Origin of the sequence: Paenibacillus sp. LPE1-1-1.1 (genome assembly GCF_040676435.1) — a bacterium.
GTDB lineage: Bacteria > Bacillota > Bacilli > Paenibacillales > Paenibacillaceae > Pristimantibacillus.
Window position 1 is genome coordinate 230,685 of sequence record NZ_JBEGHY010000045.1, and the last position, 57,671, is coordinate 288,355.

Here is a 57,671-nt window from a genome sequence, read left to right on the forward strand (position 1 = left end):
CGGTAGCAGGCTTCTACTTCCTCGGCCATCCAGGCGAATATAATCCGAAGGCGGGCGAGGTATTCAATCTGAGGATCGTCAACGATTCCTTCCAGAAGCTGCTGCTGGAGACGAGCTTTACGCCAGAAGTGGCGATGAAGGAGCTAAGCGCCAAAATCCAGGAAGTGTACGCGAAGTAAGCACGAACGGTCTAAGCCGTTCCCGGCAGTTAAGGTTTCCGCATCGACGTACAAGTTGTTCGCAGGCGAGACCTTAGGACCTTATATTTGCAAAAAAATGATCGTGGCGGGGTGCGGATGTCTGGTGTCCGTATCCTCGTCCTACAGTAAGGCGGGATGAGGCTTGAGAACAAAGAACGACACTAAACTTGCATATGCGCTTATGAGCCCCGTACTGATCTATTTGCTGGCCATAATGGTACTGCCGTTCGGCTGGGCGCTCTACTTAAGCTTTACGAACAAGGTCGTCGGGATGCCGGCCGTGTTCACCGGACTTTCGAATTATTTGGACCTAGTCAAGGATTCATTGTTCTGGAAAGCGGCCTTTAACACGCTGATGTTCACGGTCATCGCCGTCTTCTTCAAAACGGTATTCGGCATGATTATGGGTCTTGTCCTGAATGAGAAAATTATTTTCCGAAACGTATTTCGCGTACTGCTGTTTCTGCCATGGACGATTCCGACGATCGTGTCGGTGTTCACCTGGCAGTGGATCTATTCCGATGTCGGCGGCGTGCTCAATTTCATTCTCCAGAAGCTGCATCTGATTGACGCGCCCGTAGGTTGGCTAGCTGCGCCGGATCTGGCAATGTTCTCGGTTATTCTAGTGAATGTGTGGCGCGGCATTCCGTTCATGGGCATCGCGATTCTGGCAGGTCTCCAGACGATTTCGAAGGATATTTATGAAGCAGCAATGCTCGATGGAGCGGGGGCGGTTAAGCGGTTTATTCATATGACGCTGCCTTCGGTGAGGGAAGTTACGATCATGGCTGCGGTTATGACGACGATCTGGACACTGAATGACTTCGAAATTATTTGGCTGCTGACCCGCGGGGGACCCTCAAACGGCACACAGGTGCTGTCCACGCTGAGCTATACGATCGGATTTTTGAATATGAGCCTTGGGAAAGCGATTGCTATCGCCATTATGACGATGCCGCCACTGATTCTTCTGATCAACTATGTGACGAAGCGCTCGCTAACATCCAGAGATTAGGTGATGCCAAATGGAAAATAAAACGATAGGCAAACAATTTGTGGTTTACGGAACCCTGGCGGTGCTGCTAATATTCGCACTGTTCCCGCTGTACTGGATGCTGAATACATCCTTCAAGTCGCAAGGAGAAATCTATAATTTGACGCCAAGTTTCTGGCCGAAGGTTTTCAGCACGGATGCTTACGTCAAACTGATTACGGAGAAGGGCTTCCTGAACAATATCAAGAACAGCATGTTTGTCTCGCTGGCCGTGTCGTTTTTCTCCATTTCGGTTAGCATGTTCGCGGCCTATGCGATTTCCAAGCTGAAGTTTAAAGGACGGGGCATCATCTCAAAAGGTATCTTGTACGCGTACCTGATGCCGCGCGCGGTACTGTTCATTCCGCTGTATATGCTCGTATCGTCCATCGGCCTTAGCAATTCGATCTACGGGCTGATGCTGATTTATCCGACGATTACGGTTCCTTACGCGACGTGGATGCTCATCTCGTATTTCAAGTCGATTCCGGTTGAAATCGAGGAAGCGGCCATGATCGACGGCTGCAGCAGGGCGCGGACGCTGCGGAGCATTATTTTTCCGCTGGCTGCTCCGGGGCTGGCCGCGACGTTTATCTTCTCGTTCACTTTGTGCTGGAGTGAATACTTGTACGCGCTGGTCGTCGTGACCAAAAGCGCGGACAAGACGATTACGTTAGGCCTGTCCGAGATGATCGTAGGCGATGTATTTGCCTGGGGCCCGCTAATGGGCGGCTCTATCGTCGCATCCATTCCTGTAATTATTATGTATCTGTTCACATCCAAATATATGGTTAGCGGTATGACCGTTGGAGGCGTTAAATAATGGCTAATAAATATAAGGTGCTCGTAACGGCAACCAATTATTCCGTCCTGTGCACGGAGGCAAAGCATCTGCTGGAGGCAGCGGGCTGCGAGATCGTGGAAAACCGGGTTGGCAGGCCGCATACGTATGATGAACTTGTGCCCCTTGTTGCCGATATCGACGGCGTCGTTGCCGGCGTAGACACATGGAATGAAGAGGTGTTCAAGTTGGCTCCGAAGCTGAAGGGCATTGCAAGGTTCGGTGTTGGCGTGGACAATATCGATCTGGCGCAAGCTGAGGAGCGGGGCATTCAGGTTACGAATGTGCCGGGCGGAAACGCCAATGCGGTTGCTGAGCTGGCGGTCGGCTTGATCCTGTCGCAGCTGCGCAATATTCCAGCGCTGGAGCAGTCGGCGAAGCGGGGCTATTGGGATCGGCGCGTAGGCGAGGAGCTGGCGGGCAAGACGATTGGCCTGCTGGGCTTCGGTCACATTGCGCAGATGGTCGCGCGCAAACTGCAAGGCTTCGATGTATCGCTGATCGCGTTCGATAAATATCCGAATGAGGTGAAAGCGGCTGAGCTTGGCGTATCGCTGGTGAGCTCAGAGGAAGTGCTGCGCGGCAGCGATATTGTCAGCATGCATCTGCCTAGCTTGAAGGAAACGTATCATATGATGAGCGATGCGCAGTTTGGGATGATGAAGCGTACGGCTTATTTCGTCAATACGGCGAGAGGGGCGCTCGTTGACGAGCGTGCGCTGTATGCGGCGCTGAAGGAAGGTCGGATCGCCGGTGCCGCGATCGATGTCTTCGAATCCGAGCCGGTATCGGCGGACAACCCGCTGTTTACGCTGGACAACCTGCTGGCAACGCCGCATACGGCGGCCGAGACGGCCGAGACGTACCACCGTGTCGGACTGGTTACGGCGCAAGCGCTGCTCGATGTATTCGCCGGAATAGAGCCAGCGAATACGGTGCGGTCGTCCTAATGGCGCGGGAAGTGGGTCAGATGGACGGCAGGGACAGGCCAGGCTTTTATCACGGTCGATGAAGCTGGGGGAAAGTGGTTGCTGCTATACCGATAGCAAGGGGAGCGTATTCTATGAAGCCTGCAAGGTAGAGGCGCAGGACACGACCGCTGCCGGAGACAGCTTTATAGGCGGATTTGCAACAGCCTATGCACAATGAGCAGCCGTCAGCCGGTCGATCGGGCAGGCGATCAAGACGGCGGCGATTACCGTAACGAGGCAAGGGGCGCAGAGCTCATTGCCTACGGCGGAGGAAGTAGCGGTTTTTCCATACGAGGAAAAGAAGAGGGAGTGGCAGGGATGAAACGGTTGTATGGTATTACGACAGCGATGGTGACGCCTTTTGACGAGCAAGAGCAGATTGATCTGCAGCGGGTGGAGCAGTTGACGGAATTTCTGATTGGGAAAGGCGTTCACTGTCTGTTCCCTCTAGGTACGACAGGCGAAATGATTCGTCTTACGGTAGCCGAGCGGAAAGCGATAGCAGAGACGATTGTGAAAACGGCGGCAGGCCGCGTCACGGTGTACATCCATGCGGGAACGACGACGCTGGCGGACACGATTGAGCTTGCGCGGCACGCTCATGCGATTGAAGCGGACGGCATAGGGGTCGTCACACCGATCTTCCTGGGAGCGAACGCTGACGAGCTCGAGCAGTATTACGTGACGGTATCCGCAAGCATTCCGGATGATTTCCCTATGTATTTGTACAACATTCCGCAATGCGCGTCCAACGATCTGCCTACAGCGGTGGCAGAGCGAGTACAGCAGAGATGCGCCAATGTCGTGGGCATCAAATACAGCTATCCGGATTTTCTGCGGACGAATGAGTATTTGGCGATCAATGATGGCCAGTTCTCCGTAATGCAAGGAGCGGACCGTCTGCTTTTGCCAGCGCTTGCAATGGGCTGCGACGGCGTCATCTCCGGCGTGTCCTGCGTCTATCCGGAGCCGTTCGTTGCAGTATATAACGCTTACCAGCGCAACGATCTGGACGAAGCGAGAAGACTGCAGCGGATAGCCATTCGCTACTGCGAGGTGCTGCGCAGCGGCAGCAATATGTCCTACTTCAAGGAAGCTCTGAAACTTCGCGGCATCGATGTCGGCTTTATGCGCGCTCCGCAGCTGGATCTGCCGGAGGCTGAAGTGTTGGAGTTGAAGCGGCAGCTGGCTGAGCTTCCTATGCTGGGGTAAGATATTATTATGTACCTTAATAGATTCAAGTTTATATGTACGTATAGGGGAAGCACTCCGTCTCAGGCTATTCAGCCTGTTTCGGGGTGCTTCTTATTTTATTTGTAAGGAATGCTGGAGATGTAAAGTCATCACACTTTCTGAAGAAATGGGAGTTATCATTCGAAACCATTGTTCGTAGCCAATTGCTGAGTCAGAATAAATGGATATATAGTTAATTTATACTCAGACATTTTCGGAGGTGGAACTATTCCTCTATCCACTCTGTGCTTGGTAGGATGGTTATGTATGGCATTGTAAAACATTGATTTTTCAGCACTCTCGACATGTAGAGTGCTGTCTGTCGGTGGTGAGAAAATATTGATTTAACGCCACATTCACTGAATTTGAATTTGGATACGAGAACGCTCCGATTAGCTCAATTCATTATTGAAGATGCATTCTTTTAATAGTATCGCCATATCCCGGCGTCATATTTTGTAAGGGCTTGGCATGTCGCTTATTAAGAATCCAAACCGCCCAATGGAGAAGGTTGCCACCAAATACATCAAAATAATTGCTTTACAGGACACGTAATGGTGTTATATTATGAATTAGGACACTGAATGGTGTCGGATAATAATAAATGAATAAGGAAGTGGATTCAAATGCATATACTAACCATCGTTCTTCAAAGTTGGCTGCTTTTCTCCATGGCCTTCTTTGGCGGAAGCAAGATTGCAGGAGCCAAGCATCAGGTCGAACTGTTTGATTCGATTAAGCTTCCTCAATGGTTCCGCGTCATTACGGGCTACGTTCAAATTGTTGGATGCATAGGACTCATTATCGGTTACTGGTATCCAAGTGTTGCCGCATGGACCGGAATATTGATAGGCATAATGATGCTATTGGCGTGCCTCTCGCATTTCAGAGTCAAACATCCGATCGGAAAAGTGATACCGGCCTTATTGAATCTCTTGATAGCTATTGCAGTAGTAATCTTATATGCAGACGAACTGCCCCATCTTTTTGGGTAAGTTCATATCTATGGTAGTGAAATACCTAATGGTGGAAGAGCGCAGCGATGAGGTCAGGGCTTTGATCCCCTAGGCTCCACCAAAACAATCATTTAAGCCACTTCATCCGAAGTGGTTTTTTTATTGTCAAGTTAGAACCCAAGATGGGGGCGATTCACGGGGTTCAGTCTTTGCGGACGAAAAGAGAGAGTATCTTTGGTGGTCTTTGGTGGACTAGCAACAAATGGAGGAGCATGGCTGCACTTGAACATGATTATAGCTGTTCAATTAAAAAAGGAAGTGGTTCTTCAATGTCGAATGAAAGGGTATACAATCTGCTGAAAAGAGGCTAACAACACGTATGCTGCAAAATTGGAAAAAAATATTGCTTCTAGCCATTCCGTCACTGGTGTCCTTCGCCACCGCTACCGTGACGGGGACGATCAATCTGATTTTGGTAGGTGATCTCGGTTTCCTGATTATCGCCATCGTCGGCGTATCCAACATTATTATGTATAACGCTTTTGCAATCTTCTCCGGGATCGGACATACGGTGAATTATCTGGTTGCCCAGAATTACGGTTCGAACGATATGCAAAAAGGAATCCAGCGGACGTATCTCGCTTTTTATTTGTGCATTATCTTTGCGGTGTTGACTGCCGTCGCGGGCTTATTTCTCTCCGATGATATCCTGCGGTTGACCGGAGGCTCATCAGATCTCGTCAGGGAAGGCGCTGATTATCTTGAACTCCGTTTCTTTGCGATGTCCTTTGGTATCATTAACTTTGTATTTCACGGATTTCTGAGAGGGATCGGCGCGACTAGGCTGTCTATGGTCATCGCACTGATTAGCAATTTGATGATGATCTTTCTGACGTACACGCTAACATTCGGGAAATGGGGTTTTCCTGAACTCGGTCTGACCGGGGCTGGAGCAGCAGTGCTGGTCGGTGAAGCGGTTCAACTGCTGGTGTGTGTGATCGTCTTTTATTTCGTACTGCATAAGCCGTTCAACACAAGGCAACTTGTGAAGTTTAACTGGCCGGAAATGAAGCTGCTGCTGCAGGAAAGCGGCAAGCTGGGCGCGCAGGAGTTCTCGCTCAGCCTATCGATGTTCATCTTTACCGCTTTTGTAGCCCGGCTGGGTGATACGGCGTTGGCGGCGAACGAGGTTGCGCTCAGCGTCATGGCGTTCGGCTTCATGCCGGCATTCGCCTTCGGTGCAACCGCGACGATTCTGGTCGGCCAATACGTTGGGCAGGGCAAGGCCCACCTAGGCAGGAGGGCCGGAACGGATACGGCGATCCTAGGAACGATTTTCCTGGTCATACTCGGTACGGTAGAGACATTCCTGGCCGAACCGATTGCGCGGTTATATTCCTCCGATCCGGCCGTTTATGAAGTGGCAGCTTTTCTTATTATGATCTCGGCGTATCTGCAAATTTTCGACGGACTGCTGAATTTCTACGCGGGCGGATTGCGTGGGCTCGGGGATACGACATTTTTGCTCAAAATATCGCTGGCCGCCAGCTGGCTGCTGTTCGTGCCACTTGCTTATATCTTCATCAACGTGCTGGAATGGGGAAGTGTGGGCGCATGGCTGGCATTATACACGTTCCTAATGGTCATGGGGCTGTCGATCATGCTCCGGTTTTACCGGACAGATTGGTCGGCGGTCAGGCTGAAAGAAGCGTCACACGGTTAATGATCCCTGTCGGGAAGCAAATGGCAAACCGCCTGTCGGATTGGATTTATCCTAACCTGCCGGAAGACTTATGTTTTTTGAAAGAAGGTGGCGGAGACGCACTTGCGAATCTTGGACATAGGAATGTGTTTGATCAATCGAAAGCCTGATTTCCTCTATGGTATGAAGCAGCTGAAATACATTAATGTGTCACAGGATTCGTTATGGGAAACGAATGAATCAGAACAGTAGCTTAAATAACGGACAAATGTAAAAGAAAAGGGAAGAACACGATCTCCCGGGGAGGACAAATGAACAACAAACGTAAAATGGACACCTCGAACAAGGCTTTGATAATGAGTGTTAAAAAAGACGGCGGAACGCCCACGGAGCAGAATGTAGCCAGTCAGGAACATCCTGCATTTCTGTTGAAGCCCTTGGTTTCAACTAAGTATGGAAAACTCAACGGGATTAGGAACACAGATGTCGGTGTTATCCAATGGTTGGGCGTTCCTTATGCCAAAGCGCCGGTCGGGGAGCTGCGTTGGAGAGCACCGCGTGAATTGGAGGCATGGGATAGTATCGTGGAGACCACACAATACGGGAACAGTTGCGTGCAATTAGCAAATGGCTCGATGGTCGGCAACGAGGATTGCCTGTATATGAATATCTGGCGACCGGACAGCACGAGCTCAAAGCTTCCAGTTCTCGTGTTTGCGCACGGGGGCGGCAATTTGACTGGCTCGGGCCAGGACTTTAAAGGAGATCAGTTATCTAAGGAGACTAACAGCATCGTCATTTCAGTAAATTACCGATTAGGAGCGATGGGCTTCTTTCGCCACCCAACCCTGCGAACCGGAGATGCGATCGACGATTCCGGTAACTACGGCTTACTTGACATTCTGTATTCCTTACAATGGGTACAGGGAAATATAGATCAATTCGGCGGGGACCCGGAAAATGTGACTTTGTCAGGACAATCGGCAGGGGCTAGAAATGTGTTGGCAGCATTAATTTCGCCCCTTGCGGAAGGGTTGTTTCATAAAGCGATCATATTGAGCGGTGGCATGACGACAGCCGGCTCAGCGGCAGGCGACGCAAAGTCGGAGGATGTATTGCGAAGGTTACTCGTCAGAACGGGAAAGGTAGGTACAGAAGAGGAAGCTAGGATGTGGGCCGCTTCTCATAACCCAGAAACGATCGCTGCATTCTTGCGAAATCAGGATGCAAAGCTTTACGCGCAGGCGTACGATCAAGTTGCTATTCAAATGGAACCGTTTCCCCATTTGTTCGAGGACGGCACAGTAATCCCAGAAGGCGGATTCCAAAGCATCAAGGATGGAAGCTATCACAAATTTCCAACCATACTGGGAAGCACATCCAACGAATTCTCGGGGTTCGCGCTCTCTGATCCAGAGTTTATTCCTTCAGTCATGGACGGCAGCTTGCTTACGGACCAAGATAAAATGAAGTTGTATACGGCAGCGGCGAAATATGGAAGCGATCTATATGCAGGTTTTAACGTCGAAGAGGTCGCAAAAGCATTAACTATACACCCGGATCAGCCCCCTGTCTATGCATATCGACTCAGTTGGGGAACGAGAGATGGCGTCATTGATCCCGGTTTGCGTGCGCTTTTAGGGGCTCCACACGGGGCAGATATGATGTTTTATACGGGAGACTATACGACAGCGATGCAGAATTACCCTAGCGGATATATAACGGATGAGAACGAGCCGGGACGTAAAGCGCTGAGTTCCACCCTTCGGGAGTACGTAAGACTGTTTCTTTACACGGGGAACCCGAATGGCGAAGGTTCCGTTGCCTGGAAAGAGTGGACGGCTGAAAGCGATGTTAAGAGAACCCTTAAACTAGATGCGGATGCCAAGCAGGCGAGCAATGAGATGTCTCCCGAATATTTAGGGAAAGAGGATACGCTTGCCAAGATGGAGAGTGATCCCAGTTTAACGGCGGAGCAGAGAGACTGGATTAAGGAAAAACTATTTATCGGACGGTTCTTTTGGAATTCTAATAAAGGTGGACGACTTTAAATCGATCAAACTATAGTGAGGGTTGAACCCATACTAACCAGGATGGAGTATTCATTTTGAGAAAATTAAAAGTTCTGCTCTTATTGATCTTTATAATTGTTACAGGTTGCTCTAACTCTCAAAACTTTTCAATTACGTATTCAGACGTGAAATCTGCAGATGGAAACATTCAGAAATGGATGGAAAAAAATAGAAAGAAGAATGGGATATATCTAGGAAAGAATATTACTAATAACCAGGAAGAGATATACTATCTGTATATTAATTATTCAAATCCTGTTGCTGATAAGTATTCTTCTATTAATGCTGTTTCAATGAATTCAAACTCCAGTAGCTCAATAAACATAAATGTTAGTCCAAAACCATCAGATCAAAAAAGTGAAAGTGAAAAAATATTTTATATTGCGGTAAAAGAGTCATCTTTAAAAAAGATTAACCTTAATGGTGAGGTTATGAAAACTTCATCAATCCCTTCTATACAATAAGAAATGGAAAAACGTACGTATTTTGCTGAGCGGTCAGATTAATGGAGGGACAAATGGCAAGATTGAACTAACGAGACCGATAGTTGAATAACATACATAGATGAGCAGGCGCTGCGGTGGCCTGCTCATTTTATTAAGATAACGGGCAGAATAGCGCAACATTGTCTATTTCATTGAATTACAGTGCTGATCTGTTTATTGCTGGCTCAGTATGGATTAAAATAGGGAAATGGGTCCGTCGGCGAAAATAAATGCCAAAAAAACAAGGAGAAGATGGTTATGAATCCAGATTGGAAACAAGCTGAGGAAGCATTGAGGTCTATTGAGGTCGTTGGTCATGAAAACAATAAACCTGTCTCCGTCATCGGTTTTTCGGAAGATTTGCGCTGCATCGGCATCGGAACGGATGCCGCGGTCTTTTATTCCCCGGACACCCCTAATTACGCATATAAAGTGTATTCCGCTCAGGCATTAGAGAAAAAAGAAGTGGAAGAAGGTATATACAAACGCTTAAAAGGATCGCAGTATTTCGCCCAATGTTATGGAGCAGGATCTAACTATCTGGTTTTAAGTTTCGAACAAGGAGTTACCTTATACGATTGTCTTCTACAAGGTGTCCGTGTTCCAGAGCAAGTGATCCAAGACGTAGAGGAGGCCCGCGAGTTTGTCCGAAGTCAGGGGCTGAACCCGAGGGATATTCATCTAAAAAATGTTCTTTTGCAAGAGGGAAGAGGAAAAGTTCTTGATGTATCGGAGTATATCAAGGAAGGAAACGATAGTCGTTGGGAACACTTGGTGTGGACATACAAACATTTTTATCCTCTGATAAGCGAGGTACAGGTACCTTTATGGATCTTGGAAACGATAACGAACTGGTATAACCGGCTCGATAAGGGAAACTTTGGAATTGAAGACTTCTCTAAACGAGTGAGTCGGCTTTTCTTTGGGGAACGCAAATGAACGGGGACAATAGGATAAGAAACTTTTTCCAATGAAATCACCCTAAATATGCATATTATTTAATGAATACATCCAAAATAACTTGAATTTAAAAAAGAATGGAGGTTGAATCCTTATGAAACAAGATCAGCTAAGCAACTCCAAAATTGAGAAGCAGCCGGTTGCCTTTACCAATTTAAATCACTCGGGAACAAGCTATGCGCAGAATGCGATAGAGCATGTACCGGCGGTGAATTCCATTAACGAAGAAGCGTCAGAAAATTTGGTGAAACAGGTTCTGCAAAATAAAGATAATGACATTAAAAAATGATAACGAAGCATGTGTACTAATAAAACGCTCCATAGGTACCTAAGAAAAAAATCTTGAATTCCGCTTTTTTTTAAGCGGATTTTTTTATGAGATAAACAACTAACCGGCAGGTTAGTTTAACTATTTGCTTCACTTTCCCTTTAATTTATGAAAAGCATCATTTACTATAGAATTAATAATAATGTCTCTTGAAAGGATGGCTTGGGATGATAGCAAAAAAATGTCTTATCCATGAAATTCAATATCTATTTGAAGAATACATCCAAGGGCTATCTTCACCTTTTGATTCTTTCTTGGAGGAGCATATTTTAGAATCGGCTTATTACATGCTTCAAGAGGGATCAAAAGCAGTGGGTTACTATGCCATTCATAATAACGAACTTCTTACCCAGTTCTATATCAGTCGCCCTTACCAAATGCACTCGCAGAAGATGTTTAGCCATGTGCTTGAACATCACACGGTGAACTCACTTTTCGTTCCGACCTGCGATGAACTATTTATAAGCCTAGCTTTAGATAAGGACTTTACGATTAACAAACAAGCTTACTTTTTCCAAGACAATCAAGTAGAAATAATAGAGAGTAATGTTACAGGTGATGAATCATTTCGGCCTGCTAATTTAGAAGATCTGCAACAAATACAACAAATCTGCGGAGAATTTCTTGACCACTATGAACGGCGGATTGAAAGTGGAGAACTCTTTACCTATTATAGGGGGGCTGAGTTGCTTGGAATCGGAGTAGTTGGAAAGTCTAAGTTGTTCAAAGGATTAGCAAGCATAGGCATGTTTACTAATGAGGCATATAGAAAACAAGGAATTGGGAGAGTTATCATTTTAGAATTAAGGAAATGGTGTCATAAGCAGGACATTAAGCCTATAAGTGGATGCTGGTACTATAATGAAGCTTCTAAGAGGACTCTGGAGAGTGCGGGGATGGTTACGAAAACCAGACTATTGAGAATCAATGTAACTTAAGAATGTAGACGCAGATAGTTTCCGAAAGTGGTGAACATCAATGGAGGTTTTGGAATACCGCATCACCGACGAATGGAATGAAGCACAGTGGAGCGCAGCAGAGCAAATCTACGAACAAGCGTTTCCCCTTGATGGCAAGAAAAGCCGCGATATCGTTCACCGCATGTTTGAAAAACGTATGTGCCAACTACACATAATTGCCCAGGGATCAGAAATTTTTGGGATGGCGTTGACAGGAATCGATCAGAAAGCGGGAGCTTTGCTAATTGATTATATAGCGGTTCGTAAAGAGCTTCGCGGCAAGGGATACGGCCGACAATTGCTTGACCGTATCAAAAATTGGGCGCGTACAGTCGCGAACTGCAAAGGGATCATCGTCGAAGTGGAATCCGAACCAACGGAGGGAAATAGCCGGCGAATTCATTTCTGGGAAACAAACGAATTCCAACTCACTGCTTATGTTCATCAGTACATTTGGGTGACGGAGCCCTATCAGGCGATGTATTTTAACTTCGAAGAGAGTGATCGGTTGCCGGACGATGGGAAGTTGCTGTTCCGCAGCATCATTCAATTCCATGAAAAAGCATATCGTCGTTCTAATGGAGATCGAAAGAACAAATAAACTTCACAACGAGGCTGCCATAGGATCTAGTGGCAGCCTCGTTCCATTAACGGCAGGTAGCTTTTCTACATTCTTTCAAATGGTTGATGCTGGGCAGGGGCCCCAAACGCGGTTCTTTTTCTTCTCTTATAAATCCACAGACCGGTTAGACCGGTCAAAGCGATGGCGAGGATTCCTTCAGGACTCGGCATGGCAATATAGCCGAACTCTTCATGTACGTGAATGAATTTTTTCAAAATCAGCGTATCGACGAAGGCATTTCCCATCGTATGCATAACGACGGCCGGCCAGACGCTTTTGGTTATCAACAGAATCTCGCCATACAAAATGGACAAGGCGATCACACCGATCATCATGCGGGGGATATAGGTGATCATGCTTTCCGTGGTGTCCACGAATAAAAACATATAGGGAAAATGCCAGGCCCCCCAAATGATCCCGACGGCAATGTGGACGAAAAAGCGGCTATACCCGAGCGAGAATAGCTTCGGAGCGAGATAACCCCTCCATGCAAATTCCTCGAAAATGTTTTTGAACAAGCTCGGTAGGAGAGCCAGGCCGAATGCCGCCAGATAGGGAGTAGACGACTGGAGCATATCCGTCCACCTAAGTCCCATACCGACACCGACGATCACCGTTGTCATCAAAGGAAAGAATAAGATACTGAACAAATACGGAAGCATGTTTCCCTTAATACGAAGCTTGGCGCCGAAATCTTTCCAGCCGTCTCCCATCCAACTGCGCAAAACCACCATACAAAGGAGCGGTGACACGATCCAAATCAGCTGTCCGAGGCTCCCGTTCTCATCCGTTCCTGCTTGCAGGTCCACCAGACGTCCGATCCACCCGCAGCTTAACGCAATGAGCGAAAAAATAATCGCGTTCCTAAGCGTTTTGTTTTTCTTTACCTTCACCGCTCCAGCTCCTCTTTTATGTTTTTTAAGTACCTCCCGTACCAATCCTTCAAGAACGCATAATATTCCGCTCCAAATTCCAATGTATCCAGCCTGCTTTTCCATTTCGGATTATTCAAAAGCTCACTGTTATTCCCGATCTTTTCGCGATTCATTTGCTGAATCATTTTCAAGGTTGTCTCGACCGTCTCGATTTCACGCAAGTATGCTTCAACGAGTTCAAGTTTTCTGTGACCGTCGACATAGTTAAAGAAAAACATTTTGACGAGCGCGGGATCTCTCGGTTTTTCCAACGCGATCGGATCACTAGCCCAGCTCAGGAACTCCTTTTCTCCCTTCTCCGTGATCGAGAAAATCTTCTTGATGATTGCCCCGCGACGCTCCTCCGTTACCTGGACATGGCCATTCTGGATGAGCTTTTTTAAGGCTGGTTGTATGCTGCCTTGACTGGAATTATAAAAGAACCCGGTACTTGATTCCATGCTCTTCTTCATATCGTAGGATGACTTATCCCCGTCTAGCAATAAGCCAAGTATGATTTTGTCCTGCAAGCTGCATTCCCCCCCATCATTAACTAATATCTAATAGACATGTCTATTAGAACTATTTATTATAAAATGAGCATAACATCTTTGGTTTGATCTGTAAACAATTGCTAATTATTTGTTCATCCTGGCATTTAGGCATGGGGTTTTAAAAAAGAGCCTATACAACCACCGGAAAGGTGACAGGTTCTGTCTCCTTTCCATGTTATTTTTAGTTTAGGAGGAATGGCATTCTAACAGTAACCTCCACGAAGGAGAATAATATGAGACATGGCTTCCCGGCAAAAGGACAGCAAGGAGTAAGGTTTCTTTATCAAGCCGACCATCAGGCTAAGGTTATTTCAGTAGCAGGAACCTTTAATTCCTGGGATCATACCAAACATAAAATGGACCAAAAGGGGAGCAATCGCTGGGAGCTTGAACTGAGCTTACCGAAAGGAAGGCATCTTTACAAAATCGTTGTAGACGATAAAGAGTGGATAACCGACCCTCTGAACTCGAATATTTCCGAGGATGGGCAGAATAATTCGGCCATAACGGTAACCGAAAATGGAGATGTACTCATTAGAACGACTGATATTACAGAACACAGCCCCGGATACATGTATGAAAATTTTCAAGCAATAGAAAGCCCGGAATGGTTAAAGAAGGCTGTTATTTATGAGCTGCATATGAGAGCTTTTAATGATAACGGCTTTAATGGCCTTGCAGATAAAATGGATTATTTGAAAGAGCTCGGAGTGAATACGCTATGGATTATGCCGTTTCATGAGGTTGGCGAGGAAAAGAGAATGGGGAAATACGGCGATCCCTATGCGGTGAAAGACTATTATTCCATTGACGGCAGTTATGGCAAAGCTGAAGAATTAAAGGCATTGATTGCTAAGGCGCATGCTAATGGAATGAAGGTCATTATGGATTGGGTGATGAATCGCGGAAGCGTAGATCACATCCAGACCAAAAGCCATCCGGAATATTTTACACGAAATGAGAGTAACGAAGTTTATTATGAAGTTCCGAATCGGGACTATTTTGCCGGATTAAACTTTGATAACAGGGATATGAGAGCATACGTTATGAAAGCGATGGCTTATTGGATCGCCGAATTTGATTTTGACGGCTTTCGATTAGATGATTCGGATATCACTCCTTTTGATTTTTTATCGGAAATTAGGCAGGAGCTCCATAAAGTGAAGGACGATATCGTCCTGATTTCACAATCCTACGATGAATATCATCATCTGGAATCATGTAATTTAACTTATGATGGCAGCCTAAGATTAGCGATTAAAGATTTGGCAGACAGCAAGATAACAAGGATCGATTTTATTTGGATTTATAAGTCCTATAAATACAGCTTTCCAAAAGGCGCTTTACGCATGAGATGGCTGGAAGAAAAGGAATGCTCAAGAATATGGGCCTTCCTGGGGGAAGAAATAGCGATGCCTGCAGCCTCTATATTGATGACGGTTGAAGGCGTGCCTTTTATCATGATGGGGCAAGAATTTAACGAGCGAACTTTAAATACCTGGACCTCTTTATTTGAAGATTACCAGTTGGACTGGACTCATTTTGACGAAAAGATGTTTCGGCATTATAAATCCCTTATCCATCTTAGAACGAACCATGCTGCTTTGTGGAATGGAGAGCTGCAATTTATTCATCATTCCGAAGAAATGGTTTTGTCTTATATTCAAAGAAACGAGAAAGAGGAATTGCTGATCGTCGTTAATTTATCCGGCAATCCGCTCACTGTAAGCTTTGAAGAGAGTATGGATGCGATGAAATATTTCGGAAAAAATAAAAATTTGATCTATCGATCCGGGGAAGATGAAATCAGTACCCAGATGGGGAAACATGATCTGTATATTCATGACTTTGAAACTCAAATTTATCAAATGTCTAGATGATTCTATAAAATTTAGAGAGAAGCGTTGTAAAGATTTAATATCTCTTTCGTGCGTTTGATGATCAACTCTCTAATCATTGGCGGCTCCATCACAACGGCATCCGTCCCCCATTGCATAATGGTATCGACTACGCAGGGCACATCGGAAGCCTGTATTGTTTTTATTATCGTTCCAGTCTCATCTTCATGGATGGTCATTCCTTGGGACATCCAAAAATCGGATTTACATTGCCATACTCCGCGTTTGTTCAATTCGACCTTTAGCGTCAGGCCTTGTCCTAATTCTGATTCCGCTTTATCAGGAAATACCCAGTCGATTACATGATGGTTGCTTAAGTCCAGCTTTTCAACGGTTTCTGTTGATACAGCAAAGGAGAGGATACGGTCTACGCGGAAAGTTCTGTAATCCTGCGATTTATAACAATAAGCCGGACAATACCAGAAGCCGTTCATGGTATATACCCCAATCACCTGGATATCCCTGCATGAAACGCCATTCTGTGATTCATAGGAGACGGAGATCCTGCTCTGATGGAGCGCGGCTTCTAGCAAATCAGATAAAAAGGGGGTTTTCAATGGGCGGTTGGGGACCCAGAAAAGGATTTTTGAACGCATCTGATCTATTTTGATCTTAATGCCAGAAGGCAGGTGATGGTAAAATTTCTTCAAAGCAGCTTGCGTTTCTGATTCGAAAGGCAGCTGGTTATAGTATTTTAATGATTCAGCGATGAAAAATAAGGCTATAGCTTCGTTCTCGGTAAAACGGACCGCAGGCAAGGTGTGATCTTTAAGGATATGATATCCTCCATTGATGCCTAATTCGGAGTATAAAGGTACCCCCAGCTCAGAGAGTTCCTGCAAATCTCTTAGAATCGTTCTTTTGGAAACGTGAAACTCCTCGGTTAGATCCTTTATATTAAATTTCTTCTTGGAACTGACCGTCATGAGTATGTTTAATATCCGCTGAGATTTATTCAATGGAGCCCTCCGCTCATTCGGGCAGAACCGAAGGAGCTTCCGGTCTGCCCTATACCTGTTTAGATATGATCCTGTCCTTGCTCGTTCTCTGCGTAGATGGAGATAAGCACGATAGCCGTGTTCTCCCCAATGTTTCTCACGAGATGGGGCGTGCACGCGTTCCAACTGAAGGAATCGCCCTCTGCAAATTCAGCCGCATCTTCCCCCTGCACTGCATAGATCCTCCCTTTAATGACAATATGGACCTCCTCGCCTTCATGCGCATGTGGCACGTTCCCCGTTGAAGCACCGGGAGGGAACTCTACGAGCATCATCTTTACGTTCTTGGTGGAGCTCAGGTGCTCCACCTTTAATTTCTCGAAACCGCTTGTCGTAATTTTTCGTTCTTCCCTCCGAACAACATTCATTCGCTCCTCTTTCTTTAAGAGCAAATAAGCTAAAGGAACCTTCAAAGCCTGCGCGATATTTTCCAGCGTAGCTATGGAGGGGGAGGTTTTATTGGTTTCAACCTGACTCATAAAGCCTTGGGACAGGCCTGTTTCTTCGCAAATTTGAGCGATGGTGATATTCTTTCGCTTCCGTATCGCCCGTATGGTAGAGCCGATATCCATCTGATTACACCTCTAGAATATTTGTAATACGAAACATAATTTCATATTAGCAATTTTCCAGTTGACAAGTCAATGTGGTTTGCTATAAATTACACATATAAAATTTATTTTATTATAACTTATATTTTGTGGAGGAGAGAATTTGAATGACAAAGACAGCAGCTGTATCGATTATTATGCGCGTGGTGATGGGAATCATATTTGTATTTCACGGAATCGCTAAGTTTCAAATGGGACTAAGCAATGTAGATGCATGGTTCAGTTCAATCGGTATTCCGGGATTTTTGGCCTATTTCGTGGCCCTGCTTGAGCTTGTCGGCGGCATCATGCTGATTGTGGGATTGTTTACTCGTTACGTATCGGGATTGTTTGTCGTCATGCTCATCGGCGCAATTGTCACGACGAAGCTTTCGGCCGGACTTCTTGGCAATGCACAATCGACCGGTTATGAGTTGGATCTCGGATTTATGTTGGTTTCGTTGTATCTGGTAGTTGCGGAGCAAACGAGTCTCTCGGTTGACCGTCTTATTATGAACAGACGCACTGCATAACTTACAAGGATGGAGGTTTATTATGAATCCGGTTTATCAATATGACATTCATTTGCCGGTCAATCTGGACCCGGACAAAAAATATCCGACCCTCTTTACGCTGCACGGCAAAGGCTCGAATGAAAGCAATATGTTCGGTTTGGTCGCATCGTTGGCCGATGATTTCATCATCATCGGAATCCGCGGCAATTTGCCGCTTGGCGCCGGTTACCAGTATTATGATTTAAAAAGCCTGGGCAATCCAATCCGAGAAATGTTTGACAAAGCGGCTAACCAGCTCGAAGCATTCATTCATTATGCGACGGAAAAGTATCCGATCGATCCAAGAAAACGTTATTTGCTCGGCTTTAGCCAAGGCGCCATTCTGTCCATGACGCTGGCGCTTACGATGGGCGATCAATTAAAGGGAATCGTTGCGCTGAACGGGTACGTTCCTGACTTTGTAAAGACGGAGTATCTGCTTCGAAGCGTAAAGGATGTTTCGGTATTTATTACGCATGGAGAGTATGATTCGGTATTCCCGGTTCGGATCGGCCGCGAGACTGCGGCTTATTTCGAGGATAAGACGCAGCGTTTGACATTCAAAATATATCCGACCGACCACGGCGTATCGGAGGAGAACCAGCTTGATGCTCTGCATTGGCTGAAGCAGGATGCCGGATTGATGATAAATAAGGAGTGAGAAGCCGAATGATGCCTTCCTATTTTTTCGCGCACGGCGCCCCGTCGATCGTGCTTGAGGATAACGAGTATACACAACTGCTAAAGACCTTTAAGGATCATACGCCTAAACCGAAAGCGATCGTGCTCTTTTCGGCTCATTGGGAGGAGGAAGTCCAGACAGTCAGCGCTGCTGAAACGTATGAAACGATTTATGATTTTGGCGGGTTTCAAGATGAACTTTACGAGATGACCTATCCGGCCCAAAGCGATCGCCAGCTCATTGAGCAGATTCAATCGATGTTTGCGAAGCAAGGCATTCAGAGCGTTCTGAATGAGAGAAGAGGACTGGACCATGGAGCTTGGGCGGTTCTGAAGCTGTTATATCCGGATGCGGATATTCCGGTTATCGCTCTTTCCGTGAACCGAAACTTGTCCAATGCGCAGCAGTATCAGATTGGCAAGGCATTGACGGAGCTTAGGGAGCAGGATATTCTTATCATTGGAAGCGGTGGAACCGTTCATAATTTAAGAGGATTAAAATGGCAATCCGATAGCGCTGATGAGTGGGCGGAGAAGTTCGACAACTGGCTCCAGAGTAAGCTCGAGTTATGGGATACGGAGGCGCTTTTTCAATATCGCGAGCAAGCTCCTCATGCCGAAGAGGCCGTACCAACGAATGAACATTTTATTCCACTTCTTCTTGCGATGGGAACCGGTGACGCTAACCGTGAGGCGAAGCTGATTCATCGCAGCTATCAGTACGGCAATCTAAGCTTAAGCTGCTGGCAATTTAATTAATAATGAAAAGTGAAAGAGGGCGGATCGGATGACATCCGCGGTGAAGACGGCAATGGAGAGGACGATCATATTCTCCATTGCCGTAGTTTATATTGTACAGCAGTTGACGCAGCTGAAGATGCTTTCTCCTTTGCTGGGAAGCTTGGTCTTTATTGCAATCGCCTTGCTGCTTCCAAAGCTTAAGGGGATGACGCGTTGGCTTACCGCATTTTTTATGGCAGCCGGGGCGATCCTTTTGTTGCTGCAGAAAGCGGAAGCCGCGGTTTGGTTCGAGGCGGCTGAAATAAACGTGACGATCGTTACGCTGTTCCTATTCGCGCCTTTGTTTGGGATTCCTGTTCGGCTTCCCGAGTATATTGAAGCCTTGAAGCGGTTTTACGAAGCGAATCTTCGCAGCAATGCAGCTTTATTCCTGGGAACGCAGTTGCTGACCCAAATCATGGGTGTATTCATCAACGTTGGTTCGATCCCTGTCGTCTATCAAATGGTCTTTGTAAAGCCTCAGCCCGGTATGGCGCTACTGCTTGGCAATGCGCTAAACCGGGGATTTGCAGGAGCGATCCTTTGGTCGCCGTATTTCGCCGCGATGGCGCTCGTGACCTCGGCTCTTGGGCTGCCCTGGACGTCCATTCTGCCTTATTTGCTCGGATTGGCAATCCTAAGTCTCGCCGTAAGCTGGGCGGTCGATCTGCGTAAATTGCGTCACGCCGAAATAGAGGCGCCTCCACTACCCGTGGAAAACAAGGAGAGAGCCGCTTTTCCGTTCGGACTCGGGCTATATTTAATAGCTGCCATTATTGTCATCTTAGCGATGGAGCAGCTGATCGAGCTGCCAATGGTCATGTTAATCTGTATGGCGGCTGTATTATTTCCTCTGATCTGGTGCTTGGCAAAGGGGGCTATGGCCGTATACAAGCAAGGAGTTAAGAATCATGTTACGGTCACTTTACCTGCTTTGCAGAAGGAGATTACGCTGTTTCTGGCCGCAGGTTTCTTCAGCGGGTCAATCGGCGCAACGAAGTTCGGTTCTGCTGTTCCCGTCCTGCTGGGGCATATCCCGCTGCCTGAATCCTTAACATTTTCGGTTTTGACGGTGGTTTTAATTGGGGGATCATCCTTGATCGGTCTTCATCCAATCGTGCCGGTGACTATCCTTGCTGGCGGCATTGATCCTTTGAGCGTGCAGATTAGCCCGATTTATTTCGCAGTGTTGCTGCTCGGAAGCTGGGCCTTGTCCAATCCTATATCGCCGGCCTCGGCCGTGAACAACTTGCTGGCTGGTCTCTTTAAGAAGCCGGTGTTTGAGATGGCCGGATCGAATTATAAATATGCCGGTTGTATGGCGGTCGTGCTGCTAATTTATTTAATGGTTATAGGTGAACTAGTCCCCATTTTTGGGGATTAATTAACGAAGCGTTTTGTAGGTTTAAGGTTGGCAGGAATGATATCGTACAATGTTTACATAAAAAATGTTTGGAAAAACAGCGACGCTTAGGACGATTGAAGTCCCTGGAAGTCGCTGTTTTTGTTGCGGCGATTGACTGGATGGTCATTCAATAAGCTATCACACAATAATTCTTGTTGACCTGGAGTTAACTCCTAGTAGTATACTCCATTCGAGCTTCTATCCATGCAAGATTAAATCAAGGGGGTTGATTACTAACGGTCTTAATTTTACTGAACAATTGCGGCTTCTTCGTTCATTAATTAACAAATCGCGTTCAATTAACAATTGAAAGCATTGTGTACGCCTGTATAATAATAATCAAGTGTACATTAATAGGTTGGTGTACATTAAAATTAACGGCTGGGTACAAGTTATCGAATCAAGTGTTTCTAATTTTACTGAGCCGAGCTATTTCCCAGCGAAAAGGAGTAGAGTGAAGATATGTGTAAAACGCATGCTTTAAGTGTTGCAAGTGCGAAAGCGCCATTTGAAAAGACCACGATTGAGCGGAGAGAACTACGACCGAACGATATCTTGATCGATATTAAGTTTAGCGGGATTTGCCATTCCGACATCCACAATGCATTCGGTGAATGGGGAGGCGGGATCTTTCCAATGGTTCCCGGCCACGAAATCGCAGGGGTTGTGGAAGCAGTAGGACCGTCTGTTACGGAATTTGCCATTGGCGATCGCGTTGGCGTAGGTTGTTTTATTGATTCCTGCGGAGAATGCGAATACTGCCTCAAGGGTGAAGAGCAATTTTGTACGAAGGGTTATGTCGGAACCTATAATTCGTTAGACTACGATGGCAATCCAACTTACGGCGGATATAGCCAAAAAATCGTCGTCACCGAAAGATTTGTTGTCCGCATTCCCGACAGTCTGGAGTTGGATGCTGCTAGCCCCCTTTTATGTGCTGGCATCACAACATATTCTCCGTTGAAGCACTGGAACGCCGGCCCGGGCAAGAAAGTTGCCATTGTGGGAATGGGGGGTCTTGGCCACCTGGCAGTACAATACGCGCATGCGTTAGGTGCGGAAGTAACGGTCTTAAGTCAGTCCATGAATAAGAAAAGCGAAGCTTTCGAATTGGGCGCGGACCATTATTTTGCAACGAGCGATCCCGCTGTGTTCACGGAGCTTGCAAATCGTTTCGATCTCATTTTAAATACCGTTGCCGCAAATCTTGACGTCGATGCGTACCTATCCTTGCTTCGCGTGGACGGAACGCTTGTGAATGTCGGTGCGCCGGCCGAGTCGGACAAGTACCATGTCTTTTCCTTGATCATGAAACGCCGCAACCTTGCCGGTTCGCTCGTTGGCGGGATTCGGGAAACCCAAGAGATGCTTGATTTTTCCGCTCAGCACGGTATCGTTCCCAAGATTGAGTTAATCCGTGCCGACCAAGTCGATGAGGCGTATAAGCGCGTGCTACGCAGCGATGTGCGTTATCGCTTCGTCATTGACATGTCTACTTTGTAAGCTTAATAAACGGACCACTGAGGATACGGTGGTCCGTTTTTTATAAAGTAGAAGCTGGAGACACAAAGTCGTATGTCGTATCGGGCAAAAGCTAAGCTCCAGAAATAAGGCTTTAGCTTTAGCTTCTATCGATTGAAATGATACAAAACAGTAAATTCTAATCATGGTGGGTTTCCGAGGCCTAATTACAGATTCTTTCCAGCAATGTCCCTAGCTGTTCGGCCAAAACATGATGGGGGAACGGCCTGTCGTTCGTGAACCAGTACTCTACTACGCCGACGTAAGCCGATGCAACGAACCGAACGACAACATCTTTATTTAATCCTTCGTTTATGCCTTTGGTTATATCAACCTCATCCTGGAACTCTTCGACAAGAAAGTCGAGAAAACGATTGCGAAAATATGGAGCGCCTTTACTCGTTAGCATCATCGCAAAGAACGTGTAATTCTGGTCGAAGTACTCGGTCCAAATCAGTGACCCGTCTATGAAATCCATGTCGGCTGCCGCTTTGCACATTTCGCGGAGTTCATTGATATGGGTCTCGATAAGCTTATCGAGCAAGTCGTATTTATCCAAGTAATGAAGATAGATCGTTCCTCGGCTTACATTAGCCCTGTCAGATAGCTCTTGTATCGTAATGTCATCGAATTTTTTTTCTGACATGAGTTCGATAACGGCTTTTTTTAATGCTTCCTGTGTCTTGAGAATTCTTCGATCCACTTTAGTCATAAAGGTCACCTGCGTTCCGTAATATTTTATAATTATATACAACTGTTCATTATTATATCAAGGTTTAATAATGATCCGATTTTTCAATGATTTTGAGTATAAGACAATTGTTACAATTGAAGGAGAAGAGTATGGCTAACGAATACGGGATCAACGATATTGAAGCCTCGCAGGCTGATGCCAGTGTAAGAACGCGTTCGTATCAAAAGGCTGTTCTAGCGATCATTCTGATTAGCTACTTGATGATTGTTCTCGATATTTCGATTGTCATCACTGCACTTCCGGAGATCCAAGCAGACCTGGGCTTCTCAGACACCGGCCTGTCCTGGGTTCAGAGCGCTTATACACTTGCCTTCGGCGGATTGCTGCTGCTCGGCGCTCGAGTAGGAGATATCCTCGGCCGGCGCCGTATGTTCATCGCCGGAATCGCGCTTTTCACGGCAGCGTCGCTTGCCATTGGTTTGGCACAGTCCGTCTCCTGGCTGATCGGAAGCCGGGTATTGCAGGGGATTGGCGCCGCGATTTTGGCACCGTCGACTCTCGCGCAGCTGACGGCGAATTTCCCTGAAGGGGAAGAGCGCACGCGAGCGGTTGCATACTATGGCGCCGTTGCCGGCATCGGGGCTAGCCTTGGGCTTGTGCTCGGCGGAATTCTTACCGACTGGCTTTCGTGGCGCGTTGGTTTCTTTATTAATCTGCCTATAGGGATTGCCATGATGCTGGCCACCCCGCGCTACCTTGCCGAGACTGAACATCGGCCGGGACGGTTTGACCTGGCAGGAGCTATGGGTTCAACACTCGGGATGACCGCCCTCGTCTACGGTATTGTTCACTCCGCCTCTGCGGGCTGGGGTGATTCTGTCACGGTTGCGGCCCTCGCCGCCGGCATGCTCCTGCTCGGCTTCTTCGTTTTGAACGAGTGGCGCGCTGAGCAGCCGATCATGCCGCTGCGCCTGTTCGCGAGTCGGGATCGCGTGGGGGCTTACGCTGCACGCTTCCTCTTTCTTGGAGCTATGATGGGGTTCTGGTTTTTCATTACCCAGTTCCTCCAAAGCGTCAGAAACTATAACCCGCTTGAGGCTGGACTCGCCTTTTTACCAATGACGATTACCAACTTCGTAATCGCGATCAATGTCCCGAAGTTTACTCGGCGGTTCGGTAACGCGCGTCTGCTTGCCGGCGGTCTGCTTGTTACGCTAATCGGAATGGCTTGGCTTAGCCGCCTATCCGCTGATACTTCTTACCTCATTGGTATCGCGCTGCCGATGGTCCTAATTGGCATTGGCCAAGGAGCATCCCTTGGTCCCCTGACCGCCGCTGGTATCGCAGGGGTAGATCCAAAAGACGCCGGTGCCGCCTCCGGGCTCGTAAATGTCACCCACCAACTCGGTGGATCCATGGGTCTCAGCATACTCGTTACGATATTCGCAGCCGCCGGCTCCGCCACCATGGGTGAGCAAGATCTACTCGCCCATCGGATCTCGTTTGCGCTTGCTGCCGGTACCGCAATGCTAACGTTAGCCTTTATTTTCGTTTGGCTGCTTATTGTACGACCGGGCCGGGTAAGACCGCTAAAGTAAAGCGTAAGTAAAATAGCATTAATATTGCTTAATATTAATTTATCCGTAATCCGTATTGACTTGGAGTTAACTCCAGGCTGTAAGCTTATCTTAGCAGTGCTTTTCCTAATTAAAGACAGAGGAGCGAATGACGAATGGACTATGTCAAACTTGGCCGTACCGGCTTGGATGTTTCGCGTATTTGCCTTGGTTGTATGAGCTATGGAGTGCCCGAACGCGGGAACGCCCCATGGTCGCTGAATGAAGAGGAAAGCAGATCGTTTATTAAACAAGCGCTGGAGCTCGGAATTAACTTTTTTGATACGGCGAATATGTATTCGGATGGTACAAGCGAGGAGTTTGTCGGACGCGCACTTAAGAGCTTCGCCCGTCGAGAGGAAATCGTGCTTGCGACCAAAGTTCGTTTCCGTATGCACCCGGGCCCGAATGGCGAGGGACTGTCCCGTAAGGCGATCATGAATGAAATCGACAACAGCCTGCGGCGGCTGGGTACGGATTACGTGGATTTATGCCAGATCCACCGTTGGGACTACGGGACGCCGATAGAAGAAACGATGGAAGCACTGCATGACGTCGTGAAAGCAGGCAAGGCAAGATATATAGGGGCTTCCTCCATGTACGCTTGGCAGTTTTTGAAGGCGCAGCATGCCGCGGAACGGAACGGGTGGACAAAGTTTATTTCCATGCAGAATCACTTGAATCTCCTGTATAGGGAAGAAGAGAGGGAGATGCTGCCGCTCTGCCGTGAAGATGGAATCGGTGTTATCCCATGGAGTCCGCTTGCGAAAGGGCTATTGACCCGGGATTGGAATGAGCAAACAGCCCGTTCCTCGAATGACCAAGTCTCAAAAGCGTTCTATTCGAAAACGGCAGACGCTGATCGTAAAGTCGTGGAAAGAGTTGCAGAGGTTGCGGCGAAGCGCGGCATCCCTCGCGCGCAAGTCGCGCTGGCGTGGGTGCTCCAGAAGGAGCCGGTAACGGCGCCGATCGTCGGTGCAACTAAGCCGCATCATTTGGAGGATGCAGTGGCTGCTTTATCGGTGAAGCTGGATGAAAACGAAATTGCGAGCTTGGAAGAGGCTTACGTACCGCATCCGATTTCCGGCTTTTAATCATAGTAAGACGGATCGCTGAGAATTAATTGATCCTTTTTCATTCCTATTTGTGTTAGATCAAGTACAATGTCGGAATTAGGAGGGTAAACGTATGAGGATGGCAGAAGTCAGTACCAAATTTGAACTTTCACAGGATACGCTCCGCTATTACGAACGGATTGGATTGCTTCCTCCCGTGAATCGCAATAAAAGCGGTATTAGGGACTATACGGAAGAAAACCTTCGATGGGTTGAATTCATTAAATGTATGCGAAACGCCGGTCTTCCCATTGAAGCCTTGATCGATTATGTCGGGTTGTTTCAACAAGGCGATGAAACGCTTGAGGCAAGAAAAGAGCTGTTAATTGAGCAGCGTGATCAGCTGATCATAAGAATGGAAGACATGAAGTCTACGCTGGAACGGCTTAATGATAAAATTACAAGATATGAACAGACTGTACGTGAAAAAGAAAAAACACTAACAAGGCTCGAAAATGAGTACGATGAGGAGAATCGAAAATGAATTTATCCAATTATTTGACTGAAGGCGTCATCTTCCCGAAAGGCGATAAAATTACGAATAACTATTTCATCGGTACAGCGTGGCTCGAAATGATTGTTCCTTTGGATTCTACATTTAATTGCCCGATCGGCAATGTAACATTCGAACCAGGCGCAAGAAATAATTGGCATAAGCACCCTGGCGGACAGATTCTGCTTGTTACTGGCGGTACAGGTTATTACCAGGAGGAAGGCAAACCGGTCGAGATTCTTCATGAAGGGGATGTCGTCAAGATCGATCCGGATGTGAAACATTGGCATGGGGCAACGCCGGACAGCTGGTTTGCGCATATTGCGATAAGCACGAATGTCCAAAAGGGCGATACCGAATGGTTGGAACCCGTAACGGATGAGCAATATAACAACGGTTTTCAGCGATAACAGCAGGGATATCCTAATCAAGAACAGCTAGAACTGGAATAGGCTGCGAAATAGGCATTAGCCTCAATCAATAAAAGCCATGGGCACATACACTATCTCGGTAAGGATTTAATTATCGGGAGGAATATTTCATGAATTACGTGGTGCAGCCCGGCGATACGCTTTGGTCGATCGCTTCGAGGTTTGGAACTTCCGTTCAAGCCATCATGCAGGCGAACGGCCTGACAAACCCCAACTATATTTATGTCGGGTTAACGATATACATCCCTATACCCGGGCCGCCGTTTCCGCCTAGCCCGCCCGCACCGGATAACCTAGAGCGCAGGGTAACGCGCTTGGAACGTCAAGTGGAACGTTTGTCCAATGAATTTGAGCGTCTTCGCAGGCGCGTAGATCGTCTGGAGCAGCAATCATAAAAGGGTCCGCCGCGGCGGATCTTTTTTCTTTTACAAGGTAATCCATGTGACGGAAACACTGCAAAATCGATATTTAAGAATATGGTAAACGTTTTCTTTTTATCTGTCAATGCATTACGTAATCGTTTTTCTGTAAATTGTTGTTGCCATAATCCGTTCAAAAAAAGAGGATTGACAGAGAATGGAACTCCAAACTATAATCAAACCAAATCACAAACGGTCAAATATGAATGTAAACGGTCATTGATATAGTCAAAATCAATCATTTGGATAAGTGAAGCTGGAGGCTGTGCATATGTACGAATTAGAGCGGAAGAGAAGAATACTGGACATATTAAACGAATGTTATCGCGTAGACGTGCAAGGATTGATACAGGAGCTCCAGGTTTCGGAATCTACGATTCGCCGCGATCTGAAGGAATTGGAAGAGAGCAATCATCTCAAGCGGACGCATGGCGGAGCCATTCCTTTGTACAACGTCCATTTTGAGCCTTCTTTTATTGAAAAGGAAATTAGCAACTGCGAACAAAAGAAAGCGATTGCGGAAGGGGCCGTGCAGTACATAGAGGACGGTGACGTTATTTTGCTGGATTCCGGCACAACAATGCTTTATCTGGCCAAGGAATTGAAGCGATTCAAAAAGCTGACGATCGTAACGAACGCAGTGCCTTTGGCACAAGAGCTCCAGGCTTATAACGGCATCGAGCTGATATTTTTGGGCGGTTCATTGCGCAAAGAGGTTATGTCTCTTGTCGGTCCGTTCGCTGAACATATTCTCAGCATGATTCACGTAGATAAAGCATTCATCGCGACAAATGGCATTCATCCGGTTGAAGGCATCAGTACGCCGAACATAGACGAGGCGAGTATCAAGCGCAAAATGATTGCGAGCGCGAAAGAAGTGATCCTGCTGGCCGATTCATCCAAGATTGATGAAGTTAAACATGTGAAGTTTGCCAAGTTATCTGACATTCAATTATTCGTGACGGATGACGGTATATCGGAAGAAAGCAGAGACGCATTCAAACAAAGTGGATTAATGCTCCATGTGGTACCATGCAGTGCCAGGAAGGATGAAGCTGGGAACAGCTAATCTTTCATCCGATGCTTTGTAAGCGATTTCTTATAGTCGAAATGTTAAGGAGGTGATGCTTTAGAGGAGACAGGATAAAACCATAGCAAGCGCTTCAAGGGGAGTTTGTTTCAGTTTGCGGCTCGCATAACCGATTGGAGCCAAAAGGAGTTGATCTCAGTCAAAACAAGAATCATAAAAGAACGAGTGTAAACAACGGCTTAGTCCACGGCGAATGGTTGCAGCCCAGTTGTTCACACCCGTATTTGAGCATGCTTAAAAAATCGTGAAGATTTAAAAAGCAAGTCTATTTGTATTGTCTTAAATTTGACGGAATAAATCAAGTGTAGCCGGTGCGTATATTTTCTCAAAAAATATTGGAGGGTACTCAATGAAATCATATAAAACGTTTGGTCTTATCCTATTGGCTCTGGTGTTCGTCCTTTCCGGCTGCTCAGGTAGTAACGGAGGCAGCAAAACAGGCTCGAATAATACGTCGGCTGCGACCAATGAGGCGGCGAATAAAGAAACGGATTCGGGTAAAACGGATGACCAGCCGGAACAGAAAAAAATGAAAATCGGATTGACGGTTCCAACGCTGGGTAACCCGTTCTTTGTTGCCATGTCTAAGGGTGCTCAAGAAGTGGCTGCCAAGCACAACGCGGAAGTCATCGTCGTATCGGCGGATCACGATCTGGCGAAGCAAACCCAGCAATTTGAAGATTTTATTACGCAAAAGGTGGATCTGATTCTGCTCAGCCCTTTTGATTCCAAAGGAATTGCCGGCGCGGTACAGCAAGCGAAAGCTGCGGGCATTCCGGTCGTTGCGCTGGACGGAAGCGCAGAAGGCGGCATCGATACCGTCGTCATGTCCGATAATGTGCAAGCAGGACGCCTTGCCGGCCAATATTTGGCTGACCGTTTGGAAGGTAAAGGGAACATCGTCGTTATCGATGGACCTCCGGTATCTGCCGTTACCGACCGGATCAAAGGCTTCGAAGAAGTATTGGCCAAATACCCGGACATTAAAGTAGTGGCTAATCAGAACGGCGAAGGTAACCGTGAAAAAGCGCTGACGCTGATGGAAGGCATTCTTCAGGCGAATAAACAGATCGATGCCGTATTCTGTATCAATGACGAAGAAGGCGTAGGCGTCAAGATCGCACAAGAGCAAGCTGGACGTTCGGATGAATTTTTCATCGTAGGCGTCGATGGCGCGCCAAGCGCGGCAGACGCTTTGAAAGAAAAGAAAAGCTATGCGGCGACATCTGCTCAATTCCCGAACCAGATGGCTATTCAAGGGATCGAGCTCGCGATAAAGGTTCTGGGCGGCGAGACGGTAGAGCCGCAAGTGCTGATCCCGACGGAATTGATTACGCAGGATAATGTAGATGCCTACAAAGGCTGGTAATATCTAGGGGACGAGATGCGTGATCTGATTCAGACAACGCATCTCGTCCAAATTTTGACCGCGTGTTGTAATCAGGTAACAAGGAGTAAGGAGTGGCCAAATGGAGACTGTACTAGCAACAAAACGCGCTGCGGAACCGAATGCCGGGTTGAAGCCTGTCATGAAGATGGAGTCCGTAAATAAATCCTTTTCAGGCGTCCAAGTTCTTCATAATGTCAATATCGAGTTGTATAAGGGAGAGGTTCATGCCCTTATGGGGGAGAATGGGGCAGGGAAATCAACCTTGATGAAAATCATGGCCGGCGTGTACCGTCCGGATTCCGGCCATATTCTGTATAAAAATGAATCGGCGGACTGGCCAAGTCCGATGGCGGCGAGAGACGAGGGTATTAGCGTCATCCATCAAGAAATCAGCCTGTCCCCCAACCTGTCGATCGGCGAAAATATTCTGATGGGTACGAAATTTCCGAGAAATAAGCTGGGGTTTATTCAATGGAGCCTCATTTATGAGAAAGCGGAAGCGATTTTAAGATCGATCGGCTCGACTCTGGATCCGAAGGCAAAGGTATCCTCGCTTAGCATTGCTCAGCAGCAAATGGTGGAAATCGCCAGAGCCTTGTCCTTTCAGTCTGAAATTTTGATTATGGACGAACCTACGGCGTCATTAACCGATAAAGAAATCGAAAAGCTGTTCGTTATTATAGACGGTCTTAAGCGCAAGGGCGTCGCGATCGTTTATATATCCCATCGCATGGATGAAATCTTCCGTATTTCCGACCGGTTCACTGTACTGCGCGACGGGAAATGGATTGCAAGCGGCCCGATTTCGGATACGAATCCGGATAACCTGGTAAAGCTTATGGTCGGCAGGGAAATTAAGGACCTTTTTCAAAGAAAATATGCGGAGACTGCTGTAGCAGCAAAGCGGGAGCCCGTTCTGGAATTACATGATATTTCCGATAAAAAAACGGTAAAGGGTATTTCGCTTTGCTTGTATCCGGGTGAAATCGTCGGCTTGGCCGGTTTGGTGGGAGCGGGCAGGACGGAGCTCCTGCGGGCTATATTCGGTATATCGGCGCTTAGCGGCGGCCAAGTCATCATCGAAGGGAAGCCTGTGAACATCCAGTCGCCCTCCGACGCCATCCGTTACGGTATTGCCCATGTTCCGGAAAGCAGGAAGGAGCAAGGTTTATTTCCGAATCTGTCTGTTCAGGAAAATATTTTGATGGCCCAAATGCATAGCTACCGCAATAGCGGCATCTTGCAGTATGAGCGAATGAATAAGGATGCCGAACAATTTATTCAGGACTTAGGGGTAAAAGCCGCATCCAAGAACCAGAACGTAATGGGGCTCAGCGGCGGAAATCAGCAAAAGGTCGTCATTGCAAGATGGCTGTCAACCTTGCCTAAGGTACTCCTGCTTGATGAACCGACCCGTGGCGTTGACATTGGGGCCAAAACGGAAATTCATAAAATAATTAGCAAGCTTGCGGAGGAAGGTCTTGCTGTGCTGGTCGTTTCCTCCGAGCTGCCGGAGATATTAGGCATTAGCGACCGCATTTTGGTCATGCATGAAGGTAAGATCAAGGCGGAGCTGCCTAGGCAGGAAGCGACGCAGGAAAAAATCATGTATTACGCAACAGGGGAGATTAATTAAATGCAGACTAACCTTCAACCTTCTGTGGGCAAAGACCAGTTGATCAATAAAAAATTCAGCCATGTCTTTAATCAATTGGGCATGGTCATCATATTGCTGCTGTTGACTGCGGGAATGGCGGTCTTCGCACCCCACTTTCTGGAAATGAGCAATATGCTGAACATCTTTAAACAGGTATCGATTACGGCAATTCTCGCGGCAGGGATGACGCTTGTCATTTTGACGGGCGGCATTGATCTTTCCGTCGGTTCTACGGTTGCCTTGTCGGGCGTCATCTCGATCATGATTACGAACGCCGGCGTCAATCCCATTATCTCCATGCTGGCTGGAGCGGCAATCGGGCTTGCCGCGGGCGCAATCAACGGATATTTAACTGCCGTTCCCAAGCTGCCGTCCTTTATCGTCACGCTTGGCAGCATGACCTATTTAAGAGGCTTGGCGCTTGTGATAAGCGGAGGATACCCGCTTGTACTGACGAACGAGACGTTCAAATTTATCGGAGCAGGTAAAATACTCGGCATTCCAACGCCGATCTACATTATGACACTGGTATACATCATTATGTTTTTCGTATTGAAATACACGATGTTCGGTCGTCATGTCTATGCGGTGGGAGGCAATGAAGAGGCCGCTAGGCTAACGGGGATCAAGGTTGAGCGAACGCTTATCAAGGTTTATTCCATCAGCGGGCTGTTAGCCGGAATTGCAGGTGTCGTACTTGCCGGCAGGCTTTTCTCAGGGCAGCCTACTGCTGGAAATATGGCGGAATTAGACGCTATTGCAGCGGTGATTCTCGGGGGAACCAGCTTTGTCGGAGGCTTCGGCCGCATCCAGGGTACGATCATCGGCGTTTTAATTATTGCTGTGTTAAACAACGGATTGACTCTCTTAAACGTGGATTCCTATTGGCAAAAGGTTATCATGGGCTGCGTTATCGTTGCGGCCGTGCTGCTGGACCGCATTCGCAATCGCAGACGAGGTTAATGAATGATCCTCTCCCTAGGCACCAACGTATACAAATGTTAAACACGCTGAAACAGGCGTGTTTTTTTTTGTGCTTCGCGGAGACCAAATGCAAATCATTACGATGAAAATCCAATCATCGTTATATAGTTAACGCTTTTGAATCCCCTTACAATGAATAGTAGAAGGAGGGACGCGACATCATGTTAGCAAGCCTATACAAATATCGTTGGCAATACGTAATGATTTTGCCGGCCGTTTTGCTTTTGTTTTTATTCAATTATGTTCCTATGGCAGGGATCCAAATCGCATTTCGGGATTTTCAGATCGGGTCATCGATTTGGGACAGCACATGGGTAGGGTTGGACAATTTTTCATTTTTGCAGGAGTCGCAATTTTGGATCGTTGTGAAAAATACGCTGTTTATTTCGGTATTGAAATTTGTATTCGGTTTTCCGGCCCCGATTGTATTGGCCATCATGATTAATGAATTGGTTCATTCCGGCTTCAAAAGATTCGTACAGTCCGTGAGCTATTTGCCGCATTTCTTCTCTTGGATTGTCGTAGCTTACATTTTGCAATCCTTTCTAACGTTAGACGGCGGTTTGGCTAACGACTTGATTACCAAAATGGGCGGAGAGCCGATATTTTTCCTTGGATCGGAGGCATGGTTCCGGCCAATGGTTGTTTCCAGCGGTCTGTGGAAGGAAGTAGGCTGGAATACGATTTTGTATCTTGCAGCCATTTCGGCAATTGATCCGCAGCTCTATGAAGCAGCCAAAGTGGAAGGCGCGGGGAAGTGGGCTCAGATTCGGCATGTAACGCTGCCTGGCATTATGCCGACCGTATCCATCGTTCTTATTCTCAGCATCCCGAGTTTAATCGCCGTAGGCATGGATCAGATTTATCCGCTTATGAATCCGGCGAATATGCAGGTGGCGGATGTTCTGGACACGTATGTCCTTCGAAGCGGGCTGCAGCAGGGTTATTTTGGAATGGCTACCGCTATTGGACTGCTGTCCTCGCTTATTAGCCTTGTGCTGGTCGTTCTCACCAACCAGATATCCAGAAAATTGAATGGCGAGGGGTTATGGTAATTGAAGAAACGTTCAACCGGAGAAATGCTCTCTCAAAGTATTATCGTCATTTTAATGCTGCTGCTTTGCTTATCCGTGCTCTATCCATTCGCCTACATGCTGTCGATTTCGTTGAACGAGGGGACCGATGCGGCGAAGGGCGGGGTGTATTTATGGCCTAGAGCATTTACACTTATAAATTATGAAATCGTGTTAGGCAATGAAGTCATCCAGCATGCTTATCTGATTACGATTGCGCGGACAGTTCTCGGTACGATCGCCGGACTTCTGGTCACGCTGATGGTTGCTTTCGGCTTATCTTATCAACGGATTCCGTTCCGGAAGTCGATTCTCAGCTATATTCTTATTACCATGCTCTTTAGCGGCGGACTTGTACCACTGTATATCCAATTATATAACCTGGGTCTTATAAACAATTTTATGGTCTATATTATTCCGGGCCTATTCTCTGCATGGAACATGTTCGTTATGCTGAAGTTTATTCAAGGCATTCCGGAAGCGCTTATAGAGTCGGCTGAGCTAGACGGTGCGGGACCTTTTCGAATTCTTATTCAGATTATCGTCCCATTATCGAAGCCGATGCTGGCGGCGATTGGTTTATTCACGGCAGTCGGGCACTGGAATGATTGGTTCGCCGGAGCATTCTACGTCACCGAGCAGAATCTAATCCCTGTCCAAACCTTCCTTCAGCAGCTGCTTTCAGCGCAGGATATGTCGGCTATATTGGGGTCGAACTCGAATCAGGAAGCACTGGCAAGAGGGTCGCAAATGCAAAACGTGACTTTGATGTCAATCAAAATGGCAACCGTTATGGTAAGCGCGATTCCGATCCTATGCGTGTATCCATTTCTCCAGAAGTATTTTGTAAAAGGTGTGCTCATTGGCTCGGTCAAAGGGTAACAGCCAACAATGCGAGGGTATCGGGATTAACCATATACCAGGACTAATGAAACGAAAAAGGGGAGAAAAAAGAATGAAGAAGGGTAAGTGGCTCAGAAATAGCGGACTTGGAGCGTTGGCAATCTTCCTACTGCTTACGGCTGCCGTTGGATGTTCGGATTCGAATTCTTCGAACAACAATACAAAGAACGCCGTAGAAGAGAAAGACAATGAAGAAGCGGCAGCGGGCTCGCAAAAGTTTAATTTATGGCTGGGATGGTCAGCGACAGTCAACAATGACAGCCTTGTACAAAAATATTGGAAAGAAGAAGAGCCGGGCATCGAAGTAGAACTTGAAGCTACGCAGGGCGACGCGGTAACGGCGCTTAACCTGAAGCTGAACACCGGCGGCTTTGAAGATGCAGCCGTATTTGGCCGCAGCGAAATCGTAAAAGCAGCAATGATCCGCTCCAATAAAGTCCTTCCGGTTGAGCAATATTTTGATATGCCGGATAAGTATCCCAGCCTAGCTGCCATTCCAAAAGAATATTTGGAAGAGATGAAGGATGCCGATGGCCATATTTGGTCGATACCCACATGGTTTGATCAAAATCCGGATAACCCATGGCCGGGCTGGGCGTCGCAGACATGGCTCGTTCGTACGGATGTGCTGGAGAAAGCAGGCATGACCGTTGCGGATTTGGCTACCATAGAAGGGGTGGAAGCGTATCTGAAGAAAGCGGCAGAGCAGAAAGACGATTCCGGCAAGCCGTTGCTGCCGCTTAGTTTCTTGATGGACCCTAATGACACAGCAACCTGGAACGATGAAAACGCAATTCTGAGCACGTTCGGAGTTACAACAGGCGGCGGCATCATTCCGGCCGAGAAAAAAGGCGACGAGCTGGTTCTCTTATATGATGATCCGCAATATAAAGCTGCTTATCAATGGATGAACAAGATGTATCGTGAGAATCTGGTTGATCCCGAGGTTGTAACCGACAAGAAGGAACGCTACAAGGAGAAGAACAAAGCTGGACGGGTAGCGATGAACGTAGGAAGCTTCTTTAATGTAGATGCGTCCCTATGGGAACAACTGGACGGACCGACTGAACCGGGCTGGTTCTATCAAGTCGTGCCGTTCCCTAAAGTACAAGGCGTGGAAAAGCTTGGAGCGAATACCGTGATTAATCCTTACCCGGGTTATGATGTATACATCAGCAAGGGCTCCAAAAACATAGAGTCGATTTTGAAGTTTCTAGATTATACCCTGCAGCCAAAAGCGGAACAACAAAATGTCATCAATGAAGGTCCGGAAGGCAAGTTCTGGGGTTGGATTGACCAGCCGCTCGGACAATGGAAATACATTGACGCAGAATACGAAAAAGCACGCAATTCGGGCGAGCCTGCACAAAAAGCAAAAGTAACGCCTGAACTCTATATGATTTCTTCCTATAACAACGACTGGTATCCGTGGTGGAACTACGGCCAAAGCGATAAGGCCGGCAGCAAGAAAACATCGGAATTCACCGAAGCGGTTGGCCAGATGGGCGGCGTTCGCAGCTCGCAACCCCATGATCTCGTGAAGGCTAAAACAGGCGGACTGCTGGAGAAATACTTGCCTGAGCTGGAAAATATCCGTAAGGAATACCGCGCGAAGCTTATCATGTCAAAAAGCGAAGAGCAGTTTGAAGACACTTGGCTGGCATTCCGCGATGCGCTGGAAAAACGAAGCCACTGGACCGAGGTCAAGCAAGAATGGCTTGAGCAATATGAGGCTTTAATCAAAGCACAAGGCGAATGATAAATGCCGATGGAGCAACCTTGCAATAAGGTTGCTCCCTTTTCCATTGGACGTATAATGAGTAGAATGATGGGAAGGGGGGATTATAATGCGCTTACGCCGCAGCATTGAAAGAATCGTTATCCGTTTTACAAGCAGCATGAACCTCCGGCGAAAGGTCTTGATTCTTTACGTCGCCATTATTTTCATTCCTACGATCCTGCTTGGAATTGTTGCCGGTTATCTAGCGCTTGAAAGCTTCCGCGCGAATTATTTGGTTACGATTAACGAAGCGATGCGCCAAACGGTGCAGAATATAGAATTTCGCAAACAGAGCTATGATGTGCTTGCTATAAGGACGGCTACAGACGGAGAACTGATATCCAGGTTAAGCCGGGATTATTCGGACATGTTTGAGCAATTAAATACGGTAGAGTACGTTGACCGGTCTTTTGTGTTCACGAGTAAATATTTGCCGGGCATTGACGATTTTCGAATCTATCACACAAATCCAATGCTTGTGCAGGACGGACGGCTGCTTTGGAAATCCGAAGGGCGTATTTTGCTGCCGGGCTTAAGCGAAACGGAATGGTTTGCGAAAGCAAAGCAAGCCTCAAGTTCGTATATTTGGAGCAACGTTAACAAAGACAAGCTTATTATTTCCCATAAAATCAATGCTCCATCAGGCCATTTACTAGGAATCATCTATATGCTGCTCGATTATAAGACGGTTTTTGGGAATTTATTCGACCGTCCATTCAGCGGTACCGGCGAATTATCGATTATTGACGAGAGCAGAAACATTATCGTTTCTTCGGATCCTCAGAAAATCGGTTTAAAGCTTCAAAACACCTCGTTATCGGAGAATTATGAAGAAGCAAGCGTGGCCGGCGGTCTTATGGTAAATGGAAATCTGTTTATGGTGAAGGCCATTGATTCGAAATGGCAAGTTGCCGCGGTGATTCATATGGATCAGCTGGAAAAGCAGTCCAAGACGATTTTATACGGCATCATTTTAGTTGTGTTCTTTTTTCTGTTATTTTCAACCTTTTTAATGATGACCGTTCTCAAAAATGTCGTATGGCGCATTCGCAAGCTCGGCACCCGAATGTATGATGTCAGTCAAGGCCAGTTCGATGTCAGCATTCGGAATACGGAAAAGGATGAGCTTGGCGAGCTCGAAATTTTATTCAATTCGATGTCCGGCCGCTTAGGCAGGCTTGTTGAAGATATTACGCAAGCGAACCTCAAGGAACGTGAGCAATCATTCAAAGCTTTGCAAGCGCAGATCAATCCGCATTTCATTTACAATTCGTTAAGCTTGCTTAGATGGCGGGCACTCGACTTACAGGATGAGACGCAGCTTAAGACGATCGATGCATTAACCGCTTTTTACCGATTGGCGTTAGATAACAAAATTAATGTGACGCAAATTCAAGGCGAGCTTGAGCATGTAAAGGCATATCTGGAAATACAAGAGATGCGCTATCCGGGGAGAGTAAGGCTAGAGTGGAATATCGATCAGGAATTATTGCATTTTTATACGATTAAACTGCTTCTGCAGCCCATTGTAGAGAATTGTTATATGCATGGCAACATTACGGGCAGGAAAGAAGCTTTCATTCGAATAACGCTTGAAAGGAAACACGAAAACGTTCGGTTCGAGGTATATGACAACGGCAGAGGCATACCAGCCGAGGTGCTGGAACAACTACGGTCAGGACAACGGGTGGGGAACGGAAACGGATTTGGCACCGCGAATATTCGGGAGCGGCTCCAGCTGTACTTCGAGGATCAACATGAATTCACAATTGAAAGCAAAGAAAATGAATGGACGGCGGTTAGTATCACTATCCCGGCATATGCACAAAGGCCACAGATCAGGAAGGATGTGTGATGTTGTTAAAAGCATTGATCGTTGATGACGAACCCTCTCATATTCAAGGGCTGGTTCGTTACATTAAATGGAAGGAGCTTGGATTCGAGGCCCCTTTCACGGCAGAGTCGGGACAAGAGGCATTGGATTTGCTCGGAAAATCCGAGTTTGACGTGCTTATTTCCGATGTTTCGATGCCCGTCATGAACGGGATTGATCTTGTTGCAAAATGCAAAGCATCTCATCCTCAGCTTCAGGTTCTTATGATTAGCGGTTATAACGAATTTGAATTTGTTCAGGAAGCGATGAATGTCGGGGCTCAGGCGTACGTACTGAAGCCTATAAAAGTAGAAGAAGTAGAGAGTAAATTAACCGAGTTTCGCACGACGCTCGAAAAACTGGAGCAAATGAAGAATCAAACCCTCGAGCTTCAGAAGAAAGTAACCGGCAGCCTGGACGTCGTGAGAGAGCGTTTTGTGACGGATGTGATCGAAGAAGGCGGAGTCAATCCTGAGATGCTGCATTCCTGGGGGCGCCTGCTTGAACTTCCGATGCACCATCCAAAGATCGGATTAATTGTGTTCGGCTTCGATGATTACCATTCTTCAGGACAGGAAGCGAGAGAGCGTGTCGTCATTGGAGCCGGGCTGTTGAAAGCGGTTCATATTGGACTTCATGAATATAAACAAGTATTTGTTGCCAAGGTCGGTGCGGATGAGGTCGCGGCTTTGCATATTGATTTAATTCCAAGAGAACGTGCTGCGATCGACAAGCAGCTGACCTTTGTACAAAGCGTCATGCAGGAGCAGTACGGAACAACCGTCACCATCGGAATCAGCAGGGTATGCGAATCTTGGGGAGAGGTTCCGTCGCTTTATAAGGAAGTTAAATTCATGATTGCCAGATCCCGGCTGGTCGAAGGCGGTCAAATCTTGCACTACGACCATCTGGATGAGTCAGACTTTCAACAATTTCGACTGCGCGAAGAGGTAATACCCGAAATTATTCAGCTGACGGAAACCTCGGCGGATTCCCATAAGGTTGTCGCATACGTAAACAATGTATTTGATTTGCTGTTATCGCAGCCATCGATGCATTTTACCTATATCCAAGCGTTCGGCATGGCAATCCTGAGCGAGCTGGCCCGCAAGCGGAAATGGAATAACGATCTGGGCGGAGAAATGAATCTGCAAATGTGGCAAAGTCTGATCCATTGCCGAAACGAAACGCAAATACGAGACACGGTGCTCGATTACATTCACCGCTATATGGCCATTGAAACAAAGGGCGAGGCGAGCCAGCGGCATAATTTAATCGGCAAGGTTATCGAGTATATGGAGAAGCACTTCCAGGAGCATGTGACCGTCAAGCAAATTGCAGGAATCTACCATTTGAATGCCAGTTACCTAAGCGTGCTTTTCAAAAAAGACACGGGCAAAACCATCTCAGACTTTTTACAGGAAACGCGGATGAATAAAGCGAAGGAGCTCCTGCGAGATCCGAGTATCAAGGTATATGAGGTATCCGAGCAAGTCGGATTTCAAACTCCTGCTTATTTTGCTTATTTGTTCAAGAAGACAACGGGATATACCCCGCAAGAATTTAGGGACTATTATTAACGCCGCTAGGCAATTTAATAACGGAGGTTAACCGATATGATCAAGGAGTCTATCGCAGGCACGTGGAGATTTAGTTTGGACGACGCTAAGCAAGGAATTAGAAATGAATTTTTTAACGGCATGCTATCGGATGAGATTCAGCTGCCGGGGACGACCGCCGAGAACAAAAAAGGCATTTTTAACACGGCAAGAGAGATTGCCCATCTAACAGAAACCTACCCTCTGCTCGGTTATGCCTGGTATCAAAGAGAGATTGAGATCAAAGGAGAATGGAGCGGTAAACAAATCCGGCTGTATATGGAACGGACAAGAGTATCGCAGGTTTGGATCGGCGAGGAGTGGAAAGGAACCCGGAATAGCGTAAGCGCTCCTCATGTTTATGAGCTTGGTCCCATGAATGCCGGAACCTATACGCTTACGGTTTTGGTTGATAACAGCGGGTTGCCGGTAAAAGGCGGGCATATGACTTCGCCAGACACGCAAACGAACTGGAACGGTTTGCTTGGAAGACTTGAAATTCAGGTCATTGAGCCAATCCGCATGGAGAACATACAAGCCTATCCGGACATCGCCAATAAATCCGTTCGTCTAACGTTTCAGTTGATAAATGATACAGCGGATGATGCGGATGCCAAAATTGCCATTTCGCAGGCGGAGCATGCAAAGTTAGGCAAGGCAGAAGTACCGTTTGCCGGAAAAACGTATCAGATCCGTGTGAGATCGGGCAGTCAAAAGGCAGAGCTTGATTATGCCATGGGTGAAGATGTTGCATTATGGGATGAATTCACGCCTATTCTGTATCATTTGCAGATGACTCTTGAGGCGAGCAATGGCGGAACGGAATACCGGGACGATCAGGCGGTCTGCTTCGGTATGCGTGAATTCGGGACCGAAGGAACGCAGTTTACGAACAATGGGCGCAAAGTTTTTTTGAGGGGAAAACACGATGCGTTGGCCTTTCCTTTGACGGGCTATTCACCGATGACGGTGAATGAGTGGGTGAAGGTGTTAACGGTTGCCAAGTCCTATGGGATTAACCATTATCGCTTCCATACCTGCTGCCCGCCCGAAGCGGGATTTATGGCAGCCGACCTGTTAGGCATATATTTTGAACCGGAGCTGCCCTATTGGGGGGCGTTTCAGGACCCGGAGGATGAAAGCTACGATGAGGCGATGGCCGAATACTTGCGGAATGAAGGATTGCGCATATTAAACGCTTACGGAAATCACCCTTCTTTTGCCTTGTTTACGCTTGGCAACGAACTGCATGGAAGCCGCAAAGCCATGTCTAGCCTCCTGAAAGAGTATCGGGAACAAGATAATAGGCGCTTATACGCCGAAGGGGCAAACAACTATTTCTGGGCACCATCGTTCTCCGAAGATTCCGATTTTTGGGTAACGATGCGGACAGGCCATGGCGGCTCGATCGTACGCGCTTCTTTCTCTCATGCCGACTTGCCACTTGGGCATGTGCAGGCGAACTATCCGTCAACGCTAACGGATTACAGGGATAACTTGCCGGAAATAAACGTGCCTACGATAAGCCATGAAATCGGACAATATCAATCCTTTCCTAACTTCCGAGAGATAGACAAGTATACGGGTGTCCTGCAAGCACGGAATTTCGAAGTGTTCAGCGAAAGGCTAAGCAGCATGGGAATGCTTGAGCAAGCGGATGATTTCTTCCGGGCATCCGGTCAACTCGCCGTTATTTGCTACCGCGAAGAAATCGAGGCTGCCTTGCGGACGCCGGGCTTTGGCGGTTTTCAGCTTCTTGATTTGCAGGACTTCCCTGGCCAAGGTACGGCCCTAGTTGGCATGCTGGACGCATTTATGGAATCAAAGGGTTTTATCGAGCCTGAACAATGGCGCGAGTTTTGCTCAGAGATCGTATTGCTGGCCCGTTTTCCCCGGTATACCTATGCTTCAAATGAAAGATTCAAAGCGCAATTGGAGATCGCTAATTTTGGCCCCATTGCGCTTTCCGCAGTTAAGCTTGTTTGGTCGATCAAACAAGGCGATCTTGTAATCGGTGCCGGGGAAACCGAGTCAAAGGATGTCGAGCAAGGCGTTCTCAAGTTCATGGGGACGATCGAGCTTGATCTTTCGGAGGCCAAGGTTCCTGATAAACTGATGTTAGAAGTGAAATGGAAGGGCAATGAAACCGCAAATCATTATCCGATTTGGGTGTATCCGGAAATGGTTGAGACGCAGCCATCGAATAACGTTTATTTGCGCCAATCGTTCGATCAGGAGGTTTCCGGCCTATTGGACGCTGGCGGCCGCGTGCTCTTGCTTCCTAAACAGGAGGAGCTGTCCACTCATATTAAGGGTGTATTCGCTTCGGATTTCTGGTGTTATCCGATGTTCCGCTCCATCTGTGAAGGCAAACAAGCAGAGCCTGCGCCGGGGACGCTCGGAATTTTTTGCGATGAACAGCATCCGGCTTTTCATTCGTTCCCGACGGAGTTTCACAGCAATTGGCAGTGGTGGCCAATAGTCATGAACTCGCATTCGCTTATTCTTGATGACTTGCCGGAGAGCTTCTGTCCGATCGTGCAAGTCATTGACAACTTTGAACGAAACCATAAGCTGGCTCTCATTTTTGAAGCTAAAGTCGGTAAAGGGAGCCTGCTTGTATGCGCAAGCGATCTCTTGGGGCAGCAGGATAAACCGGAGGTGCGGCAGCTGCTCCATAGCTTGCTGAACTATGCCGCCTCAGAGGATTTCAAGCCATCTGACGAGTTGAGCATAGAACAAATTCGGGGCATCTTAGACCCAAATGCACTAACCAACCGTGCAGCAACTCGTGGACAAGCAGTCATCAATCCTTCCTACCCTAACTAGCAGGCTATTGGAATATTAAACGGGGACTCTCCCCAGTCATTCACGATGACTGGGGAGAGTCTTTTATTTAGGCTTTGCATTCGGAGGATGCTTGCAGGGGATTCGGCGCCTCTTAAAAAAAGTCGTAAAAGTGTTAATCAAATAGTCGACATAGGTATAGTCAACCGTATGCGGGTTGCAATATAATTAAGAAAGATTTGCTTGAATTGAAATTGGAAGTTAAATGCTGCAGGCAGTTTATTTCCATAAGGGAGGTCGAGAATGGAAGCAGAAAGATCGGTTGCGCTGGAGCTCAGAACGTTAAGAAATATGTTGAAAAGACAGATTGACGGGTTCATTCATCACAAGTACGGCGATCAATTGACCGGCATGCACGGATGGGCGCTGAAGTTCTTTGTCGATAACAAGGATAAGGAGATTTTCCAACGCGACTTCGAGAATCATTTCTCGATCAGGCGTTCGACCGCGAGCAAGATTTTGCAGCTAATGGAGAAAAATAACCTCATCACAAGACAATCCGTTCCTTACGACGCAAGGTTGAAGCAGATTATTCTTACACCGATGGCCATTGAGTACTGTGAAGCCATTTTCGGGAAGTACGTCGAATTGGAGCGTGAGTTGAAGAAGGGCTTGTCGCGGGAGGAGCTGGATACGTTCTTCAACGTTTTGGATAAAATCAAAAGCAATTTGGAGTAGCAGTCGTCACAGTTGTCGGGACGGCTTTTATTAAAGTATTATTGTTAGTAGACTTACAGTTCTATAGCTAACAACAGGGAGAAGGGGCGTTCGGTAGATGCTTAAGATTTTGAAGTATTTTAATCCGAAAAATGTGTGGTTTATTATCATCAGTACTGCGTTTATCGTGCTCCAGGTATGGCTCGACTTGAAGCTTCCCGATTATTTGGCGGAAATTACGAAGCTGGTGCAGACCGAAGGCAATTCCTTGAGCGAGGTGTGGGAGCCCGGCGCTTATATGGTGATGTGCGCGATCGGGAGCTTGCTCGCTTCCTTCATCGTCGTCTATCTCGTCGCGCAGAGCGCCGCGTCGCTTGCTAAGAGACTAAGGGGCCTGCTCTTCGACAAGGTCGAATCGTTCTCGATGGCCGAGATGAACAAATTCTCGACGGCGAGTCTCATTACGCGCTCCACGAACGATATTACGCAAGTGCAAACGATCGTGGCGATGGGTCTGCAGGTTATGATCAAAGCGCCTATTTTGGCAGTCTGGGCCGTTGTGAAGATCTCCAGCAAGAGCTGGCAATGGACGCTCTCATCCGGCATTTCGGTTGCGCTGCTTCTGCTCATGATCGCGATCGTCATTTTGTTCGCCATGCCGAAGTTCAGAGCGATTCAAGGATTAACGGATCAATTGAACCGGGTAACGAGAGAAAGCTTGACTGGCCTGCGCGTTATCCGCGCCTATAATGCAGCTCCGAGTCAGGAAGCGAAGTTCGAACACGCGAACAAGGAACTGACCGACGCGAATCTGTTCACGAGCCGTTTAATGGCGTTAATGATGCCGGTTATGAGTCTCATCATGAGCGGATTAAGCTTGGCGATCTATTGGATCGGCGCTTATCTGATCAATGGGGCGGATACGGCTGCAAGGCTCGGCTTGTTCAGCGACATGGTCATCTTCTCTTCCTATGCGATGCAGATCGTCATGGCCTTCATGATGCTGTCGATGGTATTCTTCATGCTGCCGCGGGCGTCGGTATCCGCCAAGCGCGTCATGGAAGTATTGAATACGGAACCTAGCATCAAGGACGGCAGCTCGAAATCGAAATTTTCAAACAGTGCCAAGGCAGGAGAGATAGAATTCCGAAATGTCAGCTTCAAGTATGCGGATTCGGATGAATATGTGCTTCAAGACATCAGCTTCGTTGCGCGTAGGGGCCAGACGGTTGCGTTCATCGGCTCGACGGGGAGCGGCAAGAGTACGCTCATGAACTTGATTCCAAGATTTTACGACGTGACGGACGGAGAGGTGCTCGTAGGGGGCATGAATGTCAAGGATTACACGCTCCGGGATCTGCACAACAAGCTGGGCTACGTTCCTCAGAAAGCGGTATTGTTCACGGGAACCGTGACATCCAACGTCGCTTATGGCGATAACGGGCAAGCGGCAGGCTCGGCGGACGATGTGAAGAAAGCGGTAGCGATCGCCAAGGGCACAGAGTTCGTCGAGAAGCTCGAGGGTGGATACGAGGGCAGCGTCTCGCAAGGCGGAACGAACTTGTCTGGCGGTCAGAAGCAGAGGCTATCCATCGCTAGGGCGGTGTTCCGCAAACCGGACATTTACATTTTCGACGATTCCTTCTCTGCGCTTGATTACAAGACAGACCGTCAGCTGCGCTCCATGCTGAAGCAAGAAACATCAGACGCTACCAACCTGATTGTGGGACAGCGAATCGGAACGATCAAGGATGCGGATCTTATCCTCGTTCTCGACGAAGGCAGGATCGTAGGAAGAGGTACGCATCAAGAGCTGCTGCAGACCTGCGAGGTCTATCGTCAAATCGCTAACTCTCAGTTGTCGAAGGAGGAGCTCGAAATTGGCTAAACAACAGATTGCATCGAAACCAAACATTGATTTCAAAGGCACAATGGGCAAGCTGGTCGCGTATTGCAGGCCGTACCTTCCTCTTATTGCCGTAGCTTTACTGCTGTCCGTCGTGGGCACGATATTTACGATTATCGGACCAAGTCAGCTGGAAGCTATGACCGATCACATCACCGCGGGCTTAATGGGCGAGCTCGACATGGACGCGGTTGCCCGCATCGGCATTCTGCTCTCCGTCCTGTACGGATTAAGCGTTGTCTTCTCGTACTTCCAAGGCTTCATCATGGCTACGGTAACGCAGAAGGTATCGAGAGGGTTGCGTACTCGCATATCGCAGAAGATCAATAAGCTTCCGCTCAAGTATTTCGACTCCAATAGCAACGGCGACGTGCTGAGCCGCGTGACGAACGACATCGATACGATTGGGCAAACGATGAATCAGAGCGTCGGGATGCTTGTAACATCTGTTACGATGCTGGTCGGCTCCTTGGTTATGATGTTCTACACGAATGTATGGATGACGATCACGGCGATCTTGTCGACCTTCCTGGGATTTGCCTTCATGACCGTGATGATCAAAAAATCGCAAACGCATTTCGTCCACCAACAAGCGAACTTGGGAGCGATGAACGGCCACGTCGAGGAAATCTTCTCGGGCTACGATGTCGTTAAGGTCTATAATGGGGAGCGGAAGGCGAAGGAAACCTTTAACGAAATTAACGATAAATTATATGAAAGCTCTTGGAAGTCGCAATTTCTATCCGGCTTGACGATGCCGCTCATGATGTTCGTCGGCAACTTCAGCTATGTGGCGGTTTGTATTGTCGGTGGCGCATTAGCGATGAACGATCACATTTCGTTCGGAGTCATCGTCGCCTTCATGCTTTATGTCCGGCTGTTCTCGCAGCCTCTAGGGCAGATCGCGCAGGCAGCAACAACACTGCAATCGACTGCTGCAGCATCCGCGCGCGTATTCGAATTTCTGGAGGAGAAAGAGCTCGAGGACGAAATCAGCAAATCGAAGGTGCTTAAGGATGTTAAGGGACAAGTCGAGTTCCGGAACGTGGCCTTCGGGTATGATCCCGAAAAGCTGATCATCCATGATTTCTCCGCGCGGGCACTGCCCGGCCAGAAGATTGCCATCGTTGGCCCAACGGGTGCGGGGAAGACGACGATCGTCAACCTGCTCATGCGGTTCTATGAGTTGAACGGAGGAGAAATCGCCATCGACGGCGTTCCGATCCATGAGCTTCCTCGGGAAAACGTGCATGAGCAGTTCTGCATGGTGCTGCAGGATACGTGGCTGTTCGAGGGGACGATCAAAGAAAATATCGTCTTCAACAAACAAGGCGTTACCGATGCCATGGTGAAGGACGTCTGCAAGGCTGTCGGCATTGACCATTTTATCCGGACGTTGACGCACGGCTATGACACGGTATTGAACGAGCAAGTGAACTTATCCGCCGGGCAGAAGCAGCTGATTACAATTGCCAGGGCTTTGATCGCGAATGCGCCGCTGCTCATCCTCGACGAAGCGACAAGCTCCGTCGATACAAGAACGGAGCTGCTAATACAGGAAGCGATGGACCGGCTGATGGCGGGACGAACCTCATTCGTTATCGCACACAGGCTGTCTACGATCAAGAATGCCGACATCATTCTCGTCATGAAGGACGGGGATATTATCGAAAGCGGCAATCACCGGGACCTGCTTGCGGCAAACGGCTTCTACGCCGATTTGTACAACAGCCAGTTCGAGAATGCGGAAGCGGCTCTGTAACGAAGACATTTGATCAAAAACTGAAAGAGACGGCAGCCGGCTACAAGGCTGCCTTTTTTCTTTGTTTAGGAAAATACGCAACATTTCGAATTACAGATAAGTGCGGCGACATCATCGAGAGCGGCAATCACCGGGAGCTGCTCACGGCGAATGGCTTCTATGCCGAAAATTAAGTGCCTATGGTTGTAAATGAAAGAGCCGGACTCATAGCTCATGTCCAGTTAAAAAGTTTGGTTATGTCCGATCATGAAGCAAGTTAACATGGCACAAGCGAGCATATGAAGATACTGAATAGTTGAAAAGAGACCGCCGATTATATCGGCGGCCTCTTCTTGTTGTTGGAAAGCGATGATTTCTCTCTTATAATTTAGAGCCTTTCGCTAACGATTCAATGCTCCAGCTCTTTGCTTGTTGAAGGAGACGAAAACGGCAAATAGCAGCAGGATGACTCCTGTGAACGTAAACCCTTCAATTATGGTGAACGGCAGCCAGCCTAACACGGAAGAGCCGGCAACAACACCAAGAGAGAAGAAGGCATAGAAGTAACCATAAGCTTTCCCGCGCAGCTCTGCAGGCGTGGCGTTAATGAGCATCGTATTAATAGATGGAAACAAGAAGGCAAAGCCTACTCCATAAAGGCCTAACACAGAGTATAGTGCTAATGTCGTCGTTGATTGGCTAATAAGCAGCTGACTCAATCCCATTAAACCGATTCCTATGGCCATCGTTTTTGATGAGGCCACACGATCGAAGATACGATTAGTAGGAAGTGCGAATATGAGGACGGCGATGATCCCAAAAGTGCTCATTAAGGTGCCGCTTAATTTCGAGTCATAGCCAAGCGACTGAATATGCAAGGGTAATAAATAAGCGATCACGCCTTGTGAGAACATTAAGAAAAAGGCGCCGCCATAAGCCTTTATTACACCTGCATTAAAAATCGAGCCCGATGACGGAACGATAGTTTCGTTTTTCTCTTTCTCCAATATTTTATACTTGCTGAGAAAAATGGCAGACAGGACGGAAAGTGAAAAACCCATTGCAGCTACCCATGTAAAAACGACAGGTACAGAGGTTTTGCTTGCCATAATTCCGCTGAATGCAGGGCCTATAATAGCGGCTAGCCCAACAAATGTGCCGGTGAAGGCAACCTTTTTCCCCTGCTGATCATCTATCGTTGTATTTGCTGAGAACGTAAACGCAGCTGGAACAATTAATCCGGAGACAAAACCATGTATGATTCGAACGATGATCAAGAATGAAGGTTGGTCGACAAAATGATAAAGCAGCAGAGCGCTGCTTGATAACAGCAATCCGACCATTAGAATTTTGAAAGGCCCGACCTTGTCGGTCATAATACCGGATAAAATATTGCCAAACGTATTGGCTAACGAATATAGCCCGATGACAAAACCTACAATAAACGAGCTGGCGCCGACGGAAGTCGCAAAAGTGCTCATGACCGGCAGCTGCGCGAACAAATCAAAAAAAGAAAAAAATACGATGCTGTAAACGAGCAGGGCATAGTTAAACGGCTTTACGCTGTATTTGACCTGCGCCTTCTTCAGCTTCCAGTCCAGCAAGAAGTTGCCGAATGGTACAAACGCTGCAATTAATGCGGCAGCAGACCAAAGTGGGCTCCATTTCACTCGAATTGCCGCATAAAGGATGGTTAATGCATATAAACTGAAAATCCCGCCGTGAATGCTGCCTACAATCGTTACTGCTATGTCTATCCCCCAAATATATTTCAAGGGCATGGCAATGCCTAGTAAGGCTAATAACGAAATACCATCAAAAAGACCTGCTATACGTAAAATGTAGATCGGATGTAATCTCACTTGTGCTGCTCCTAATATATATTTTGAATCGATTACTCCATTCTAACATTTTATTAAGCAAGTAAAATAGGAGGGTTAAGGCAAGTGTATGAATAAAAAAATTAATTAACACCAATGAATTAGGGCTGGCAAAGACGCTATTTTACCGCGTCTTAGCCAGCTCTTTTTATATTAAGTTCTTGAGTCTTGCAAAAATATTGCCGTACGAGAAATTGTCGGTTACCACGCCCGCTTCAATGGAAACATCAATGGCCCAAATAAATACTTGTGAGCGGTCCTATAAGTCTGACAATGATTTGAAAAAGGGGGGATCTTATATAGCCAGGCGCGGTGGGAAGCGTGGTTTTATGTGCTGTTTCCATTACTGCTGCTAATCATCACTGAGGTTATAAGTAAACGCTTGTCCGATGGAGCAATCGCTGGAAAGCAGCGATCAGCTGCCGTTTTTTCAACAACCGGGCAGGATAGTTCCGATGAGCGAGTGGTTCAAGTAAGATTATTACTTGAGATAACGCATTGTAAACATGGAGGATGTGAAAATTTGTATATAGACTTATGATTAAGGTCGTCAATGAATAAAAAATTTGCCGGAAAATAGTCGCCCTGATGACACGCGAAAGTCGACATCCGAGTAGTGACTGTAAATGAGATGGTTTATGATCAGAGGAGACATTTCGAAATTTGGACTAAGCGATGATTCCCAATCATTCAGAACGGATTCGCTTGTCCGATACAAATATAGAAGCGAGGTAATCTAGATGATGCAAATCAACGCTCTAAACGATGACTGGACGTTCTCGAAACACAATGACCCCTCGTTTGCGACCCAATCCATACCGGAGGGGCAATCCGTAAAGCTGCCCCACACGTGGAACCAAGCCGATGGGCAAGGCGGCAGCGAATCCTATTTTAGAGGGAAATGCTGGTATCAGCGGAAGTTAACAATTTCAGAAGAAGATTTGACGAAAAGGTTATACCTAGAATTCGGGGCTGCAGGAAATATCGGTCGGGTGTACATCAACGGTTCGCTGTCTGGAGAGAGCCGGTGCGGGTATGCGATGTTCCGCGTAGCCTTGAATCCATACCTGAAGGAAGGAGAAAATTTGATTGCCGTATTGGTAGATAACAGTTATGACAACGAGGTATTACCGCTTTTGGCAGATTTCACGTTTTACGGCGGTCTGTACAGGGAAGTGAATCTTCTGGTCATGGACGATGTCCATTTTGATGTCCTGGACAACGGTCGGGACGGCGTTTATTTGTCGCAACGCAAAACCAGTGAAACTACTTTCGAGTTGTCTGTTCACGGTCAAGTCGTCAATGAATCCCAGGTGCTGCATGAGGGAGAAGTGTTGTTGCAGCTTAAGGATCAAGAGGGACAAGTCGTCATCGAAGCGAAAGCCCCATTGATGCTTGACGGCGTAAGTAAGTTCGAGTTCCGGAACGAGATCGACAGTCCGATCCTTTGGAACGGCATCATTCATCCGTATCTGTATACTGCTGCTATATCCGTCATCGGTGATGGACAGGTGCGCGATACGCGTAATATCCCCATCGGGTTCCGGACGATCGAGGCTACGGCCGAGCAGGGATTGATCTTAAACGGCAAACCGATCAAGCTTAACGGCGTATGCCGCCATCAAGATTACGGCAATATTGGAAACGCTATTACGAAAATGCACATGGATGAAGATATGGCGATGATTCGGGAAATTGGAGCAAACAGCATTCGTCTCGCGCATTATCAGCATGACGATTATTTCTATAGCTTGTGCGACCGTTATGGTTTGCTTGTATGGGCTGAAATTCCTTACATTAGCATTCCTTCCACCAAGGACCCTGAAAATCATAACGCAGTCGAACAGTTGGAAAGGCTCATCAAACAGGCATACAATCATTGCTCGATCTATTGCTGGGGCGTACAGAATGAAATTACGATTGCCGTTGAGACAGAACATACCCATAACACAATCAAGAAGCTGGCGGCATTGGCCAAACAGTTGGATCCCAATCGATTGACCGCACAAGCAAACATCAACGGAGTCGAAGACGATAGCATCATTAACATGTATACCGATATTGTTGGTTATAATCTATATTATGGCTGGTATTACGGTGAAATAAAGGAACTCGGTGAACGATTTGATGCGTTTCATCACACGAACCCGAACACACCGCTTATTCTTTCCGAATACGGAGTGGATACGAATCCGAAGTTTCATTCGTATGAACCTAAGGTTCAAGACTATACGGAAGAATATCAACTGTTGTTCCATCATAACGCGTTAGAATCGATCAATTCTAGACCTTTCGTCCAAGGCGGTTACGTATGGAATATGTTCGACTTCGGGAGTGCCAATCGAAGAGAAGGCGGCGAAACAGGGAAAAACTTGAAAGGGCTTGTAACGATCGACCGCAAACTAAAAAAAGATGCATTCTATCTGTATAAGGCCTATTGGTCTCAGGAACCTTTCGTCTATTTGACCGGACGTCGTTTCGTCAATCGGCACCAAGAAATGAATGACATTGTTATTCTGACTAATCTACCACGAGTCAAAGTTTGTAAAAACGGCGTTTTTCTTGTCGAAATCGAAAGCAATGAGTCAATGAAAATTTTGAAAAACGTAGCGCTTGCTCGCGGAGAGCATCACTTGACGGTTGAAGGCTTTGACGACCATGGCAACGTCTTTACGGATGAAATGACGCTTCATCGTGTATCCGAACGCGATTCCGGCTATGTGCTCGAAAACACGAAGAAAGTATTTAACGTCGTCAATTGGTTCGAAAAATTCGATCTGACGAATGCGGAAGCAAGCCCAATCAAAGAAGGATATTATTCAACGTTCGACACGATCGAAGTTTTGTATGGCAATGAAGCGGCCAAAGCAGTATTTCTCAAATATTTCGAAGCCTATACGAACAACCCATTCTTCGAGGTGACGATGGGTGTTATGTCCATACAGAAAATGTCTCAAATCGTACAATACAATATTCCTCCGGAATTATTAGCCGTCATTAACCGGGAGTTGAACACCATACAGAAGGATTAAATTCAGCTTGGCAAATTTGCATAACGAATAAGAAGAGAGACGGTGGGTCAAGGATATCCTTGATCGACCGTTTCTTTGTGAATCATGTTCTTGTTAGAATGATGTACAATAGTATGATCATACTTGCCTATGTATACAACTAGAGGGGGTCTGACATGAAAGGCCAATTGTTTCGAATCTCATGGAATTCAATCCGTTTAAAGCTGGTCTTAAGCGTGTTGCTTATTACGGTCCCGATGATCGCATTTCTGATTTATAACAATTTATACGCCATCACCGTCGTGCGCCATCAAGTGGCCGAATCGAATCGGAACCTTATCTCCCTGTACATGGACCAGATTGATGACAACTTGAATGATCTCGACGCCTATATGACGAACTTGATCGTAAACGACAAGGATCTCCAAATGATGAGTTACATGAATCGCGATCAGCGCGTGCTCGCCAAGGTCAGGCTTGATGCTAAAATGACGGCCGATATCGGCACGCTGAAGACGGTCGATTCCATCTTCGTTTATTCAATCGCCGATCAGGACTACTTCGATGTATTCCGGGGTTTCGGCAACGACACGCAGGAAAGAAATAATATCAGGGCTTATATTCGAAATCTCATTACAGAGCTGGAGGAAACGAAGGAATTCGATAAGCGCAGCTGGTACGTCGAACGGATCGGTGAAACGTACTACTTTTTCCGTATCTTACAGACGAGTGACGCCTATGTCGGCGCGTGGGTCAATATCGAAAGGCTTTCGGTTCCGCTCAACCTGCTGGAGTTGGGCGAACGTGGTTTATCGTTGTTCGCGACGGAAAACGGAGTGCCGATGACACATGAAGAGACGGTGGCCGACTTCGGCATCGACTTGAACCGCGACTTGAGCAGCTATTATTTATCGGGGACCCAAGTGAAACATCTTGTCGTCGGTGAACGATCTTCCAAGGGCGAATTCAGCTTGATCGCGCTCATTCCGGACGATCAAATACTGGGAAACCTGCCTTATTTACGGCGGATTGTGGCGATTATATCGATCGGTGCCGTTATTTTAGTCCCTTTATGTCTGCTGCTGCTTCGAAAAATGGTACTGCGACCGTTGAACCGGATCATGGCGGCTATGCGGCGAATTGGCGATGGCAACTTGAACGCACGGATCGAACCGTTCCCTACTTCTGATGAGTTCCGTATGGTGAACCATACATTCAACGGCATGATGGAACAGATTCAGGAACTTCGTATTCATGTGTACGAGGAGCAGCTGAATAAACAGAAGGCGGAGCTGCAGCATCTGCAGTTGCAAATCAATCCGCACTTCTTCATGAATTCACTGAATATCGTTTATAATTTGGCTCTGGTAAAAAATTATGCTCTTATTCAGGAGATGGCGATTAGTCTCGTTCAATACTTCCGTTACATGTTCCGCAGCAATCTAACGTTCTTGCCGCTTAAGGACGAGCTGCAGCATATCCGGAATTACATCCGCATCCAGGAGCTGCGATTCCCAGATCAGCTGACGTTCGAAATAACAGCTCCCGAATTTTTGTTAAGCGCGCGAATACCGCCGCTTGTTATTCAGACTTTCGTCGAGAACTCAATTAAGCATGCTGTATCATCGGAAGGACCCGTCGCGATTGCCGTTCGAGTCGATCTTGATGACAACCGCGAAGCACCGATGATCGAAATCGTGGTACGAGACTGGGGCAGCGGGTTCACTGAAGAGGTTTTACGAGAAATTCGTACCGGGAACCGCATCGTGGACGCGCAAGGCGGGGAACATATCGGAATCTGGAACGTAAAGCGCCGGCTGGGTTTGTTATATGGCGACCGGGCGCACATCCAATTCTCAAATGCGCCCGAAGGCGGAGCAGAGATACGTATGCGGCTGCCACTGCATTTGGGTACATAGAGAGGGGAAATGATTCATGGTAAGTGTTCTGCTCGTAGACGATGAGATTCATGCCGTGGAAGGAGTCAAGAGCGCCGTTGATTGGGAGAGGATTGGCGTTTCAGAAGTACATACAGCTTATAATGTTCAAGATGCGAAACACGTTTTCGCCCGATATTCGATAGACCTCTTGTTATGCGACATCGAAATGCCGCAAGGAAGCGGCTTAGAGCTGCTCTCATGGGTTAAGGAAAATCATCCCACTACGGAATCAATCTTCCTTACCTGTCATGCAGATTTCCATTATGCCAAACAAGCGGTCCAGCTCGGAAGTTTCGATTATTTACTGAAGCCCTTACCGATTCCCGAGCTCGAGGGCGTTATTGGCCGTGCGATCGCAAAGAGAGACGAATCATCCAAGAAAGAAGAGTACAGCCGATATGGCCAATACTGGGTGCAGCATCAGCCGTTATTGATCGAACGGTTCTGGCTGGATATTCTGAACCGGTCTATTCCGACGCATCCTGAGGCAATCCGGCAAGCGGCGGAAGAAAGGAATATTCCGTACTCCGAGCATATGCAATTTGTGCCGGTCTTAATTGTCGTAAAGCGATGGCATAAAGAACTGAGCCTGCGCGACGAGAAAATATTGGAGTATGCGATCCGCAATTCAGCAGAGGAGACGCTGCTCACAGTAGGGGATTACGGCCAATTGTTGCCAATCGGCCAAAGGGCACTTTTAGCAATCCTATCCTGCGATTCGCTCGCGAATGAGGAAATGGCGCGTTTGATTCATTGCTGCGAAGGCTTCATCGCGTCGTCCCACAATTATTTCTACTGTGACCTATCTTGTTATGTCGGCGACCCGGCATACCCGCATAATCTGCCGACAATGACAGATCGACTATTCATGCTAGACCGCGACAACGTCGCGCGAGACAATCTAGTTATACGGCTGGACGGGCTTTCTTCTGTTACGACTGCCTATAAAACCATAAATTCCCACTTATGGACGATGCTGCTGAAGGAAGGCGACGCAGGCAAGCTTGCGGAAGAAGCGGCCGAGAGCCTGGAGAAGCTCTCCCGCCTAGGCGGATTGGATGCCAAGAAGTTGCATCAGTTTCATCAGGATTTCCTGCAGTTGGTCTATGGCTACTTGCATTCGAAGGGCATACAGGCGCATCAATTATTCGGTGATGATCGGTCGGTCGAGATGTCGGTCTCTGCTGCACGGTCAGTCAAGGACATGACAGCCTGGGTCCGCCATGTCGCAATGAAAGCGACTGAATATGTCATTTCGGTGGAACAATCCGAATCCGTTGTCGATCGTGTGATCGCATTCGTCACGAAGCATATCGGAACGACTCTCTTAAGGGAAGATATCGCTAAGCATGTATTTCTGAATCCCGACTATTTGGACAGGGTTTTTAAGAAGGAGAAGGGAATTTCTGTTACGGAATTCGTCACCCGGGAAAGGATGGCAGTCGCACAGGAACTTTTGCTCAAGACGTCGCTGCCGGTCAACGTCGTTGCCGCGCAGGTTGGGTATTCCAATTTTTCTCATTTCTCCCGAATGTTCAGGAAGTATTCCAATAAAAATCCGATTGAATTCCGCATGAAGGGGCAAGCCGAACTGATTAATTGATGGACATGGAGTGCGAATCGACCGGACATAGGAGAGCTGAGGAGCGGCCATTGGCCCTCCTCTTTCTCATTACGCTCACTAGTGGTCGATATCCTCATATGCAATAGTCGACATCTTGGTAGAGCGTGTTTATTCCGATGCTGTAAGATGAACTCAAGATCTTCGGCGGTACGATTATCAGCTATCGCAGAAGCATCAAAAATATTTACATTACGGGGGGAGTAAAAGATGAAACGGAAATTTTCTTGGTTGACTGCTTTGCTTGTCGTCATGATGCTGGTTACGGCCTGCAGCTCGAATGGCGGCAATACTCAAGGCAACAAAGCTTCGGACAATGCAGGGGCAGCGAACAATACCGATCAGGGTGACAAGGAAGAACCGCCTTATGAACTGACCATGGCATACTTCAGCTTTGGCAGCGTTCCGAAAGACCTTCTACTCGTACAGGATGAGATCAACAAAATTACAGAGGCGAAAATCAACGTTAAAGTAAAAATGCTGCCGATTAGCTTCAGCGCTTGGACTAACCAGATCAACTTGATGTTGACGAGCAACGAGAAGCTTGATTTGTTCCCGCTGTTCGGAACCACCTACGCGAATCAAGTAGCCAAAGGCCAGTTAGTCGAACTGGACGAGCTGCTAGCCAGCAAAGGCCAAGGGATTACCGAGGCGCTCGGTCCTGACTATTCGAAAGCGGCGATGATCGGTGGAAAATCTTACGCCGTACCGAGCATCCGCGACCTTGCCCAAAGTTACGGCTTCCTAATGAGGAAGGATATTGCCGACAAGAATCAGATCGATCTGGGCAGTGTAAAAAAGATCGAAGATCTCGAGCCTGTGCTTGAAGCAATCAAGTCGAATGAGCCGAACATGACCGCTCTTGTGAACGGTGTCGGAGCTTCAGCGTTCAGCTCGTTCGTCACTCGCGATTCGCTAGGCGACGACTTCGGCGTTCTGCTTAATTACGGTCAAGGTGATTTGAAGGTTGTCAACTGGTTCGAAACGGAAGAATATGCAAACAACTTGAAATTGATGCGGAAATGGTATGAGGCCGGATACATTGCGAAAGATGCTGTTACCATTAAAGAGTCGTCGGCAGACATAATCAAGGCTGGTAAAGGCGCTGGCAACTTGGCTTCGATGAAGCCTGGCTTCGCCCATCAAGAGACGCGCAACTCCGGTACGGAAATGATTACGGTTGAGATGCAGCCGCCATTCGCAAGCACAAGCACGGTTTCCAAGATCATGTGGGGGATTGCTAGTAACTCTAAAAAGCCAGAGAAAGTAATGGAGTTCCTCAACCTTATGTATACCGACAAGGATATTGTAAATCTATTCGACTGGGGCATCGAAGGCAAACACTATGTGAAGGTATCGGATAACGTAATCGATTATCCGAATGGTGTTGAATCGAGCAACGTTGGTTACACGGGATTAGGTTGGTTGTTCGGCAATCAATTCTTGTCTTATACCTTTAAAGGAGACGACGAGAAGCAGTGGGATGATATGAAAGCATTCAACGATCGCGCGATCAAGTCGAAAGCGCTCGGCTTTATGTTCGATTCCACTTCTGTCAAGACGGAATTCGCCGCGGTGACCAACGTCGCAAGTCAATACCGTATCGCTCTCGAATCCGGCGTGATTGATCCTGAGAAGGAACTTCCAGAGTTTATAGCAAAACTGAAAGATGCGGGTATCGACAAGATTATCGCAGAGAAGCAGAAACAATTGGACGAGTGGGCGGCCGCCAACAAATAAACGGATCGCTTGAGCTCGCAAGTATGTAAGCGCAATCCAGTTAACTATGTTGTTGATTGGGTTGCGCTATCTCCAAACTACCAGTCTTAGCAAGGAAGTGATTGTAAATGTACACGAGAGCGAAATGGAAAAAATACGCGCCACTATTTCTGTTAATGGTACCGGGGCTGGCTTACCTTATCATTAACAATTACTTGCCAATGTTCGGTATGATCATCGCGTTCAAAGATATCAATTACGCGAAGGGGATATTGGGAAGCGATTGGATCGGATTTAAAAATTTCGAATATTTGTTCAAAACAACGGATGCTTATATTATTACCAGAAATACAATCCTCTACAACGTACTGTTCATACTAATCAACACAGTTGGTGCGATTGCGACTGCAATCCTGCTAAACGAGGTCCGCAAAAAGTTTTTTCAGCGTTTTTACCAAAGCATCATCATATTGCCGCATTTAATATCTATGGTTATCGTCAGTTATCTCGTTTACGCCATGCTCAGCAGCGATACGGGATTCATCAATAATACGATATTGCCGATTTTCGGGATGGATAACATTTCGTGGTATTCCGAGAAACAATACTGGCCATACATTCTTACGATCGTTAACATTTGGAAAGGTGTCGGCTTCCTTAGTGTCGTTTATCTGGCCTCGATCATCAGCATCGACCCGGAATATTACGAAGCGGCTACACTGGACGGCGCATCGCGCTGGCAGCAGATCCGTACGATTACCCTTCCGTTGATTATGCCTGTTATTACGATGATGACTCTTCTTGCCATTGGACGCATTTTCTATTCCGACTTTGGACTCTTCTATCAGGTACCAATGGATTCGGGAGTTCTCGCAGAGACGACGAACGTTATCGACACGTATGTATACCGCGCATTAATGAACCTTGGGGATGTGGGGATGTCGTCTGCGGCAGGCGTTTATCAGTCGATTGTTGG

General features: G+C 47.2%; 49 protein-coding genes (2 of these 49 cut by a window edge). 43 read left to right on the top strand and 6 right to left on the bottom strand.

What is annotated here, in order from left to right:
• The 14 genes from MRBLPE1_RS29985 to MRBLPE1_RS30050 form a co-directional block, all read left to right on the top strand.
• Positions 1-179 carry the end of an ABC transporter substrate-binding protein gene (locus MRBLPE1_RS29985; RefSeq protein ID WP_364153210.1) on the top strand. 1,159 nt of this gene lie to the left of the window's left edge, so 179 of the gene's 1,338 nt are visible here — the last part of the coding sequence; its start codon lies beyond the left edge, outside the window; it ends in the stop codon at positions 177-179.
• A gap of 163 nt (positions 180-342) precedes the next feature.
• Positions 343-1,215, top strand: coding sequence for a carbohydrate ABC transporter permease (locus tag MRBLPE1_RS29990; RefSeq protein ID WP_364153213.1), 873 nt, complete (start codon positions 343-345; stop codon positions 1,213-1,215).
• A gap of 10 nt (positions 1,216-1,225) precedes the next feature.
• Positions 1,226-2,056, top strand: coding sequence for a carbohydrate ABC transporter permease (locus tag MRBLPE1_RS29995; protein ID WP_364153215.1), 831 nt, complete (start codon positions 1,226-1,228; stop codon positions 2,054-2,056).
• Positions 2,056-3,024 (top strand): phosphoglycerate dehydrogenase, encoded by a 969-nt coding sequence (locus tag MRBLPE1_RS30000; RefSeq protein ID WP_364153217.1) that lies wholly within the window; start codon positions 2,056-2,058, stop codon positions 3,022-3,024. The genes MRBLPE1_RS29995 and MRBLPE1_RS30000 overlap by 1 nt, the downstream gene beginning before the upstream one ends.
• Before the next feature lie 58 nt (positions 3,025-3,082).
• Positions 3,083-3,223 (top strand): PfkB family carbohydrate kinase, encoded by a 141-nt coding sequence (locus MRBLPE1_RS30005; RefSeq protein ID WP_364153220.1) that lies wholly within the window; start codon positions 3,083-3,085, stop codon positions 3,221-3,223.
• Positions 3,220-4,257 carry a dihydrodipicolinate synthase family protein gene (locus MRBLPE1_RS30010; protein WP_364153223.1) on the top strand — a complete coding sequence of 346 codons (1,038 nt, stop codon included), beginning with the start codon at positions 3,220-3,222 and terminating at the stop codon, positions 4,255-4,257. Before MRBLPE1_RS30005 ends, MRBLPE1_RS30010 begins: the two co-directional genes overlap by 4 nt.
• A 647-nt stretch (positions 4,258-4,904) precedes the next feature.
• Positions 4,905-5,273 (top strand): DoxX family protein, encoded by a 369-nt coding sequence (locus tag MRBLPE1_RS30015; protein WP_364153225.1) that lies wholly within the window; start codon positions 4,905-4,907, stop codon positions 5,271-5,273.
• A 340-nt stretch (positions 5,274-5,613) separates the two neighbouring features.
• A complete protein-coding gene (locus MRBLPE1_RS30020; RefSeq protein WP_364153228.1) occupies positions 5,614-6,957 on the top strand; it encodes an MATE family efflux transporter in 1,344 nt (447 codons plus the stop codon).
• Between the two features lie 290 nt (positions 6,958-7,247).
• Positions 7,248-8,987, top strand: a complete 1,740-nt coding sequence (locus MRBLPE1_RS30025; RefSeq protein ID WP_364153231.1) for a carboxylesterase/lipase family protein — start codon at positions 7,248-7,250, stop codon at positions 8,985-8,987.
• 56 nt (positions 8,988-9,043) lie between these two features.
• Complete coding sequence (locus tag MRBLPE1_RS30030) at positions 9,044-9,472, top strand: hypothetical protein (protein ID WP_364153233.1); 429 nt, start codon at positions 9,044-9,046, stop codon at positions 9,470-9,472.
• Between the two features lie 279 nt (positions 9,473-9,751).
• Complete coding sequence (locus tag MRBLPE1_RS30035; RefSeq protein ID WP_364153236.1) at positions 9,752-10,432, top strand: serine/threonine protein kinase; 681 nt, start codon at positions 9,752-9,754, stop codon at positions 10,430-10,432.
• A 115-nt stretch (positions 10,433-10,547) separates the two neighbouring features.
• Positions 10,548-10,742 (top strand): hypothetical protein, encoded by a 195-nt coding sequence (locus MRBLPE1_RS30040; protein ID WP_364153239.1) that lies wholly within the window; start codon positions 10,548-10,550, stop codon positions 10,740-10,742.
• 206 nt (positions 10,743-10,948) lie between these two features.
• Entirely contained in the window at positions 10,949-11,719 is a 771-nt protein-coding gene (locus tag MRBLPE1_RS30045) for a GNAT family N-acetyltransferase (protein WP_364153242.1), read from the top strand.
• A gap of 40 nt (positions 11,720-11,759) precedes the next feature.
• Positions 11,760-12,341, top strand: a complete 582-nt coding sequence (locus MRBLPE1_RS30050) for a GNAT family N-acetyltransferase (protein ID WP_364153245.1) — start codon at positions 11,760-11,762, stop codon at positions 12,339-12,341.
• 65 nt (positions 12,342-12,406) lie between these two features.
• Here the strand turns inward: MRBLPE1_RS30050 and MRBLPE1_RS30055 are convergent, their stop codons facing one another.
• Together MRBLPE1_RS30055 and MRBLPE1_RS30060 are read right to left on the bottom strand one after the other, a co-directional pair.
• Positions 12,407-13,255, bottom strand: a complete 849-nt coding sequence (locus tag MRBLPE1_RS30055; protein ID WP_364153247.1) for a type II CAAX endopeptidase family protein — start codon at positions 13,253-13,255, stop codon at positions 12,407-12,409.
• Positions 13,252-13,806 carry a PadR family transcriptional regulator gene (locus MRBLPE1_RS30060; RefSeq protein ID WP_364153250.1) on the bottom strand — a complete coding sequence of 185 codons (555 nt, stop codon included), beginning with the start codon at positions 13,804-13,806 and terminating at the stop codon, positions 13,252-13,254. The genes MRBLPE1_RS30055 and MRBLPE1_RS30060 overlap by 4 nt, the downstream gene beginning before the upstream one ends.
• Before the next feature lie 257 nt (positions 13,807-14,063).
• Between MRBLPE1_RS30060 and MRBLPE1_RS30065 the strand changes: the two genes are divergently transcribed.
• The gene (locus MRBLPE1_RS30065) at positions 14,064-15,710 is read left to right on the top strand and encodes an alpha-amylase family glycosyl hydrolase (protein ID WP_364153252.1); all 1,647 of its coding nucleotides are present in this window, start codon (positions 14,064-14,066) and stop codon (positions 15,708-15,710) included.
• An 11-nt stretch (positions 15,711-15,721) separates the two neighbouring features.
• Here MRBLPE1_RS30065 and MRBLPE1_RS30070 read toward each other — a convergent pair whose 3' ends face one another.
• Entirely contained in the window at positions 15,722-16,687 is a 966-nt protein-coding gene (locus tag MRBLPE1_RS30070) for a helix-turn-helix transcriptional regulator (protein ID WP_364153254.1), read from the bottom strand.
• Positions 16,688-16,746: 59 nt separating this feature from the next.
• Positions 16,747-17,298, bottom strand: coding sequence for a helix-turn-helix domain-containing protein (locus MRBLPE1_RS30075; protein WP_364153257.1), 552 nt, complete (start codon positions 17,296-17,298; stop codon positions 16,747-16,749).
• Between the two features lie 146 nt (positions 17,299-17,444).
• Between MRBLPE1_RS30075 and MRBLPE1_RS30080 the strand changes: the two genes are divergently transcribed.
• The 5 genes from MRBLPE1_RS30080 to MRBLPE1_RS30100 all read left to right on the top strand — a co-directional run bounded on the left by MRBLPE1_RS30080 (position 17,445) and on the right by MRBLPE1_RS30100 (position 22,239).
• Positions 17,445-17,849, top strand: a complete 405-nt coding sequence (locus MRBLPE1_RS30080; RefSeq protein ID WP_364153260.1) for a DoxX family protein — start codon at positions 17,445-17,447, stop codon at positions 17,847-17,849.
• Positions 17,850-17,871: 22 nt separating this feature from the next.
• Positions 17,872-18,531, top strand: a complete 660-nt coding sequence (locus tag MRBLPE1_RS30085) for an alpha/beta hydrolase (protein WP_364153262.1) — start codon at positions 17,872-17,874, stop codon at positions 18,529-18,531.
• Positions 18,532-18,539: 8 nt separating this feature from the next.
• Positions 18,540-19,310: a DODA-type extradiol aromatic ring-opening family dioxygenase gene (locus MRBLPE1_RS30090; protein ID WP_364153265.1), complete on the top strand. Its 771-nt coding sequence runs from the start codon at positions 18,540-18,542 to the stop codon at positions 19,308-19,310.
• A 28-nt stretch (positions 19,311-19,338) separates the two neighbouring features.
• Positions 19,339-20,715, top strand: a complete 1,377-nt coding sequence (locus tag MRBLPE1_RS30095; RefSeq protein WP_364153268.1) for a hypothetical protein — start codon at positions 19,339-19,341, stop codon at positions 20,713-20,715.
• A gap of 483 nt (positions 20,716-21,198) precedes the next feature.
• Complete coding sequence (locus tag MRBLPE1_RS30100; RefSeq protein ID WP_364153271.1) at positions 21,199-22,239, top strand: NAD(P)-dependent alcohol dehydrogenase; 1,041 nt, start codon at positions 21,199-21,201, stop codon at positions 22,237-22,239.
• 181 nt (positions 22,240-22,420) lie between these two features.
• On the opposite strand, the gene MRBLPE1_RS30105 is transcribed toward MRBLPE1_RS30100, so the two are convergent.
• Positions 22,421-22,969 (bottom strand): TetR/AcrR family transcriptional regulator, encoded by a 549-nt coding sequence (locus tag MRBLPE1_RS30105; protein ID WP_364153274.1) that lies wholly within the window; start codon positions 22,967-22,969, stop codon positions 22,421-22,423.
• A gap of 131 nt (positions 22,970-23,100) precedes the next feature.
• Between MRBLPE1_RS30105 and MRBLPE1_RS30110 the strand changes: the two genes are divergently transcribed.
• The 18 genes from MRBLPE1_RS30110 to MRBLPE1_RS30195 all read left to right on the top strand — a co-directional run bounded on the left by MRBLPE1_RS30110 (position 23,101) and on the right by MRBLPE1_RS30195 (position 46,545).
• Positions 23,101-24,549, top strand: a complete 1,449-nt coding sequence (locus MRBLPE1_RS30110) for an MFS transporter (protein WP_364153277.1) — start codon at positions 23,101-23,103, stop codon at positions 24,547-24,549.
• Positions 24,550-24,683: 134 nt separating this feature from the next.
• Complete coding sequence (locus MRBLPE1_RS30115) at positions 24,684-25,661, top strand: aldo/keto reductase (RefSeq protein ID WP_364153280.1); 978 nt, start codon at positions 24,684-24,686, stop codon at positions 25,659-25,661.
• 94 nt (positions 25,662-25,755) lie between these two features.
• Entirely contained in the window at positions 25,756-26,166 is a 411-nt protein-coding gene (locus MRBLPE1_RS30120; protein WP_364153283.1) for a MerR family transcriptional regulator, read from the top strand.
• Entirely contained in the window at positions 26,163-26,585 is a 423-nt protein-coding gene (locus MRBLPE1_RS30125; RefSeq protein WP_364153285.1) for a cupin domain-containing protein, read from the top strand. Before MRBLPE1_RS30120 ends, MRBLPE1_RS30125 begins: the two co-directional genes overlap by 4 nt.
• A gap of 131 nt (positions 26,586-26,716) precedes the next feature.
• Positions 26,717-27,001, top strand: a complete 285-nt coding sequence (locus MRBLPE1_RS30130) for a LysM peptidoglycan-binding domain-containing protein (RefSeq protein ID WP_364153287.1) — start codon at positions 26,717-26,719, stop codon at positions 26,999-27,001.
• A 295-nt stretch (positions 27,002-27,296) separates the two neighbouring features.
• Positions 27,297-28,094: a DeoR/GlpR family DNA-binding transcription regulator gene (locus MRBLPE1_RS30135; protein WP_364153289.1), complete on the top strand. Its 798-nt coding sequence runs from the start codon at positions 27,297-27,299 to the stop codon at positions 28,092-28,094.
• A gap of 370 nt (positions 28,095-28,464) precedes the next feature.
• Positions 28,465-29,484: an ABC transporter substrate-binding protein gene (locus tag MRBLPE1_RS30140; RefSeq protein ID WP_364153292.1), complete on the top strand. Its 1,020-nt coding sequence runs from the start codon at positions 28,465-28,467 to the stop codon at positions 29,482-29,484.
• 100 nt (positions 29,485-29,584) lie between these two features.
• Positions 29,585-31,141, top strand: a complete 1,557-nt coding sequence (locus MRBLPE1_RS30145; RefSeq protein ID WP_364153294.1) for a sugar ABC transporter ATP-binding protein — start codon at positions 29,585-29,587, stop codon at positions 31,139-31,141.
• Positions 31,142-32,125: an ABC transporter permease gene (locus tag MRBLPE1_RS30150; protein ID WP_364153297.1), complete on the top strand. Its 984-nt coding sequence runs from the start codon at positions 31,142-31,144 to the stop codon at positions 32,123-32,125. It begins immediately after the preceding gene.
• 182 nt (positions 32,126-32,307) lie between these two features.
• Positions 32,308-33,201, top strand: a complete 894-nt coding sequence (locus MRBLPE1_RS30155; protein WP_364153300.1) for an ABC transporter permease — start codon at positions 32,308-32,310, stop codon at positions 33,199-33,201.
• Positions 33,202-34,101, top strand: coding sequence for a carbohydrate ABC transporter permease (locus MRBLPE1_RS30160; protein WP_364153302.1), 900 nt, complete (start codon positions 33,202-33,204; stop codon positions 34,099-34,101).
• A gap of 73 nt (positions 34,102-34,174) precedes the next feature.
• Complete coding sequence (locus MRBLPE1_RS30165; RefSeq protein ID WP_364153304.1) at positions 34,175-35,881, top strand: hypothetical protein; 1,707 nt, start codon at positions 34,175-34,177, stop codon at positions 35,879-35,881.
• 88 nt (positions 35,882-35,969) lie between these two features.
• Positions 35,970-37,757 carry a histidine kinase gene (locus tag MRBLPE1_RS30170; RefSeq protein ID WP_364153306.1) on the top strand — a complete coding sequence of 596 codons (1,788 nt, stop codon included), beginning with the start codon at positions 35,970-35,972 and terminating at the stop codon, positions 37,755-37,757.
• A gap of 2 nt (positions 37,758-37,759) precedes the next feature.
• Entirely contained in the window at positions 37,760-39,355 is a 1,596-nt protein-coding gene (locus tag MRBLPE1_RS30175) for a response regulator (protein ID WP_364153309.1), read from the top strand.
• A 36-nt stretch (positions 39,356-39,391) separates the two neighbouring features.
• On the top strand, positions 39,392-42,202 hold the full coding sequence (locus MRBLPE1_RS30180) for a sugar-binding domain-containing protein (RefSeq protein WP_364153311.1): 2,811 nt from the start codon (positions 39,392-39,394) through the stop codon (positions 42,200-42,202).
• A gap of 261 nt (positions 42,203-42,463) precedes the next feature.
• On the top strand, positions 42,464-42,898 hold the full coding sequence (locus MRBLPE1_RS30185) for a MarR family winged helix-turn-helix transcriptional regulator (protein WP_364153313.1): 435 nt from the start codon (positions 42,464-42,466) through the stop codon (positions 42,896-42,898).
• A 97-nt stretch (positions 42,899-42,995) separates the two neighbouring features.
• Positions 42,996-44,765, top strand: a complete 1,770-nt coding sequence (locus tag MRBLPE1_RS30190; RefSeq protein WP_364153316.1) for an ABC transporter ATP-binding protein — start codon at positions 42,996-42,998, stop codon at positions 44,763-44,765.
• Positions 44,766-44,808: 43 nt separating this feature from the next.
• Positions 44,809-46,545: an ABC transporter ATP-binding protein gene (locus tag MRBLPE1_RS30195; protein WP_364153644.1), complete on the top strand. Its 1,737-nt coding sequence runs from the start codon at positions 44,809-44,811 to the stop codon at positions 46,543-46,545.
• A gap of 380 nt (positions 46,546-46,925) precedes the next feature.
• Here MRBLPE1_RS30195 and MRBLPE1_RS30200 read toward each other — a convergent pair whose 3' ends face one another.
• Positions 46,926-48,386 (bottom strand): MFS transporter, encoded by a 1,461-nt coding sequence (locus MRBLPE1_RS30200; RefSeq protein WP_364153319.1) that lies wholly within the window; start codon positions 48,384-48,386, stop codon positions 46,926-46,928.
• Between the two features lie 758 nt (positions 48,387-49,144).
• Here MRBLPE1_RS30200 and MRBLPE1_RS30205 point away from each other — a divergent pair.
• From MRBLPE1_RS30205 to MRBLPE1_RS30225, 5 genes are all read left to right on the top strand, one after another.
• Complete coding sequence (locus MRBLPE1_RS30205; protein WP_364153321.1) at positions 49,145-51,436, top strand: glycoside hydrolase family 2 protein; 2,292 nt, start codon at positions 49,145-49,147, stop codon at positions 51,434-51,436.
• A gap of 155 nt (positions 51,437-51,591) precedes the next feature.
• Complete coding sequence (locus MRBLPE1_RS30210; RefSeq protein WP_364153324.1) at positions 51,592-53,334, top strand: sensor histidine kinase; 1,743 nt, start codon at positions 51,592-51,594, stop codon at positions 53,332-53,334.
• 16 nt (positions 53,335-53,350) lie between these two features.
• Positions 53,351-54,958 carry a response regulator transcription factor gene (locus MRBLPE1_RS30215; protein ID WP_364153327.1) on the top strand — a complete coding sequence of 536 codons (1,608 nt, stop codon included), beginning with the start codon at positions 53,351-53,353 and terminating at the stop codon, positions 54,956-54,958.
• Positions 54,959-55,186: 228 nt separating this feature from the next.
• Complete coding sequence (locus tag MRBLPE1_RS30220) at positions 55,187-56,716, top strand: ABC transporter substrate-binding protein (protein ID WP_364153329.1); 1,530 nt, start codon at positions 55,187-55,189, stop codon at positions 56,714-56,716.
• A gap of 107 nt (positions 56,717-56,823) precedes the next feature.
• A protein-coding gene (locus tag MRBLPE1_RS30225; RefSeq protein WP_364153332.1) for an ABC transporter permease crosses the window boundary here: on the top strand, positions 56,824-57,671 show its 5' portion. 67 nt of this gene lie beyond the right edge of the window; only the first 848 of its 915 coding nucleotides appear in the window; the start codon lies at positions 56,824-56,826; the stop codon falls past the right edge of the window.

Excerpts from the sequence above, each read along its gene's own strand:
- MRBLPE1_RS29995 (WP_364153215.1), top strand. The coding sequence starts at position 1,226 with ATGGAAAATAAAACGATAGGCAAACAATTTGTGGTTTACGGAACCCTG.
- MRBLPE1_RS30000 (WP_364153217.1), top strand. The coding sequence starts at position 2,056 with ATGGCTAATAAATATAAGGTGCTCGTAACGGCAACCAATTATTCCGTC.
- MRBLPE1_RS30005 (WP_364153220.1), top strand. The coding sequence starts at position 3,083 with ATGAAGCTGGGGGAAAGTGGTTGCTGCTATACCGATAGCAAGGGGAGC.
- MRBLPE1_RS30010 (WP_364153223.1), top strand. The coding sequence starts at position 3,220 with ATGAGCAGCCGTCAGCCGGTCGATCGGGCAGGCGATCAAGACGGCGGC.
- MRBLPE1_RS30015 (WP_364153225.1), top strand. The coding sequence starts at position 4,905 with ATGCATATACTAACCATCGTTCTTCAAAGTTGGCTGCTTTTCTCCATG.
- MRBLPE1_RS30020 (WP_364153228.1), top strand. The coding sequence starts at position 5,614 with ATGCTGCAAAATTGGAAAAAAATATTGCTTCTAGCCATTCCGTCACTG.
- MRBLPE1_RS30025 (WP_364153231.1), top strand. The coding sequence starts at position 7,248 with ATGAACAACAAACGTAAAATGGACACCTCGAACAAGGCTTTGATAATG.
- MRBLPE1_RS30035 (WP_364153236.1), top strand. The coding sequence starts at position 9,752 with ATGAATCCAGATTGGAAACAAGCTGAGGAAGCATTGAGGTCTATTGAG.
- MRBLPE1_RS30040 (WP_364153239.1), top strand. The coding sequence starts at position 10,548 with ATGAAACAAGATCAGCTAAGCAACTCCAAAATTGAGAAGCAGCCGGTT.
- MRBLPE1_RS30045 (WP_364153242.1), top strand. The coding sequence starts at position 10,949 with ATGATAGCAAAAAAATGTCTTATCCATGAAATTCAATATCTATTTGAA.
- MRBLPE1_RS30050 (WP_364153245.1), top strand. The coding sequence starts at position 11,760 with ATGGAGGTTTTGGAATACCGCATCACCGACGAATGGAATGAAGCACAG.
- MRBLPE1_RS30065 (WP_364153252.1), top strand. The coding sequence starts at position 14,064 with ATGAGACATGGCTTCCCGGCAAAAGGACAGCAAGGAGTAAGGTTTCTT.
- MRBLPE1_RS30075 (WP_364153257.1), bottom strand. The coding sequence starts at position 17,298 with ATGGATATCGGCTCTACCATACGGGCGATACGGAAGCGAAAGAATATC.
- MRBLPE1_RS30080 (WP_364153260.1), top strand. The coding sequence starts at position 17,445 with ATGACAAAGACAGCAGCTGTATCGATTATTATGCGCGTGGTGATGGGA.
- MRBLPE1_RS30085 (WP_364153262.1), top strand. The coding sequence starts at position 17,872 with ATGAATCCGGTTTATCAATATGACATTCATTTGCCGGTCAATCTGGAC.
- MRBLPE1_RS30090 (WP_364153265.1), top strand. The coding sequence starts at position 18,540 with ATGATGCCTTCCTATTTTTTCGCGCACGGCGCCCCGTCGATCGTGCTT.
- MRBLPE1_RS30095 (WP_364153268.1), top strand. The coding sequence starts at position 19,339 with ATGACATCCGCGGTGAAGACGGCAATGGAGAGGACGATCATATTCTCC.
- MRBLPE1_RS30100 (WP_364153271.1), top strand. The coding sequence starts at position 21,199 with ATGTGTAAAACGCATGCTTTAAGTGTTGCAAGTGCGAAAGCGCCATTT.
- MRBLPE1_RS30105 (WP_364153274.1), bottom strand. The coding sequence starts at position 22,969 with ATGACTAAAGTGGATCGAAGAATTCTCAAGACACAGGAAGCATTAAAA.
- MRBLPE1_RS30110 (WP_364153277.1), top strand. The coding sequence starts at position 23,101 with ATGGCTAACGAATACGGGATCAACGATATTGAAGCCTCGCAGGCTGAT.
- MRBLPE1_RS30115 (WP_364153280.1), top strand. The coding sequence starts at position 24,684 with ATGGACTATGTCAAACTTGGCCGTACCGGCTTGGATGTTTCGCGTATT.
- MRBLPE1_RS30120 (WP_364153283.1), top strand. The coding sequence starts at position 25,756 with ATGAGGATGGCAGAAGTCAGTACCAAATTTGAACTTTCACAGGATACG.
- MRBLPE1_RS30125 (WP_364153285.1), top strand. The coding sequence starts at position 26,163 with ATGAATTTATCCAATTATTTGACTGAAGGCGTCATCTTCCCGAAAGGC.
- MRBLPE1_RS30130 (WP_364153287.1), top strand. The coding sequence starts at position 26,717 with ATGAATTACGTGGTGCAGCCCGGCGATACGCTTTGGTCGATCGCTTCG.
- MRBLPE1_RS30135 (WP_364153289.1), top strand. The coding sequence starts at position 27,297 with ATGTACGAATTAGAGCGGAAGAGAAGAATACTGGACATATTAAACGAA.
- MRBLPE1_RS30140 (WP_364153292.1), top strand. The coding sequence starts at position 28,465 with ATGAAATCATATAAAACGTTTGGTCTTATCCTATTGGCTCTGGTGTTC.
- MRBLPE1_RS30145 (WP_364153294.1), top strand. The coding sequence starts at position 29,585 with ATGGAGACTGTACTAGCAACAAAACGCGCTGCGGAACCGAATGCCGGG.
- MRBLPE1_RS30150 (WP_364153297.1), top strand. The coding sequence starts at position 31,142 with ATGCAGACTAACCTTCAACCTTCTGTGGGCAAAGACCAGTTGATCAAT.
- MRBLPE1_RS30155 (WP_364153300.1), top strand. The coding sequence starts at position 32,308 with ATGTTAGCAAGCCTATACAAATATCGTTGGCAATACGTAATGATTTTG.
- MRBLPE1_RS30165 (WP_364153304.1), top strand. The coding sequence starts at position 34,175 with ATGAAGAAGGGTAAGTGGCTCAGAAATAGCGGACTTGGAGCGTTGGCA.
- MRBLPE1_RS30170 (WP_364153306.1), top strand. The coding sequence starts at position 35,970 with ATGCGCTTACGCCGCAGCATTGAAAGAATCGTTATCCGTTTTACAAGC.
- MRBLPE1_RS30180 (WP_364153311.1), top strand. The coding sequence starts at position 39,392 with ATGATCAAGGAGTCTATCGCAGGCACGTGGAGATTTAGTTTGGACGAC.
- MRBLPE1_RS30185 (WP_364153313.1), top strand. The coding sequence starts at position 42,464 with ATGGAAGCAGAAAGATCGGTTGCGCTGGAGCTCAGAACGTTAAGAAAT.
- MRBLPE1_RS30190 (WP_364153316.1), top strand. The coding sequence starts at position 42,996 with ATGCTTAAGATTTTGAAGTATTTTAATCCGAAAAATGTGTGGTTTATT.
- MRBLPE1_RS30195 (WP_364153644.1), top strand. The coding sequence starts at position 44,809 with ATGGGCAAGCTGGTCGCGTATTGCAGGCCGTACCTTCCTCTTATTGCC.
- MRBLPE1_RS30205 (WP_364153321.1), top strand. The coding sequence starts at position 49,145 with ATGATGCAAATCAACGCTCTAAACGATGACTGGACGTTCTCGAAACAC.
- MRBLPE1_RS30210 (WP_364153324.1), top strand. The coding sequence starts at position 51,592 with ATGAAAGGCCAATTGTTTCGAATCTCATGGAATTCAATCCGTTTAAAG.
- MRBLPE1_RS30215 (WP_364153327.1), top strand. The coding sequence starts at position 53,351 with ATGGTAAGTGTTCTGCTCGTAGACGATGAGATTCATGCCGTGGAAGGA.
- MRBLPE1_RS30220 (WP_364153329.1), top strand. The coding sequence starts at position 55,187 with ATGAAACGGAAATTTTCTTGGTTGACTGCTTTGCTTGTCGTCATGATG.